The following is a 57,671-nucleotide window of genomic DNA, read 5'->3' as shown; positions in this document are numbered from 1 at the left end:
TTCGTAATCCCACGGCTCCAGATATCGCATGCCCAGCGCCTTGGTTTGGGCCAAAGCGGACAAGTAATCCTCATTCGAAAAGCGCTCTGGCTGCCCGGAATTGCCGATCACCTGACCATAAATATCGCCCGGGTAATCCGCGAGCGCCGCCAGCAAATCCGCTTGGTAAGAATCCTTGCCCGACACCCACCAGACGGCCGCGCCAACACGCTGCTCCAGCTCGGGGTCGCTCCACAAAGCATCGAGAATTTCCATTGGTGGCTCGTGACTGCCGTTAATGTCATGCACTTCGAAAGCCAAGGCCTTGTTCGTGAAGGCCAAAGCAAAATTCCGCGCATTGGCGATGCTGGCCTCGACCCACTTTTCATCGGAGTAGCCCGCGTTCGACATCGTCGTCATGTTGACGCCCTGCAAATGACCTTCCAAGCCATTGCTCGTCATCTGCGAAACGTAAACCAGCTTGAGCGATTCCGAATCGTTGTAACGCTCGGCCAGTGCCTCCGCCAGTTGCTTAAGCCGCGCTTGCACCACGGGGTCCCAGATCAGCGGCAGCCGGTAGCCCGGAACGCCCCGGAAGCTGTAGTCAATGTAGTCCGCGCCGAGCTCGTCCATCAACCAATCAGGCGTTCCCACGCCGCCTGCAGGCGATGCCAGCGACCACTGCTTGCCGTAAGACTCGACCTTGGCGACTTGCAAATCCAAGGCGCTAAAATCGTAGTTGCCAGGCGTTGGCTCAAGCTGCGCCCAGGTCACACGGATCAGCACACCGCGCAGTTGTGGGTTCTCGTAAATCTGATCATTCGCCGCACCAGCGCTGGAGAATATCCCGTAGGGTTTATCGACGGCATGAGCGCCAAGCGTAAACAGCAAAAGCCACACGCAAACGATGTGGCGAAGACTATTCGGCAGCAGGAAACACATGCCCCATTGAAAACCGGAGCATTAAAAAAGTTTCATTTGGTTTCAAAGAACGCGTCACCGCCCGTGATCTGTCATCACCAGCGCAACGACGTGTGGATTTCGTATTCGCCGGGGAGGAGTGCGATGCCCTCGCCGGTGAGCATCGTGCTCTTCTCGGCATGGGAAAAATAGTTGCGGTAAAGCGGATCGGCGGAGACATCCACTTCGCTCAAGGAGACGCCGGGCAGGTTACTTTGCAACGCAGAGTTCAGCGCATAGACCATCGGGTAATTGCGCGACTTCGGGTGCGGCGCGCCCTGTAAAACCTCGATGCGTGCGGCGTCGAGCTGCATGCTTTCGCAGACGTGGATGCGGTCGATGCGCTCGAAGAAGCCCGAGCCGAAACGATACTCCACCGTGATCGACATCGGCCAATCGAGCGCGCGGCCGTGATCATCACAAAGTGTGGGGTAGTCGACGACATAGCGCCAGTTGTCGCCATCTGTTTCGAGCTTGGTGGACGTCGGCCACCAAGCGGGCCAACCCTTTTTGCCACCAACCGTAAACTCCGGGCAAAGCGCGGGCGCGAACGTCGTGCCGGTGGTCCATTCAAAGAGCCCGGGGAGGTAGGGCCGCGGCAGATTGTCGCCGCACATAATCGTGGGCCCGCCCATGATCGGCATTTGCCATTTCACCTCGCCATCGCTCCAGACGAGGAAGGTGGTGTGGCGCTCGGTGTTGGTGATGACCTCGCGGCAGACGGGCTCACTCAGGGGGACGGGGGGAGAGTCCGGTGCCTGCGCTTCGTCGAGCTTGGCATAGTGCTCCAGTTGGAGGAAGTAACGCCAGAGGTCCCACGTCATCGGCAGCGTAAAGCGGTAGTGATAACACTGCCGGTGAGCGTCGCGGAAGGAAAACCACTGCGCTTCGTCGTCCCAGAAAACATCCTCCATGTATTGCAGCACTGCGCGGCAGGCGGTGCGCGCCCAGGCGGCGTCGGCGGGGGGGAGCCAACCTTTGGTCAGCACCTGTTCCAAGAATGAAAGGCATTGCAACTGCCCGAGCACACCGGCGCTGCGGCCAAAGAGCCAGCCCTCGCCGTGGGAGCCAATGAAGAGCTTGAGCAACTCCACGTAGCGCAGCGCATGCGGGCGGAAAAGCGATTCGATTTGCGTGCGGACATCGTGCTGGGGGGGGAGGAACTCCGAGAGCCGCAGCGCGAAGTTAATCGTCATCAGCCCGTAGTTGTTGTAGTCTCCACTCTCAAGCGAGTCGTCGAAATAGCCGGACTCCTCATACTTGCGGACGAGCTTTTCGATGTGCGGCAAAATCAACTCCGGGTCGTCGCCCCACAGGACCGTGCGCGCCATGCGCATGCTCGCGTTGAAGACTTCCCAATTGTGGGGAAAAGCCCGCGTCACATCGAGCAGCTCTTTTACCTTCGCTCGTTCGTAATTGGAAAGCTGGGTGAGCACGGGATGCCTCGGGCCATCACGCCCGAGCATAGCAAGCCCCATAGCCATGAAGCAACCAGTGAGCGTATCGATATCTTCCCGGCGCCCAATCATCGCCCGCAGGATAGAAACGTAATTACGGCCGACGATCTCGTGGGGGGGGGACCCGCGCACGCGGCTCATCTCTCCCACACAGTAAAAGACATTACCATCACTCAGTAGGCCGTGCACGGCGGGGTCACTGTGCTGAAGGCCGTTATCGCCGATACTGGCATTACAAGTTAGGGCAAGGCGGTCAGCGATGTTGGCGTATTGTTGGGAGCGTAGCATGGCGGGGGGGGACGGAGAGGCAGGGATATTTTTAAAACTACAAATGGCGCAGATGAACGCAGATATCGAAGAGGCAAATCTTATTTAACTAAGAATTTCGCGAATAAACGCGAATGAGATGAGCGGATTAAGGACAATTTTTTGGTAACTACATCTGCGCTTATCTGCGCTATCTGTAGTTGAAAAAAATTGTGGAGTGGTAAAGCGCTGATCCCACCGGGGGGGGGACCAGCGCTGAAAAGGTTAGGCGTCTGCCTTGATGACTTCCTGGTAGGCGTAGTAGGAATCCTTGGGGATGCGCTCCTGCGTCTCGAAGTTGCAGAAGATCAGGCCGAAGCGCATGTCGTAGCCGCGAGTCCACTCGAAGTTGTCGATCAACGACCAGCAGAAGTAGCCGCGCACATCGACGCCGTCTTCGTCGCGGGCTTGCTTGACCGCAGCGGTGTAGCCACGCACGAAGTCCGCGCGGAAGCCGTCGTGCTTGGCGGTGGACGGGTCGTTGTCGTTGACCGAGCAACCGTTTTCAGTGACGTAAATTGGCAGGCCCTTATAGCGATCACTGACCCAGTTGAGCATCTTGCGAATGCCCCACGGCACGACGAACCAACCCATGCTGGTCGGCGCCCACTCGGGGTCCTTGCTGAGGAAAACCTGCTGGTCTTCGTCGATGCCGCCGTTGCCTTCGTCGCCACCGATCACATTGGCTTCCGGCTTTTCGCGGGAGGCGTAGTGCGTGGTGTAGTGGTTAAGGCCGAGGAAGTCGCACGAGCCCTTGAGCATTTCCTTTTGCTCGGGGGTAAACTCCGGCAGGCGGTCCCCTACCCGCTCACGCATGATGGCCGGGTATTCGCCGAAGACGACGGGGTCCGTCAACCAGCCGTAGAAGAACTCCAACGCTTCTTGAGCGGCGGCCTTGTCTTCGGGCTTATCGGTGAGGGGTTCGCGGAAATCGCAGTTGTTGGCGATGCCCACAACGCCGTAGTCGCCCTGGCGGAACTTCTGCACGGCGAGGCCGTGCGCGAGGCACAAGTTGTGTGCGGCGATGTAAGGCTCGGTGCGCGACACGCGGCCCGGCGCAAAGCAGCCAATGCCGTGGCCGAGAACGGCGGAGCACCAGTTTTCATTAAAGGTCATCCAATGCTTCACGCGGTCGCCAAAAGCCTTGAAGCAGACGTCGGCGTACTCGGCGAAGTATTCGGCAGTCGAGTAGCTCAGCCAGCCATCGTCCTCAAACTGCAGCGTGGCGGGGAGGTCCCAGTGGTAAAGCGTGATGAACGGCGTGATGCCTTTGGCGAGCAGGCCGTCAATCAGGCGGTTGTAGAAATCGATGCCGGCCTGGTTGACCTCGCCCTTGCCCTGGGGGAGGATGCGGGACCACGCGATGGAAAAGCGGTAACCTTTCACGCCGAGCTGGGCCATCAGTTCGATGTCCTCCTCATAGCGGTGATAGTGGTCACAGGCGACGGCGGCAGTGTCGTTATTTTTGATCTTACCGGGGGTGTGGGCAAAAACGTCCCACGTGTTGAGTCCCTTGCCGTCTTCGAGCCAGGCGCCTTCGATTTGGTGGGCGGCCGTTGCGACGCCCCAGATGAAATTTTCGTTACTCATGATGCTGATAAAGTATTTGGTATGTCAGTTATTCTTGTCTTTTAGCCAGTGAGGTTCGCCATAAAATGCTCCATCTTTGATCCAAAGCTTTGAACGCATTCGATTCCATGCAATGTGGCCACCTGGTTGACCACCAGGAACACCATAGAGCTCGCATATTCGCTCATCAAAGTCGTCCACAGTTAACGCGCCCTCACTATTCTTCTTGGCTAAAGCTACTCGGACTTTCAATTTTTCCACTGAATAGTGGCAACTCATCCTGTCGCATATCGACCAAAAATCGATGCCGATACGCAAAGCATCCAATTGACTGCAACCGCGTAAGATGAGTGTCATAAACAGAACCGGTTCCGAGCCCGGCCAATGTGATACAACGCCCTCGAAGTCACCAAGACTTCGCAGTTCATTGCGCCAGTCATCGATCGGCTCGCAACTGGAATCCGGAACAACCATTCAGCGGATTGCGCCTTACAGGTTCTTGTCGGTTACGGCACCTTCAGAGGCGGTGGCGACGAGCTTCGCATACTTGGCCAACACACCGCGCGTCTCGCTGGGAGGGGGGGGAGTGTAGGCCGCCATGCGGGCGTCGTAGTCCGCGTCGTCGATGAGGAGGTTCATCTCGTTCTTCACGGCGTCGATCTCGATGATGTCGCCATTCTTCACAATGCCGATCGGGCCGCCCTTCGCGGCTTCCGGCGTGATGTGACCCACGTCAAAGCCGTGGCTGCCGCCAGAGAAACGTCCGTCGGTGATGAGCGCGACTTCCTTGATCAGGCCGCGACCGGCCACAGCGGAAGTCGGGGAAAGCATTTCGCGCATGCCGGGGCCGCCAACCGGGCCTTCGTTGCGGATCACGACCACGTCGCCGCTGACGACGTCGCCCTTCAAGATGCCAACCAGCGCTTCTTCTTCGCCTTCGTAAACCTTGGCCACGCCCTTGAAGTAAGTGCCTTCGTTGCCAGTGATCTTACCCACCGCGCCGCCGGGGCAAAGGTTGCCGCGCAGAATGCGGAGGTGTGTGGTGGGCTTCATCGGCTGGTCCCACGGGCGGACGATGTCCTGCTCGGTCGGGTAAGCGCCGTAGGGCTTCACGTCCTTGAGGCTTTCCGCGACGGTTTCGCCGGTCACGGTCAGGCAGTCGCCATTGAGGAGGCCGCGGTCGAGCAGCAGCTTCATCATTGGGCGGATGCCGCCGATGCGGATCAGGTGGCTCATGCTGTATTTGCCGTAGGGCTTCATGTCGGCAAGCAGCGGGATGCGTTCGCCGATTTCCTTGAAGTCGTCGATGGACAGCTCGACCTCGGCGCTGTGGGCAATGGCGAGCATGTGGAGGATCAAATTCGTCGAGCCACCGAGCGCGAGGCAGGTGGTGATCGAGTTGAGGAACGCGTCACGCGTCATGATATCGCGCGGCTTGATGCCCTTTTCGAGCATGTTCATGACGGCGGCGCCGGCGTTTTCACAGTCCTTGCGCTTGGCTTCACCGACGGCGACCTGGGCGCTGCTGCCGGGGAGGCTCATGCCGAGGGCTTCGATGGCGCTGGCCATGGTGTTGGCCGTATACATGCCGCCGCAGGAGCCCGGGCCGGGGATGGCGTATTTTTCAACTTCCTTGAGCTGCTCGTCGGTCAGCTCGCCCTTGGCGTGCTTGCCCACAGCTTCGAACACGGAAACGACGTCCATCGGGTTGCACTCCTTTTCGTCGGAGGGCAGGAAACCCGGGAGAATGGTGCCGCCATAGACAAAGACTGCCGGGCGGTTGAGGCGCGCAATGGCAATCATGCAGCCGGGCATGTTTTTGTCGCAGCCGCCAATGGCCACGAGGCCATCAAAGCCTTCCGCCGCGCAGGCGGTTTCGATGGAGTCCGCAATCACGTCGCGCGAGACGAGCGAGTAGCGCATGCCCTTCGTGCCCATGCTGATGCCGTCGGTGACGGTGATGGTGTTGAAGGAGACGGCTTTGCCGCCGGATGCGTCGATCCCCTTGCGGGCGTGTTCGGAGAGTTCGCCGAGGTGAACGTTGCAGGGGGTCATGTCGCTCGGAGAGCTAGCCACTGCGACCTGCGGCTTTTGGAAGTCCTCATCTTCAAAGCCAACGGCGCGCAGCATGGCGCGGGCGGCGGCGCGATCAGTGCCGTCAACTACAATGGAGGAATGCTTTCGGGTGTTTTCTGAAGCCATAGCGGGATTAACATGGCCATGCGCAGAGGCGCGAGGCGAGCCTAAATGTTGTGCGTTGGCCGGTGTTGGCGGGCATTTTTCAGTCGAGTGTGCGGATTCAGTTTTCATCGGAATTTATTCAGTGGCTGGGGGGGGGGTAGGTGAAACTTTTGGTTTTAACTACGAATAGCGCAGATGAACGCAGATCGTCGTGGGATGTTGGAGTACGGTTAAAAAAAGTATCTGCGAACATCTGCGAAATTTGTAGTGAAGAAATGCGTTGGTTGGTGTTTTGGGCTGCTTCATGGGGAGTATTATATCAAAAGCCCCCTATCCTGCCAATGGCTCAGCTGGCTACACAGGCTCAGTTGGCTCAGTTGGCTCCGTGGGGCACTTTTTGGGCATTATGTCTAATTTCCGGCGCCAGTGAGCAGCTCTGAGAGCCACTGAAAGCTACTCACTATTAATTACTCGTGCTCACTAATAGCGAGAACGCCCAATATCGTGCCGCGAAGAGACCCTCCGCAGAATTTTTCCGATTTTTTTGCGGACGACGCAAGAAGCGTGCTGTCCCGCTTCATGTTATCTCTAAATCTGCAAACGGCCGGTAATCGGATCGCTGATGTCCGTCTCATGACGAACACAGGCTTCGATAGCGGCCTTGATGCCGGCTATCTGTGTTTCCAGCGCCATGCTCGGCAGGCCAACGTTTTCATCCAGCGCGGCAGTTTGCGGTAGGGACGGCAGGTGAATCCAGCCAGCGCGGATGGGCAAGTTATTCACCGCGATGTAGTGGAGCACGCCATACATCAATAAATTACAGCCAAAGGTTGCGGCAGTGTCGGAGATATCGGCTGGCACGCTGGCATCGCGCATCGCACGGACCATTGCGCGGAGTGGGACCGTGGCCGGGTAGGCGTAGGGACCGCCCTCAACAATGGGCTCATCTTGCGGTCGGTCGCCTGCCTCGTCCCCCATTCCGTAGCGTGTGGCGTCGATAAAATTTTGAGCCAGGCGCTCGACGGTAATCATGGTGCGCCCGTTGTATTCGCCCATGGAGAGAACGATGTCTGGCTTTTGCGCCTCCATAGCCTCCGTAACGCAGGGGATCATTTCCTTAAAAACAGAAGGCGCAATGACGCTGGAAACGAGCGCGCCATCAAGTTTTGCGCCGTCAAGCGCCTGAGCAACTTCGCCCGCTGGATTCGCATTACTGCCAGCCCAGTCGCCAAAACCGGTTAAGAGAACTTTTTTCATGACGTAGAGTAGCGTAAGTTAAGTCGTTGCATTGATAAAATTCATGCGAGACCATAAAATTGTCAATAGAACAACCGTTTGCATTTTCCACGTTGAAATCTTATGCAGGGTATGCGTCATATAACCAACTCTTGAACAGCAAGATACAGGACCCTCTTCTTCGGCGAATCCGCCTTCACGCGGACAAAAGGCTGACGTTTACCCCGGATACTGCCCCCGGCGAACGCCTCAAACAGTTAAAAGAATACATGCGTCTGGAGCAGGAGATGCTTCACCGCTACCACGAAAAAGGTGATGGCGGACTGCGTGTGGCCAAGGCACGCACCATGATGATGGACGTGCTGATTGAGCATCTATTCCAGAACGCAATGGCCGTCTACGCACAGAAAAAGGGCCCGCCGCCCTACCCTGTCGCAATGCTGGCGCTGGGCGGTTATGGTCGCGCTGAGCTTTGTCCGCTCAGCGATATCGATATCATGTTTCTGTATCCCAAGCGCGCAAGGCGTGAAGCGCTCAAGCCGCTGCAGGAAATCATGTCCGATGAGATCCTTTATCCCTTGTGGGATCTTGGGCTGAAGGTCGGCCATTCCAGCCGCACGGTTAGAGAAACCATCTCCGAGGCCAAAGCAGACGTCCAAACGCTTAACGCCCTGCTCGAAGCCCGTCTGATCTGCGGCGACACCGATCTCTTCAACGAATTCGAGAAAACCTACCGCCGCTATTACGAGCGGACGGATCACCGTGCTTATGCCAAAGAGCGTCTCGCTGACCAAGCCGAGCGCCGCGAGAAATATGGCGGGAGTGTTTTTCTACAAGAGCCGGATATTAAAAACGGCGTCGGCGGGTTGCGTGACTACCAGAACATCCTTTGGATGGCGGAAGTGCGCCTCAGCGATGGCTCACTGGACGCCTTGGTCGCAAAGAACTTCCTCAGCCCCGACGAGCGTGCGCATCTCCTGGCGGCCTACGACTTTCTCCTGCGCGTACGCAACGAAGTACACTTCAACAGCAAACGCGCAACTGATACGCTAAGCCTCGAAGGCCAACCCACCATTGCCTGGGCTCTCGGCTACAAACAGCATGATATTTTCCGCCGCGTGGAAGCCTTCATGCATGACTACTACCGGCACGCGAATTACATTTACCAGACTTCTAAGCTATTGGAGCAGCGCCTGGCCTTCAGCAATCTCGACTCCAACCGCGGTTACACCTTCCAGGCAGTCCTGAACTCCCGCCGGATGGACCGCCAAAAACATCTGGACGGCTTCCTGATCAGCCCCGGAACCCTCTCTGCGGAAAGCAGTAGAGTCTTTAAGGACGAAAAGACGCGCATCATCCGCGTATTCAGGTATTTACAGCAATTCGACCTCCAGCCCGACCTCGATTTGCGCGTGCTCATCAGCCAATCCATCCATCTGATCGACTCCCGGCTGATGCACAATGAGTCGGCCAACCGCACCTTCCGCTCCATCCTGCAAACCCGAGGTAATGTTTACCCAACGCTCCTGCTCATGCACGAAACAGGCGTCCTCGGCCGCTTCATCCCGGAGTTTGGCGACATCACCTGCCTGGTGCAGCACGAATTTTACCACCGCTACACCGCCGACATCCACACGCTCAACACTATACGCAAACTCGACGAAGTCTTTCGTGTGGAAGGAAATTATGGCCAAAAATATCATAAAGCCTTAGTTGCGACCGAGACCCCCGCCCTGCTTTATTTAATCCTCCTCGTTCACGATTTAGGGAAGACCGAAGGCGTGGAAGGCCACTGTACAAGCGGTGTGCGCGTCGCTGAGCCCATCCTCAAGCGCATGGGAATCGACGAGAAGCGGCGAAAAATAATTTTAACAATCGTCCGCAATCATCTGGAGATGGCACGATTCTGGCAGAGACTGGATATTGATGACCCTAGGACAATTGCATCCTTTGCCGAGCTTGTTGAAGACGAAGATATCCTTCGCTACCTTTACGTGCACACTTATTGCGACGCTTCTGGCACTGCGAGCAGCCTGTGGAACAGCTATAAGGACTCGCTGCATGATAACCTTTTCCGCGCCACGCTGGAGTTTCTCCACCACGAACCTGATGCGATTGCCAAACGCCGAAAGGAGCGTAAATCAATGATCTACCGCGAAATCATTGAACGCCGCCTCTCGGATATCGAAAAGGACCAGATCGATGCCCACTTCAATCTGCTCCCAGAGCGTTACTTCATCCACAATGACGCCGATGACATCATCCTCCACATCCGGATGGTCAACGAGCTACTCGAAACCATATCTGAAGCCGATAGCATTGGCTCGCTCGTCCCCGTGGTCGACTGGCGCAACGACGAAGACCAAGGCTTGACCGTGGTCAACATCGTCACCTGGGACCGCGCCGGCTTATTCTACAAGCTGGCTGGCGCACTCACGGTAGCCGGGGTCAACATCCTCAGCACCAAGGCGATTTCCCGGAACGACCACATCACAATCGATACGTTCTATGTGGTGGCGCCAGATGGCGGACCCGTCCAGAATTCAATGGCCGAAGCCAGCTTCCGCCAGCACCTGGAGCAGGCCCTCCTCCACAATGTAAACTTGATGCCCGCCATCAAGGAGCAGGCCGCCCGACTCGCCAACTCGTTCGGCTCCGATTCCAAGAATCGCCTCCGCGCGCCCATTCCGGCCAAGGTGGATGTCTACCATGAGCTCTCGCTCAAGCGCACCATTGTCGAAGTCCAGGCCAATGACCACCTAGGCCTGCTCTACCAGTTGGGCTACGCTATTTTCAAACACGGCTACGACATCAGCTTCGCCCGGATTTCCACCGAACGCGGTGCCGCGCTGGACACCTTTTACATCGAACCGACTCGACCGCACACCGCCAGCAATACGGACACGCTGGTCCCACTCCGCGACGCCATCGAGCGCATCATTGCACGGGATCAGTTTGAAGCAGCGGGATAAAAAGGTTAGTAAAGTGCGTAGGTTCGTAAGTGTGTAAGTTGATTCGGTGAGCATTTGGAGTTCACTTGGCTGGCAATTACCGTTAAAAATGCCAACTTTACGAACTTACCCACACACGAACTTACCCACTTCAAAACATGTCCACCGCCGCGCCCGAACGCTCAGTTATCGACTCACTTTATCGCATCAGCCGACTAGTCAGCGAGACCGATGACGCCCGCGAGGCACTGGAAGCCATTTTACAAGAGCTGGTCGACGTGCTGGGAGCCTCCAGCGCCTCCGTCGCACTGACGAACCCAGACACCAATTTGCTCGAAATCGAGGTTACGCGCGGCCTGATGCTCAACAGCCACTTTTCGCTGCCACTCGGCATCGGAATCACCGGCTGGGTCGCCCTGCATGGGAAGCCGCTTCTCGTGCCCGACGTCAGCGAAGACACGCGCTACGTGCCCGTCAAGGAATCCGTGCAATCAGAAATGGCGGCGCCAATGCTCATCGACGGCATGCCGGTAGGCGTTGTCAATGTGGACAGCGACCAGCGCGACGCCTTCAGCGAAAGCGACCTCAAGCTACTCTCCCTCCTCACGATTGAAGCAACGTCGGTCGTCAGTCGCCTGTGGCTCATTGGTCAGCTCAAGGAGAAAAACCACCAGCTCCAGACACTGTTGCGCATTGGCCAGCTACTCGGCGGCAAGCGTGAACAACGCGATGTGCTCAAATCCCTCACCCGCGAAGCGCGCAAGCTAATGCCCTGCACGATGTGCGCAATTTATCTGCTCAGCGAAGACCGCAAACGCCTGAAGCTGGAAGTCGTCTCAGGCGCCGATGGCCCGATCGACTACGAGGAGGAATTACCCATCGCTGAAACCGCTGTGGGCGTGGCGATCGAACGCCGCAAACAGGTGGCGATTCAAAACCTGCCACAGACGGAGGAGCACCATTTTTTGGACCTCACTCAAAGCGCTGGCCTCTCATCCATGCTCTCCACCCCGATCATTTGCGATGGCCAGGCCATTGGTGTGCTCAATGCCTACACCGACACCCCGCACCGCTTTAACAACGACGAGCGCCAGCTCTTCAATTCCATGGCCTCAATGGGCGCCGTGGCCATCCAGAACAGCCAGCTTTACTCCCGCGTTTTTCAGAGCGAAGAAAGCCTCCGCAAAAACCTTCAGTTGACCACGCTTGGGCTACTGTCGGCAGAAATCGCGCACGAAATTCGCAATCCGCTGACGGTCATTAAGCTGCTGTTTGAGTCCCTCACGCTCGACTTCAGCCCCGACGACCCCCGCAACAAAGACACCGAGGTCATCAGCGAAAAGATCGAACAGCTGGAAGAAATCGTCGGCCGCGTGTTGTCCTTTGGCAAAAGCCGTACCGGCATGCACGCGCTTTACGACCTCAACACGCTCGTCGATGAGACCATCCTGCTTGTCCGCCTAAAGGCCGAGCAAAGCGGTGTGGAGCTGGTCTTTGAGCGGAGCAAGACGCCGCTGAGCGTCGAGGCGCACAAAGGGCAGATCCAGCAGGTCATCCTCAACCTCGTGCTCAACGCATTTCAGGCCATGCCCCACGGCGGCAAAGTCACCGTGGCCGTCAAGCGCGACGACAACCCCCACCAACCGATGGGCTACGTAGTCGTCAGCGACAACGGTACCGGCGTGCCGGAGAATTTGCGCGACCGTATTTTCCAGTCCTTTCTGTCCGGCCGCAGCGAGGGCTCGGGCCTCGGCCTCGCCATTTCCAAGCAAATCATCAAAAGCCACCGCGGCGAGATCAGCCTCGTCGAAACCGGCGAAGCAGGCACGATTTTCCAGTTCACCATGCCGCTCGTCTAACCACGCCGCGACTGCCCTGGGCGATGACTAAAATCTACCTCCATACGCTCGCCAACGAGGATGTGATTGCCTGGAGCGGTGAATCGTTTCGCGAGCTGCTGACGCGCCTCATCAACGACTCTTCCGACATAGCCGTCTGCGCTTCCCCCGCCGAAGCTAACCTGATTTTACTGCTCGAAAAATGCGTCCAGAAAGGGCGCACCCATGCGGACAAGCTGCTGGCCGATCCAGTCATTGCCCAGCACGCGCCCAAGGTATGCACGCTCAACATCGACGACCACCCCGTGCCCTTCCTGCCCGGCGGCTACGTCAACCTGCCGCGCACTCAGCACCGCGCTGACACCGTGGCCACCGGCTATCTCATGGTACCCAACGAACGCGTCACACAATGGGCCAAACAGCGTCACCAAGCCCGCACCAAGCTGGCCACCTTTCGCGGCAGCATCAACTGCCCGGCCCGCGAACAACTCTTCGCCCTGCGTGACTCCTTCGGTGACGAAGTGCTGATCGAAAAGCCCCCCGCCGACGCTTGGTATAACCACACCATCGAGGCCAAAGACAACTATTGCCAGGAGCTGCTGGCGGGGCATTTTGCACTGTGCCCGGGTGGCCTGGGGCCCTCGACTTACCGCCTCTACGAGGCCATGCAGCTGGAGCGCGCACCGATCATTTTATCTGACCGCTGGGCGCCGCCCGATGTCGTGGATTGGTCGCAGTGCGCTATCACGCTGCCGGAAAAAGGCATCAAAAATTTATGTCGGGTATTCGATGGCCGCCTACCTGAAGCCGACGCCCTGGCCGCCCAAGCCCGTCAAGCCTGGGAGCAATATTTTGCGCCGGAAAAGCAGATTGTGTGGATCATCGAAAAGCTCTCTGCGGTCATAAAATCCGGCGCAGGCAAAACCGCTGATGGCTACCGCCGCCATTGGAACCGCGAAGCCTTCTGGGCGCAGCACGGCCTCGCCCGCCATCAGCAAATCCTCCGCCGCGCCAAGAAATTGCTCGGCCGCTGAGGTGCCATTACAACGCCCTCTTAGCTTTCCGGTCTTCCCGATCTTCCTGTTAAAAGCCGCGCCCTACCGCGCCTACTCCGGAAACTTGCGCTCGCGCACTTCGCTGACGTATTCGCCCAGGGCTTTCAATGCGATGCCGCGCAAGTCGACGTATTTCTTGGCGAAACCCGGATACTTGCCGGCGTTGAGGCCCAGTGCATCGGAAATCACCAGCACTTGGCCGTCGACATTCGGGCCCGCGCCAATGCCGATCGTCGGGATCGAAACCGCCTCAGTCACCATCGCCGCCGCCTCGGCGTCGACCATCTCCAAGAGCAGCGAAAAGGCGCCCGCATCTTCCCAAGCCTTGGCTTCGGCCAGCAAACGCTCGCGCCCCTGGTCGGTCTTGCCAAACTTGCGGTAGCCGCCGAGCTGCAACACGTCCTGCGGCTTGAGGCCAATGTGGCCCATCACCGGGACGCCCGCGCGCGCAATGGCCGCGCTTTTCTCGGCGCGGCGGACGCCGCCTTCGATCTTCACGCATTCCGCCCCGCCCTGCTGGAGGAGCTTGGTGCAGACATCGAGCACGTAGTCGGTCGAGTGGCCCGCCACGGCGAACGGCACATCGCACAGCAGCAGCGCATCTGGCTTGGCGCGCGCAACGGCGGCGCAGTGGTGGAGCATGATGTCAACCGTCACTGGGATGGTCGACTCAAAGCCCAGAGCGGTGTTGCCCAACGAATCGCCGACGAGGATAATGTCCGCCCCGGCTTCGCCCGCGAGCTGCGCGGTGATAAAGTCATAGGCCGTCAGCATGGCGATCGGCCGGTCGCCCTTGAGCTTGCGAATGGTCTGCGTGGTGATTTTCACGCTGGGTAGTTAAGACAGTTTCGCGAGCTTCGTAAACAAGTCTTTGTAGACGTAATCGCGGTCGATTGAGGTGACTTCGCTAACCGACCAGGCGAGTTGACGAATCAGAGCGTCGGGGACAAACGGGAGGATTCACAGAAGCGCTTTTTATTTGCAGCGAAACGCAGCCTGCCAAATGGTTACGGCGCGCAACTCATTGCGACGCAGTCGAAACCCGAACCCATGTTTAAACACTTATTCCGCTGGCTCTATCACCGCCGTCAACGCAGGGCGGCGCATGACAGATTGCACGGCCGACGGAAGCTGATCCCCAAGTTTCGGCGCTTCACCAACAGCGCCTTCGAGCGCGCGACCTTTGGCAAATACGACCACGGCGGCATCAGCCGCTGGAAGGCCGTGCTGATCTACCTGCCAGTCAGTGGAATTTTACTCTGGATCGTCTTCGAAAGCTTTCGCGCGTTGACGATGTTTCAGCCGTAGAAACACGCCGAAAACTAGTTTGTAGATTGTAGACGCTCTAACGGGATATCACCCAATCGTGCAGCATATTCGCCAAACGAACTGAATGCGGCACCAACTATTTTTTGAGTCTTCGATAAGCTCCAAACGTCTACCACAGCAGACTTGAGTCCAGCCACGCTGTTACGATCCAGCACGACATCCTCATTGCGCAAAATTCTGTCCCCAAACATTTGGCTCAACTTCTCAATCGTATCAAAACAATCGGTGGACAGGTAGAAATTCACCTCTGGATCTTGATCTAAGGCCTGTTGCATATAGCGCTCAAATAGCACTAGCGGGCTTTGCGCAATGGCCTTGGCATGATCTCCGCGCCTGATTTGAATTCCAACAGTTTTCTGCGTAAATCCGGATGCGATCCCATCAATTGCAGCCATTATATCTGAATGTGGCTTCAGGTAATCGATCTGCCTTCCATAGAGAAAGGAATGAATCGAACGAATGTAAATCAGGGATTTTCGGCTTAGCTTTTCAAAAGGTTCTTCCATCAACTCGCCGCCAAAATCGGTATAGAAATACGGGTCTTTAATATCGCGCAACTCGGTCGAGTAGCCAACTGCTGCTAGCGTTTTGCGCAAAGCCTTCATCGGCAAACGGGACGACTCGAAAAGGCGCAAATGGCGATTCGCATCAGGTGAATTTACCTGAAAGGCGGGAGACGAAGCAAATAGATCATCATATTCTGCTCCCAAGTCGCGACTCGGACGCCATGACACATGCAGCGGTCGATTTATTCTCTCAGCCAGCATGACGGCCGAATGTATACAACGAAGTCGATTACACAAACCTGCTTCGACGAATTGGATAATCATACTGGCTAGAATTTAAACTGGGTTCACCCGATGCAGGTGCAATTCAGAGAAGACTGCCATATCGTGTACCGAAACAGCAGTAGTGGGTTCATATTTGAGTAGTAAAGCTAGCTTCCGATCATCGGATCGGACAGAAAATACGCCCCTGAACGTCAAGTCTTGGAAGCTGATATGCAATAGGAAAGCATCAAGTCGGTTCAAAAAACCGTTCTTTAATCGCCCAGATACCAGTCGTAGCAAATTTTCTATCTGAGCATAAAAAAGCCGACTCAAGGCCGGCTTTTCGCAAAATATTTTGCTGCTTTAATTAAACGAGCGGCCGCAACCGCAGGTCGACGCGGCGTTGGGATTATTAATCTCGAAGCCCTTGCCGTGGAGGCCGTCATCGAAGTGAATGCGGCAACCGTCGAGGTAAGAAAAGCTGTCGGGATCGACCAGAAAATCGATGCCCTGATCGTTCAGGCAATGGTCGTTATCCTTGGGCAGATCAAAGGTCATGCCGTATTCGAAGCCCGAGCAGCCGCCCGGCTCAATGAAGACGCGGAGCTGCTTGTCGGCAGCGTCAGCCTCGGCCTGGAGCTTACGGATTTGCGCAGCGGCGGATTCAGTTAAATTAATCATCTTAGTAGCATGCGTGATGTTCCAGCGCTTGTCAAATATCGACGAACGGAGCCTGCGAGCAGGAAACGTGCACATTTCAATCTTTCCGCTTGATTGAAACGCTTCGTCGTTTATCGTGCAGTTTAGTGGAACGGTTAAAACACCTCTTCAATGAAATACACTACGAGCTAGTCCGCAAGATCGCAGAAGGCGGCATGGGTGTTGTGTATGAAGGTCGGCAACACGGCAGCGACGAATTCTGCAAGGTCGTCGCCATCAAGTTGATTCGCGAAGAATTTTCTGTCTTCGACGAATTTCGCAGCAACTTTATCGGAGAGGCGCGCCTGGTCGCTGACCTCATTCACACCAACATCGTCCAGACCTACCATTTGGGCGCTTTGGGCGACCAATATTTCATGGTGATGGAATACGTAAACGGCCTCAATACCGAGGAGTTTATTAACCATCATATTGAGACCAATCAGCTGATCCCCGTGGATCTGGCCGTGTTCATCGTCTCCCGCGTGGCCCGCGGCCTCGCCTACGCGCACAATAAGCGCGACGTTCATGGCCGCCCCGTGGGCATTGTCCACCGCGACGTTGGCCCGAAGAACATCATGCTCGCTTACGAAGGCGACGTGAAGCTGACCGACTTCGGTATCGCGAAGGCGCTCGACCTCATGTACAACGAGGAAGGCGAAGTCATTGCCGGGAAGGACGAATACCTCTCTCCCGAGCAAGCGCGCAAGGAAGTCACCGACGCCCGTGCGGACATCTTCCCCTGCGGCATCGTGCTCTCCGAACTACTGCTGGGCTACAACATCTTTGAAGGCGAAGATTCCGAGACCACCCGCGAGCGCATCCTCACGCTCGACCTGCCGGACTTCCGCCGCATGCGTGACGGTGTCGATGACAAGCTCAACGACATCCTCTACCGCACCCTCGCCCGCAATCGCGAGGACCGCTACCAATCCGCTACCGAACTACTGACCGCCCTCGAAGTTTATCTTTACAGTGATGGTTACGGCCCAACCAACGAAAAGCTTGCCCTCTACCTGCAAGATCTCTTCGGGCCCGATGGCGACAACGCCGCCTCACGACACGCAGAACGTTAAACCTAACAAAACAGTAGCACGCGCACACAAAGTTACCCCACCGTGAGCGACATCCTTTCAGTAGTATATGGCACATCAGGGACTTCAACAGGTTCAGAAGCAGGCGCAAACTCTTGTACTCGCGCCACAGTTACGTCAGTCCCTTAAGATTCTCCAGGCTCCTACCCTGGAGCTGCGCAATTCCATTCTCGAAGAACTCCAGCAGAACCCAACGCTGGAAGAGCTGCCCATCGAGGGCATCAGCATCGAGCAACAAGCCAGCGAAGGCACGGAGTCGCAGGAAAATGAGCCTAACAGCAGCGACGAGCTTCAGCTCAGCGAGGAAGATTACTCCAAGCTGAGCCAGCTCGACGAGGACTACCGCGAATACTACACGCAGGAGGCCTCGAACTCGCAGTTTACCAGCGAAGACGCCCAACGCCGTCAGCACTTTTTTGATTCGCTCGTCAGCGAAACATCCCTGCAAGAGCACTTGCTCAGCCAGGCTGATCTTTGCGACCTGACCCGTGCGCAAAAGGAAGGCATCGACTACCTGATCGGCAGTCTCGATGACCGCGGCTTTTTGACCATTACTCTGTCGGACGCCGCGCTGATGACCCAGTTGCCGCTCAGCGAAATGCAGTACGCGGCCGATGTGCTCAAGTCACTCGACCCGCCCGGCATCGGCGCCAAGGATTTGCAGGACTGCCTGCTGACCCAGCTCAAGCTGACCGACCGCGACGACACCCTCGCCGCCGAAATTATCCGCGACCACTACGAGCTGCTCCTGCGCCACCGCATCCCGGACATCGCGCGCAAGACCAGCTCCAAGATCGAGGAAGTCCAGTTTGCCATTGAGGAAATTGCCACGCTCGACCCCGCGCCGGGCAGCAAGTTCAGCGACGACAACAACCGCGTTGTCGTGCCGGACGTCATCGTCGAAAAAAGCGATGAGGAGTGGCAGATCATCCTCAACAACGACTACATCCCTCGCCTGCGCATCAGCCCAGCCTACAAGGAGATGATCGCCACCGGCAAAATCGTCGGCAAGGACAAGGAATACATCCGCGAAAAGATCCGCGCTGGCCGCTTCCTGATGAACTCCATCGAGCAGCGCCAGCAGACCATCGAGCGCATCACGCAGGAGATCCTCAACTTCCAGCTCGAGTTCTTTGAGCACGGCGTCTCCAAGCTACGCCCGCTCACCATGAACCAGATTGCGCAAACCGTCGGCGTGCACGAAACGACCGTCAGCCGTGCCATTGCCAACAAGTTCATCGAGACGCCCCACGGCGTATTTGAGTTCAAGTATTTCTTCACCCCCGGCTACCAGGGCAAGGACGGCCAGGCCGTCTCCAACAAGTCCATCAAGGACCGCATTGCGAACATCATCAGCAATGAGAACCCGGCGAAGCCACTCAGCGACCAGGAAGTAGTGAAAATCCTGGCCGAAGAAGACGTCAAAATCGCCCGCCGCACCGTCGCCAAATACCGCGAAGAGCTCGGCATTCTCCCAACGAATCTACGCCGGCGGTTTAGTTAAGAGCAGGGCTGGCATGAGTCGTCACTCCATAACTTGGGTTGAATTAACTTATTCTGTCAGCGGTGCCAGCTCCGCTTGTTTCGGCTCATTCTTCCACGCTAATCGATCTAACGCATTCACAAAACAAGATGAATCATCGTAGGAAGAAATCAGCCAGTTAAAGACTTCTATTACAACGCTCTTAAGACTCTCTCGCTTCTTTTCAGTAGACCGCGATTTATACCCGACTAAATCGAATTCAACGTATTGCAAAACTCCAACACCGAGAGCTTCTACTTAGCGAGCAGGAGCAGGCCGAACATTCGGACCCAATTCGATAACGATCTTGTTTACGCCGTGGAATCGAAAGGGATAGTGGAGCGCATCATTCACTTCGTTCGCAAACAGCCCCATTGTCTCATCGATCTGAAACCTCTCGCCAAGTATTCCGGGGGTTCCTGGTAAAAGCTGGAATTTCCAAACGGCCATTTATTCAAGGTATTTTTTAAAAGACGAAAGAGTCAAATATGATAAGTCCCACGATATACCGCGAAGAACTCGGCATCCTCCCAACGAATTTACGTCGGCGGTTTAGTTAAGAGCAGGAAACTCACAACCTATCCGGCGACTTAGTCTTAGTTTGCACAATATCTTTTAAGCGGAAAGACCTCGGCGATGAAGGAGTAATCCCGGTCCTTCTCCAGAATCGCGAGATCGTATTCGAGCGCCAGCGCTGCGATCAGACAGTCTATGATGCTCCGAATGGTGAGCCCTTTTTTCCTGTAGGCGTCAAAGATTTCCGCCGCCTGAATGTGCGTTTCTAGAGTTGGGCTAATGAGGATGAAGTGACTCAGTTCCTTGATAACTTTCGCCCGGTCCTTCTTCGCTTTAATGCCCGTCAGGATTTCCTGGATGATGAGCCCCGTGATGAAGACGTCCACTTCATCGGCCAGCAGCGCTTCGAGCTTCGTGACTTCTCCGGTTTCCCGGCCTTGTAGAAAATCAATCCAAACAGTGGTATCGACAATAACCATGCCTAGGTTCGCTTCGCGCGCAGTGCGTCGAGATCGCCTTCCCAGCGAATCTTGCCCTTGAGCTTGAGGATGCTCTTTTGCTCCTTCCGGCGAACCAACTCCCGCAAGGCATAGTCAATCAGACCCTTTTGAGTTTCAATTCCGGTAAGGCGCATGCCCTTCCCAACCAGCTTCTCGTCGAGCACAATGTTCGTCCGCTTCATACACACACAGTAAGCGAATCGTGTGTATCGGTCAATGTATTCTTTTGAAGCGATAGTGCAGCAGCAAGTTAGATGAAAAGTGCTCTAGGAACTCAATTCCCAGTATGCCACAGCCAATTTAGCCGTGTATACCCCTACAGATACCAGGCAATGATCGCCTTGAGCAGGCCGTTTTCCGTCGTGGGAACGGTGACGACTTGCGTCAGGCCAGCCTCGAAGGCGCTCTTTTCAGGAATGGACGTGCTGTCGGAAGATAATGTGCCGATGTAAGGCAAGCCAGTGCGCCAAGTGAGCCCCAGGGCGCCAGTTGCCTTTTCGATCTTGTGTGAGCACATCGCCTTGCGGTGGCCAGGCGTCTGGCTACAGGTCGCGGAAAACAGCTCAAGCCCCGAGCGATCGATCGTGGGAATCCAAATTTCGTAGCGACGGGCAATCGGCATTTTTGCGCTTGAGAGCAGGCAAACGATGGAGGTCTTCCCCGAGTCGCCATGACAGGGTATGCCGACTGCCGAAGTGATTTCGGCCGAGCTTAAATCGAAAGTGCGCGAGAAAGAGCCGCTGTGCCCCAGGTCGTCGATGATGACGGGCATGTTCTTCTCCCAAACGAGTCCGGGCAGGCCAAAGCCCTTGGTGTAGCGCGTCTGCTGGGTGATAAACCCGAAGTCGTCCATGGTGCCGAAGTAGCCGTCGGCCAGGCCGATATCATGGCCCGAATGCGACTCGCGCTTCCAAGATTCGATCGCGCCAAGGTGCTCGCCCTCTTCACCGCAGAGAAACACCACGACGGCCTTGAGGAACTCGCCAATAAAAACAGGGAATGCGATGCCGCAGCTCAACCCGGACTCGTGGGCAATGGCCGTGCGCTTGAAATTCTGGTTAGTAAACTCCTTGAGGATCACTGGCGCGCGGGTCGACCACACCTTGCCGGGTAAGCCTTCGTCGTAGGCAAAGGACTCGCTTTTACTGGCCTCCCGAAAGGCGTCGAGCTCGCCGTAGCTGCCCGACTGTAGCTCCATGTGTTCGCCCGAACTAGACGGGGCCCAAATTTCAGTAACTTTAATGAAAGAGGCGGAAGAGGTAACTAACATACCTCAGGATAAGCATATTATGAACCCATCAGCCATAAAATTGTACAACAAATATAACTTTAAGCATGGCTAATTTTCCTGCTGCCTACTGCAAGCAAACTTGGGTTCAAATCCGCTCTTCATCGCAAAACGCGCTGGCAAAGCAGCGCTCAAGCAGTCATAACTGGTAGCATGCAGGTTATCTCCAAGCGAAAGAAGCACTACGACGTCAATGCGGACCTGCATGACTACCTCCGCCAGTATGGGCGCGAGATCGATTTGCCCATTCTCTACAAAGGGCTCACGCAGCCCTACGAGTCCTTTGCTCTGCTCGACAAGGACGGCGAAGACACCCTGTGGCAGACCTTCATTTACGAGCCGACCATTTTCCAGGAGATCAACGAGGCGCTGACCCGGATTTACGCCCTGCTCCAGATCGCCGGCGCTGACAGCGTGGAGCACCTCCGTGTGGACCGCGTGGACTTTTGCACGTTTGGCAACTCCCAGCCGTTCCGCATCCGGATCATCAACCAATACAACGACAACTACGACTACTTCTACGTGAAGAAGGCGGACGCGTCGCGCATCTACGGCCTCGAGCTTGAGGAAATGCTTTCTCCGTCGAGCATCAACTACCTCGTCAACCAGGACACCCTGATCGAGGAGCACATCGTCGGCGTGCCGGGCGATCAGTTTATCCGCGAATACTTCGGCCGCGAAAGCCTCAACCGTGTCCGCGTGGCCAAGGAATTTATCAAGTTCAACGAGCGGTGCTTCGCCCGCCTGCTCGGCGACATGCGTTCGTATAACTACGTGGTCGGCATCACGCCCGATTTCGACAACGAGCAATACCGCGTGCGACCGATCGACTTCGACCAGCAAAGCTACGAAGGCCGCCACAAGATTTACCTGCCGCAGTTCTTCAAGGACAACCTGCCCGTAGTGCAACTCTGCACCGGCCTGCTCAACTACGAGACCATCCAGCAGTATCAGATTGAGGAACGCGCGCTCATGGCCCGCCGCGCCAACACCATCCCCTACCGCCTCAGCAACCTGCGCACCTGCATGGGCGAGGACACCATTTCGCCGCCCGAAAAGCTCAAGCAGCTAAAAGAAGAGCTCTCCGAATACCACGGCTACACCGGCTTCCTCGACTGCAAAACCATGGGCGAACTCGTCTTCCGCCACATCGACTACCTGCTGTTTGAGCAGGATTTGGGGTAAGCCGAGGGAGACGCGGCCAGCGTGGCGTGTTTTCCGCACGCAAAGACGCAAAGTCGCAAAGGCCACCCCACTGAATAATGAACTTAGCGCCTTCGCGTCTTTGCGTGAGTTTCCATGCGTTGCCTCTCGGCCTTCGTGCTCTTCGTGTAAAAAAACGTCCTGCTTGGTCTCAGTATTCGTAAGCCACAGCTACTCAGTGCGTTGCCGATCATTAGCTACTCTCATTCCTCCGAGAAAAAGTTTAATGGCAGAAATTGCTTGCCGCGGGGGCCTGCCGTTAATAAGACCCATTTGCAATATGGAACTATTGGTCGAAACAAGCAACGCGGCAGCCCCCTACCTTGAGTGGCGGGACGAGCTCTCATCGCAAGATGAGCGGACGCGGCGCTTTGACCAATGGCTGTTCCTAAACGCTGCCAGTGTCTTGCTCAGCGAAAAAACCGGCGAGCTCCTGGCGATGTCCTGGGGCGAGCTCAATCTCAACATCGATGAGGTTGAGACCAACTTGCAGCGTCTGGCCGGCGAATGGGGGTTTGCCTACCGCCTGCTGCACGTGAGCGACACCGCCCTGAAGTTCGTGGTCTATCAGCCGGACCGCCTTCAGGAGGTGCTCGATATTGCTCCGGCCTGCGTGATGAGCGGCAAGCTCAATTACGAGCTTCCACTGAAAGCCGACACTTTCATCGACGAGGTTCGCGACCGCTGGGAAGAGCATGGATCCCTGCCGCACGAGATCGGCCTCGCCTTGGGTTATCCAATCGAGGACGTCTTCGGTTACATGGGCCTCATGCCCCTGCCCTGTCTCGGTGCCTGCGGCTGGCGCGTGTATGGCTGCATGCAGGAATCCCAGCGCCGCAGCTGCGCGTATCAGCAAGCCCGCTGCTTGGCGCTCAAGTTCCTCGCCGGCGCGCCTGGGCTAGAGCTCTGCGCATAAAAAACGCCGCGATCTCCTAGAGGATGCGGCGCTGTGGCAATCGCCACGAAAGGCGTTGCGCGTTACTTAGCGACGATAGCGTCGGTCGGGCACTGCGGCACACAACGAACGGCGCCCATGTTGGCGCAGCTGTTGCACAGATCAGCGTCGACCACGTAGGTCTTTTCGGTTGCGTGGGCGCTTACAGCGTTACGCGGGCAGACCGGACGGCAAGCGTCGCACATTACGCAGAGGTCGGGCTTGATGGTATACATGATAATTTTGTTGGTTGAATATTGGTTAGAACGTTTTGCTCGTGTCTCAATAAGGAAAGCCCGTTTTTTCTATTTCGCAAGCGTAAAACACGAAAAATATTCCATAAAGCCCTATTTTTCAGCAACTTACACGCCTCAAACCGTTAATGAGACACAGTAGCGCCATTTGGCCTGTTATTGAGACACATTAACGCGCACTTTTAGGCAGCATTAGCGAAATAGCGTCTCATTTACGCTAATTTCGGGTTCAAAAGGCGAAACCTACCCACAAAGCAGCGGAAATGCAGCGGCATCGCGCAAGCGCGAGCACTAGACACCGTAAACATGCCCTTAGCCCAAGGGCTCCACGGCCGCAGCGCCGTTAACGATGCACTGGCCGACAGAAATGCCCCCCCGGTAGTTGCCCAGAAGATGCAGGCCCGGGAACCTCGCTTCCGCAGCGCTCATCGTCTCCAGGAAGTCGCCGTAGCCGACATTGTATTGCGGGATGGCTTTGGGCCAGACGGTCACCTCCGTAAACTCCGGGTCGCCCGTCACGCCGAGGAGGTGGTTCACCTCGCGCAGGGCGATGGCCTGAATTTCCTCCGCAGGCTTTTCAGCGAGCTCAGGTTGACGTGCGCCGCCAACGAACACCGTCAGCAGGGCCTTGCCCTCGGGCGCGCGGCCAGCGAACAAGGTCGACGAAAACAGCACGCCCAGCGCCTTACGCTTTTCGACCTCGGGAATGAGGCCGCCAAAGCCGTCCAGCGGGTGCTCAATCTGCTGGCGGTCAAAACCAAGGGCGACCGACGCCACCGGCGGGTATTCAATCAAACTCAGCGGCTCCAAGGCGTCAGAGACGTCGCTCGGCAGCGCGAGCTTACCCAGCGCGTGCGCCGGGACGGTCAGGTAGAGGTCGGCGGCAGTCTCCGTGTGTGCGGCGCCCTCGGCGTCCTGCCAAGTAACACTCCAGCCAGCATCCGTTGGCTCGACGGACTGAATGTCGGCCGACAATTTCAGCGCGGCACCGAGCTTGCGGGCCAAGGTATCCGGCAGCTCTTGCAGACCGTCTTTAAAAGAGAGTGAGTAGCTCTTAAACGTCTCACCCCGGGCGCGCTTGGCCTTGCGGCGCTTGATCATGCCGCGAATCACGGAGCCGGCTTCGTTCTCGGCCTCTGCCAGCATCGGGAAGGCGTGCTGGGCGGAGAGCTTGCCCGGATTGCCCGCGTAGATGCCGCCGACAAAGGGATTGACCGCATACTCCAGAACCTCCGGGCCAAAGTGGCGCTCCACGAAGCGCGCGAGGCTTTCTTCGCGAAGCCGGTCGGGCTTACTCTGAAAGAGATCCCCCAAAAGCCGCAACTTGGCGCTCAGGGAAAACAGCGGCGTGTTCAGGGCGCTCATCGGCCCTGATGGGGTGGCGCAGAATTCCCCCTCGTGGAGGATGTAGCGGTTCTTCGCGGCCTCGGTCGGCTTTTGCATTTGCGGGCCAAGGCCCAAGCCGCGGAAAAAGTTGTCCAGCACCACGCTGTTGACGAGCAGAGAATTCGGCCCCGCTTCGGCCAGGTAGCCGTCTCGCTTGATGGTGCGGATCGCACCACCGGCTTGCGCGTTTTTCTCCAGCACGGTGACAGACCGCCCTGCGCGTTGGAGTGCCCAACCAAGGGTCAGCCCCGTGATGCCGCCGCCGATGACAATTGCGCTCTTGCTCATTGCTCGTAGTCGAAAAAGTAACTGACGCCGGCCCAAGCCGAGTCTTCGTTGATTTCCAGTTGAACCGGCCGGTGTTGCTGCTCGGCAACCTTCTCCAAGCGCTCTTCCACGTCGTCCGGATCATCCACGTAAAAATGAAACTCGCGCACGCCATTCCACGATGTGTGCCCGATGTAATGGCCAGCTGAGCCCTTGCGCACAGCGGCGAGGAGTGCGTCCTCAATCGAGCTCAGCGTCCGCTCTTCCTTGCCCGTGGGCAGGCCCTGCTCGGCGTCGGTCGAGTTGTAGCCCACGGCAACCCACACGTGGTAAGGGAAGTCCTCTGTCGCGGCATAGCCCTTGAGCGCGGTGTTGACGAGCATCACCGAGGGCAGGCCGTCCATATCGCCCTCGCGACGCATGGGCGCGGGGTCCGGGAAGCGGGAATTTTTCTTGGCGCTGGGCTTGGGCATGCGGGGAGCTTTCACAAAGCGGGCCTATTGTCCACCCTCGCCTGTCACGGGAAATGCAGGCTGGCTACCGCCGTGCGACATATCGTCCTCGGCCTGCTTGATCTGGCGCTGGGCTTCGGCAAATTTCTCCAACGTGCTGACCGGTGCGGTGAGGCGGTAAACGCCCTGCCCCTGACCAATGGTCAAAGCGCCCGTAAGCGGGGCCAGCTCGCTCTTAGCCAGCTTGCGCATCGATTGACGCGCGACTTCACTTTCCGGCTCAAACTCCTGGTTCATCAGCTTCACCAGCGAACGGACGTCGACCTGCATCTGCATGGCCTCGCCAGGCTTGAGTTGAATGCACTGGGCTACGCTGCCGTCGGCCGGTTCGGCCTTACTGACGCGTTGGGCGAGTGCCTCAAGATCTGACATCTCAGTGGAGCCTAGCAAATCGCCATCGACGGCGGCAAAATACGTCTGCTCGGTCATGAATTCGGTCGTATCGCCTTCGTCCAAAGTCGGGGCGACATCCGGCGTTTTCGACTCCACCTCGAAGACCGGCTGACCGGCAGCTTCACCGACCTTGGATTTATAGAGCAGCTCCACCAAGCCCTGTTGTTCAGGCGGCGTGTATTCCTTCATCAAATACGGGATCAGCTCGTCGTAGTAAAAATGCATGACGCGATCGAGTGTGTCAGCGTCGAACGAGCCGCCCATCGCATTGGTGCTGACCGGCGTTTCGTCGGAGAAGCTCATCGTGCCTGCGTGCGTGCCATCCAGCTTCGCGTAGAACTCACGGTTGTATGCACCGGCCTTGGTGATCCATTCTTTGCCACCGTCGGTAGCTATTTTAAGGCCGCGCGCTTCGAGGACATCGTAGTATTTTTGCGCGGCGGGCATGTCCCACTTCGACAGGAACGAAATCGTCGAAGCAGCAACGAAATCCCCGACCTGGGCCTCGCCGCCCACGGGCATCGAAAGCGCTTCAAACTCCGGCGTGTCCTTGATCGCCTGCACCGAGAAGCCGAGCGACAAGGTCTCTTGGCTGATGTCCAGTCCCATGCCGCTCCATGCCAGGTTTTCGCCAATCGTCGCCAGAAACTCCACCCAGAGCTGCTTATGCAGGAGCGCGGGGTCGCTCTCCGCGCCGCCATTAAGCACGTGGGCTTCGGCGATTTCGTCTTTCATCAGCTCAACCCATTTTGCAATGCGCTCTGGGCCAATGAAGAAGCGCGCCGTGACATCGAAGCCGGAGATTTCGTTGGAGAGGTCCACCAGGGCATCGACGTCGGTTGCGTAGTCAAAGGCGGCTTCGTTTTCCGCAAAAAGAGTCCACCCGTCACGCTCGGTCACGGACAAGCCCGGCGTCAGGAACGCAAACATCGAGTTGCCCCCCTGCGACTTCATCGTGAGCGCGGTTTTGATCAATGACGTCGACTCCATCTTCGACAGGATCACGTAGGGCGTCGGCTCGCCCTTTTGCGGCTCAAAGAAAAAGACCGTGACGGGCTCTGTCTCCGAAACGCCTGGATAATTCGGGTAACCAAACGGCCCGAGCGCCATCATCGGGAGAAATTCCGTCTGCTGACCGGGAGAAAGTTTGCGCGCCACGCCCATGACCTCAGCCGTGAGTTTTTTCAGCGGCGGAAATTTAACTGCGGCTAACACTTGGGGCGCTTCTTCAGCCCGAAGCTGACTGGTGCCAACGCACAGAGTCGCGGCGCAAAGGAGGCCCAGCATGGAGAGTTTTCTCAAATAGAGGCAGAGCATTTGAGTGGTCTAGTGATAGTGCCACGCGGTGACAAACACTTTGTGCGTCCTTCAGTGCAGGCTTTACACCAAGCTCAGCTTAGGGCAGTCATGGTAATTAGATATGCGGAAAGCCCTCTCTCTCCTGCTCATGCTTTGTCTGAGCGTCTCCCTCTTTGCTCAGGACAACAAGCCAGCTGCTGAGCCCACGAGTATCGCCAAAAGCGAAATCACCTACCTCGACGCGCTGATCCTCGGCATCGTGGAAGGCATCACCGAATACCTGCCCATTTCTTCTACTGGGCACCTTCTGCTGACCAATGTCGCGCTAGGTCTCGACTCCGACACCGTCCTGCTGGACGACGCCGGGCAGCCCATCATGACGGACGACGGTCCGCTGACGATGAAGGGCTTTGCCGACGCCTATGCGATCATCATTCAGGCCGGGGCGATTGCCGCCGTGGTGCTGCTCTACTGGGGTCGCCTGATCGACATGCTCATGGGCGTCCTGGGCAAGAGCCGCAGCGGCCTGCTGTTGACGCGTAATTTGTTTACCGCCTTCATGCCCGCCGTGGTGCTCGGGCTGCTCTTTGACGACCTGATCGAAAGCCTGCTTTTCAAAACGATACCCATCGTCATTGCATTGGCCGCTGGCGCGGTGCTGATGCTGGGCGTGGAGCATTGGCGCAAAAAACAACCCCACCCCGACGAAGCTTCTGGCCAAGACTTGCACGAGCTGACCATCAAGCAATCGCTGATCGTGGGCTTCCTCCAATGCGTGGCCATGTGGCCGGGCACCAGCCGCTCGATGATGACCATTGTCGGCGGTTATTTGATCGGGCTTACGCCCAAGCGCGCGGCGGAGTTCAGCTTCTTATTGGGGCTCATCACGCTGACTGCCGCTGCCGGCTACAAGGCGCTATCCGTTGGCCCAGTCATGCTCAAAGCGCTCGATCCCGGCCCCGCGCTGTTCGGCATCGTGGTAGCATGGATCTCGGCGATGTTTGCCGTCAAGTGGCTGGTCAGTTATCTGGCCAAGCACGGGCTCGCGCTCTTTGCGTGGTATCGCCTGGCACTGGCCGCGCTGGTGCTGGTTTTCCTTCTCTGACCAATCCAGAGCCACGCCTCTTGCCCTGCGACTCTGTGTTCGACGCTGGCGCTGTAGCCCCCCGCTCTTGTTAACAGAGTCAACGTGTCGATCCGCTGGCTACGCCGAAAGATCGATTAGCACTACTGCTGAGTCCCGCTTGGCACCTGCTGAAATTTAGTGGTGTCGAGCTGCCGTGTGGGATCAATTTTCATCGCGTCGCCGAAACTAATGTCGTCCACAACTTCCACCGTCTTGTCTTCTTCCTCGTCGAGCGTCCGCTGGACCTCAGACTGGTAATTAAACACTGGGCCGCTAACCATAATCGCCCCCGAGCTTTTGTCGGCAGATTCCAGGTGAACCAAACTATCCCAAGTAAGTGGCGGCTGCATCATGCCATCTGTGGCGAAGGTCTCATAACGCCAGCCGCTCCAGTCGATTTTCCGCGGTTTGGGTTGGAAGAGCTTGCCCTGGCCGTCACGCCAGCGCACAGAGATCAGGTTACCAGAGCGGTCACCGTTGATCCACATACCCAGCGAGCTTGGCAAGTCGGCAATCGCGACGGAAGCCGGGTCCAGGGGCTTCAGGCTGATGACGGCCCCCGGCTCTTCAAATTTGTAGGCGATCATGGCCGTGTTGCTACCCCAAGGCGCGCCGCTCGGCGGTTGACCGGCTCGCACCTGGCCAAAGACATCGCCCATTTCGTGAAGTTTCCATCCAGCCGGAGTTTGATCAGCCCCCGGGATCAGTCCCGGCACATTGACAAATTGCAGGGCGCTGGTTTCAGTAAGGGTGATTTCGCGACGCGGATCGCCAATGTATTGAGTGAGTGAAAGCTGGATGGGCGCGGGCAAGGGAAGCTCAATACCCAGTGGAACTTCCAGCGTTTTGATCGTTTCTCGAGGCGCCATGTCCACCGGAAACTCAAAAGGCGCGTTATCGCTGCCCAGAAGCGACAGCGCCATACGCCCGGAAAATGGGTCACCTGCCGGGTTGATAATGTCCACCGTGAGCTTGCCCGGCAGGTTGGCGCGAACATCAATCATCAGCGGATTATCCACTGAGATTTTGACCATCTGATAGACGCCCGATGCCCCCACTGGCACATACATGGGCTCAAATGAACGCCCGACTTCGACCTCCTCCGATATGGTAAAGCGGTCTCCCGACTTCAGCGCGACGCTCTTTTTGCCAGGCATCTTCAGAACCAGGGGCTTATCCATCGGGTTAACAAACTCGCAGTCAATTAAGATCAGCTGGGGGCCACGAAGAGTCATCTCGCCAGGGATGCGTTCTGCGAGCGCCGCAACCTGGAGGAATTGATTTTCTCCCTTGGGCACAAAGATAGCTGGAATATCGCCGCAAAAAAGCTGCAATGCATAGCCTTCATTAAAAAACTCCCCAACCAGCTCCCCCTTGGTATTGAATACACTGAAAGTGGCCGGATTTGCCGGAATAATGACATTTTTGGGGGCGCCAGTCGTCCAAGTGACCAAGGCGACATCACGCCCTTTGCTAAACAACAAAATGTGGTCGGCATCTGTTCTTCCGGCAAGGCGCTTGTTGAATTGAAAGCCAGGCAATACTTTGGCGACGCCTTCGGCGACCTGTAGCTCCTGATTCTGCGCCACTAAAGGGCTACCCAAGCAAACCAAGGCGAGGAGAGCGCTGAAAAACTGAGGAAACGAAAATTGCATTATCATTACGCGGTATAGAACGAGGATGAGTTTGTCGATGGATATGTATCACCTGCCATCGCCAGTGCTATCGGAATCCAGCCGTGTCAAAGCCTGCCCGACAAAAACACCGTCATTCTCGGTAGCGATTCACCTTTGCCTGTAGCAGCAAAAGACTTCGCAAAATGCCCTCCATCGAGCCGATCCAAGTGTTAGCTGGACAAATTAAAGGAAATTCACCTAAATGACACACTTAGTTTTTGCAACGACCCCAATTTCATGGAGCCGCACCCCAAAAAACGGCTACCCTCCCTTTTTGAGTCCAGTAAGCCAGCATCCGACACCTCGCCTGTTTCCATACTAGAATGCGAGGCGAGTTTTCGTGCAGCCTTTGAAGCCAGCGGCATCGGTATGGCCATCTGTAGCACTGAAGGTCGCTGGTTGCGAGTCAATGAATCCTTGTGCAATATTCTTGGCTACAGCAGGGAGGAATTAGTCGGCATCGCATTTATAGAGATCACTCACCCCGACGACATCGAGCTAAGTATCCACCACTATCGGCAGATATTTGACCGGGAGGTTAATGTTTACCATCTCGAAAAGCGCTACATCCATGCCGATGGACACGCCATCTGGGCGAAACTCACTGTATCCAGTGTCTTTGACCCCAATGGCAAGCTGCTCTTTTACGTCTCCCAGATTGAGGACGTCACGGAACACAAACGCTTGGAGCGTGAGTTAAAAGCCGTAAATGAACGACTAGCCTTGGCCACGCGCGCGGGCGGCGTTGGCGTGTGGGACTGGGATCTGGCCAACGACCACTTAAGCTGGGACGCCCAGATGTGCGCGCTCTACGGCATCAGCGCCGACCAGTTTAGCGGCAAAATCGACGCCTTGGGAGAGTGGCTTCACACCGACGATATTGCCGAGTATTTTGAGCGACTGCGCGAAACACTCCACAACGGCGAGCCCTTCAATCTGGCCTTTCGCGTCGTCCAGCCAACAGGCAAAATACGCCACCTACGCGCATTCGCCACCGTGGAACGCAACTCCAAGGGCAAGGCCATCCGTGTGGTCGGCACAAACTGGGATATCACCGCCGCCGTCCAGCAAAAGGAGGATCTGCTGCGCCTTGCCGAGCAAGCCAAACAAGCCAGTTTGGCCAAAAGCCAGTTCCTTGCCAACGTCAGCCATGAAATTCGCACGCCGCTCAACGGCGTGATCGGCATGACACACTTGCTCCTCGACATGAAGGGCCTCACCGATGCCCACCGAGACACCGCCAACCTAATTCTCAGCAGCAGTGAATCGCTGATGACGCTTATCAATCAGATCCTGGATTTTTCCAAGGCCGAATCCGGTAAGCTTGAGCTGGATATCCACCGCTTCAACCTGCGTGCGCTCATCCGCCAGCTCTCCTCCCCGCTCAGCCTTCGCGCCGCCAAGGTCGGCATCGAGTTTCGCACGAACATCGATCGCCGAGCTCCGCAGCGGCTCAATGGAGATTCCGGCAAGCTCAAGCAAGTCATCCAAAACTTGGTGGACAACGCCATCAAGTTCACGCAACAGGGCGAAGTCCGCCTGTCAGTTAATTTACTCAAGCAAACGACGAACCACGTCATACTGCGCATTGCCATTAAAGACTCCGGCATCGGCATTGCCCCAGATGTCCAAAAGCGCCTCTTCAATGCATTCACGCAAGCTGACGCGTCCACCACCCGCATCTATGGCGGCACCGGTCTCGGCCTGGCTATATCCAAAGAAATCGTGGAGCTGATGGATGGCGAAATCGGCGTGCATAGCGGAATTGGCCAGGGCTCAGAATTCTGGTTTACAGCCCGCCTGGAGATTGCGCCGGAAACCGCGTCTGGTTTTCCCGGCCCTTTTACCCGCAAAGATGCGGACAGCACTACAGCCGAGGAAGTCGAAACCAAGCTCCGCCGCCATTCTGCGCAAGCGTTGCTGGCCGAGGACAATCGCGTGAATCAGCTTGTCGCCCGTGGAATGCTCGACCGACTAGGCATCACGGTCGACACCGCTTCAAACGGACTGGAAGCCATCGAGCGCTGTCGCCAAAAGCAATACGACGTCATTTTCATGGACATCCAGATGCCAGAGGTGGACGGCCTCGAAGCCACCCTTGCCATCCGTGAATGGGAGGCAGGGCAGCAGCTTGCCGCCACCCCAATCATCGCCATGACAGCGCATGCGCGTCCTGAAGATCGACGCGCCTGCTTGGCCGCCGGGATGAACGCCTGCCTCGTTAAGCCACTGTGCCCGGATACCGTTGCCGAGATCGTGGACAGTTTTCTGGATAACCCCGGAAGCCCGACAAACCAGCCTGACGATGCGCTGTGTGTCCTTGACATCGAGGAGCTTGAACGGCGCCTGGGTGAGGACTCGTCCCTGATTCGCGAAGTGCTTTCGCTCTCGATGAAGGAGCTCAAAACGCATGTCCGAAATTACCAACAATTGCGCCAAGAGGAAAGCATTGACGATGCCATGCAATGCCTACACGCCATTGTCGGCGTCGCATCCAGCTCAGGCTTCTCCCGCTTGGCCAATGCCGCTGCACACCTGGAAAACCACCTCAATGACCACCAGGAGCATCTACACGAAGACTCCGCGCCCGATCTCAGCATCATACTGAAAGAATCCCTCTCCGCTGCCATCTCTTATCTCGCCACCTACCCCGTGGAGAGTTAAACCAGACAGCATGCAAACCATCGCCTTCCTCACTGATTTCGGCGAGCGTGATTGGTATGTGGCCGCCATGAAAGGCGTCGCTCTGACCATTGCCCCGCAAGCCCAGCTACTCGACATCTCCCACCAAGTCACTGCGGGCAACGTCTCCGCCGCAGCGTTTATCTTAAGTCAATGCTGGCAGGACTTCCCGCTCGGCACGGTGTTCGTTTGCGTGGTCGACCCCGGCGTCGGCTCCACGCGTGCAGCCGTGGCTGTTGAGGCCGAAGGCAGGTATTTCGTTGGGCCGGATAATGGCCTCTTTGGCTGGCTGAAACGCTTCCGCCCACAATGCCGCCAGATCACCAATACCCGGCTGTTTCGCGACGAAGTTACCCATACCTTTCACGGTCGGGATATCTTTGCCCCCGTCGGCGCTCAACTGGCGGCGGACAAAGCCAGGCTGGACGACGTTGGCCCCGTGCTGGACGAGCTGATTGCCACTCCCTGGCCCAAACCTGAATACGATGAAAAGCGTGCGTTCGGCCAAATTATTTACATTGACCACTACGGCAACGCGATCACCAACCTCCGCTTGGAATACATCGAAGAACGCTTCTCACTGGCCAACGCGACCGTCTCCCTGCATCCCCGACGACTGCCTCTACTCAAGACCTTTAGCGATGCGCCTCCCGGCGGCGCCTTGGCCTACTTTGGCAGCGGCGGCTTACTCGAAATCGCCGTCAACGGCGGTCACGCTGCCGAGCAGCTTGATCTCCGCCTTGACCAACACATCGAGCTCGTCTTGAAGTAGGGCATGACTGCAAGCAACCCGACCTTTCGCCAACGCATGGAGCTGGATAAGTTTTTCATGCTGCTCGTCGGGCTGATTGCGCTACTCGTGATCGTGCCCATCATCGATGACGATAGATGGGGGGCACCGGTTCTTGGCATCATTACGATGCTCACCTTGGTGCTGGCGCTGCGCACCCTGGCGCATGAACGCGCCACGTTGATCTTCGCCACTTCGTTGGGCGTGATCGCCTATGTGATCAGCACCGGCTCGTATTTCATGAAGGCCTCGCCTTTACTCGCCCTTCCCTTCCAACTGGCCTTTTATGGCTTCGTGAATCTCTCGATTCTGCGTGATGTATTGGTGGACGAGCGCGTCAACGCCGACACCATATGCGGTGGTATCTGCGTCTACCTGCTCTTGGGGTTAAACTGGTCCATCATTTTCGCCGCCATTGAGTTGATTGCTAGAGGCAGCCTCATCGCGACCAACAGTTTTGAAATTGGCGGAGTGACTTCGCCCATGGACTTCGTTTACTTCAGCTTCGTTACGCTGACCACGCTGGGCTACGGCGACATCGTGCCCGTCTCCAACGCCGCCCGCTCGGCGACCATTGGCTGCTCGGTTTCCGGCGTGTTGTTTATCGCTGTTTTCATCGGGCGTCTGGTCGGCCTGACCACCAGTAAAAGCTACGCCAAACATCACGAGCACCATTAACTTTGGGCTCGCGGAGCCCAGCGCTTATTGCACGCTAAAGCCACCACTATGAGCAGCCATTCTCCCACCGAGCCTGCCGCCAACACCACCGCCAAACCGTCACTGAAGCAGACCATCTCCTGGGCCTTCTACGATTGGGCTAACACCGGCTACGCCATGATCGTCCTGGCGCTGCTCTTTCCCAATCTTTACAACAGCGTTTACGCGATGGACCTAAGCGACGCCGAGCAGACCGCGTGGTTCGGGCGCACACTCTCCATCAGCTCGCTGATCGTGGCCGTGCTCGCGCCGTTTCTCGGCAGCATTGGCGAGCTCGGTGGGCTGCGTAAACGCCTACTGTTGTTCTTTTGTTCGGTGGGCGTCGTCGCCACGGCATCCTGTTATTTCCTGCTCCACGGCGACTACCAGCTTGCCAGCCTGATCTACATCGTAGGCACGGTCAGCTTCTATTCGAGCAACATCTTTTACGACTCCATGCTGGCCACGGTGTCCACGCCCGCCAAGCGCCACTTCGTCAGCGGCATGGGCTTCTCCTTTGGCTACAGCGCGGGCTTCATCCTGCTCGGCATTACGTTTGTCATCACGCTCAATCCCGAAAAATACGGCTTTGCAGACGGCTTTGCCGCGAGCCGTGTGATGTATCTCGTGGCCGCCTGCTGGTGGGCGCTGTTTACCCTGCCGCTGGCCTTGAACATCAAGGAGCAGCCCAAGCCCAACCGCCCCTCCGTTTGGGCCATGATCACCGAGGGCGCCACCGACACCTGGGCAACGTTTAAAGAGGTCATCGCCATCAAGCCCATCCTCTGGTTTCTGCTCGCCTACCTCTTCTACATCGACGGCGTGAACACCATCATCATGACCGCCATGAACTATGGCACCACGATCGGTTTTGAGAAGGAAAAGATCTTCATCGCCTTCTTCGTGGTCCAGATATTCGGCGTGCCCTGCGCGATCCTCTTTGGCTGGATCGGCGGCAAAATTGGGCCGCGCAAAATGATCTTCATCGCGATCGTGATCTACCTCGGCGTGACCGCCGTCGGCGCGACAATCCAGCCTGAGCCCTTCAAACTTTTCGGCATCACGATGTCCGAAATGTATGTGCTCGCGGCCCTGATCGGCATGGTGCAAGGCGGCATCCAGGCGCTGTCGCGCAGCTACTTTACCTCGCTGATTCCAACCGGACGCGAGGTGTCGTTTTTCGGGTTTTACAGCATGATCGGCAAGAGCGCCGCGGTCATGGGCCCCTGGCTCATGGGCAGCGTTGCCCTCTGGTTTAACAACCCCGAAGACCCAACATTTTCCACCCGACTGGGCATGGGATCAGTCGCCCTGTTATTCATCATCGGTGCCGCTTTTCTCGCCGTGGCCGGGCATTATGATAAGCGAAAACGGGCAAAACTAGCCGCCTAAAATTGGATTTCTCACACATCCCCCTACCCATCAATGCTTTAGGGGATTTTTTTGTCATTTCAAGAGCTGTAAACCAATACTTTTATGCACTTTTTAGGCCCAAAATGACCCATTTCATGGAATCTAAAGCAAACTTTTGAACGATCAAAAGCCGCAAAAAACCTGCCAATTGCCTTTATGTCGAGACTTGTGCTTTCGCGAAAGCTGAGTTTATTTGAAGGCATGGACACACTCTCTGCCATTCAGGCGCGCCGCGCCATTAAGCATTACGACCCCGAACACCGCCTCACCGACGAGGAAGAAAAGACGCTGCTGGAAGCCGCGATGCAGTCCCCGACCGCATTCAATATCCAGCACTGGCGCTTCGTCCTGGTGAAGGACCCCGAGGTGCGCCAGCAAATCCGCGCCGCCGCGTGGGACCAAGCCCAGGTCACCGACGCCTCGCTGCTGATCATTCTCGCCGCCAACAAAGCCGCCTGGCAAGACCCCGCAGCCTACTGGGCCAACGCCCCCGAAGGCGTGAGCGACTTCATGCTACCTGCCATCAACCAATATTACGCAGGCCGCGAGCAAGTCCAACAAGACGAGTGCATGCGCAGTTGCGGCATGGCTGGCATGACCATCATGCTCGCCGCCAAGGCAATGGGCTACGACACTTGCCCCATGGACGGCTTTGATTTCGATGCCGTCGGCAAAATCATCAACCTGCCCAACGATCACGTGATCAGCTTCATGATCGCCGTTGGCAAGGGAACCAAGGAAGCCTGGCCCAAACCCGGTCAACTCCCCTACGACCAAGTCGTCATCAACAACACCTTCTAGCCAGCCTCCGGCTGGACCGATAGATTTTTGCACCGCAAAAATGGCGACGCCCGAGCATCCGTGCCCGGGCGTCTTTGTGTGCCAACTGGGTGCCTAAAGCAGGAGCGGCCTGAGCGAAAACCTGCGCCGAAAAAACGACCGAGAGTGAAGCTAAAAGAGATTCCAAACCCATTGAAGGCGGCCTTGACAACAAGAGCGTTAACGCTCACATAACATGGCATGAGCGTGACTATGGCAGACATCGCCAAAGAGTGCGGCGTGTCGATGATGACCGTCTCGCGTGTGCTCAGCGGCAAAGGAAGCGTAAGCGCGAAGACACGCGACAAGGTGATGCAAGTGGCCAGGGCGCACAACTTTGCAGTCAACTCGATCGCCAGTAGTTTTGCGCGCCGCAAATCCAATTTCGTAGGCTTGGTTGCGCCGATGGACCGAATCGTCGGCTCCGATTATTTTTCCCAAATCTGGAAGGGCGTCAACGACGCGCTGAAAGTGACTAATTACGATCTGGCGCTTTTCGATTACCACTCGTCGGAATTCGCCGGGGGAGCTCGTGTGCAAAGCCTGTATCACAGTCGAAAGGTCGATGGCATCCTCTGCGTGACGCCGACTGCTGAAGACGCCTTTCTCGACACCACCCACGACCAGCGCATCCCGCTCGTCGTGCTGGGCAAGCCAGTCAACAACCCCCAAATTTGCACGGTGAATTGCGAAGATTACCAAGGCGTGATCGACATGGCCGAGTATCTCTACAATCAGGGGCACCGCCGCATAGCCTTCTTGGGCGGCCCCAAAGATTGGTCTCTCGCCCAACTGCGCGTTGATGCGTTTAAAGACTTCTGCCAGCGTCGCCGTCTGCGCGTTCCCAAGCGATTCATCGCGCACTCCGAATACACACCTGAGTCCAGCTACGAGGCCGGCTTGCGCCTGCTGGAGGTACCCCATCGGCCCACCGCGATCATCGCTGGCAACGACATCTCCGCGCTTGGCATCATTAAAGGCGCGCACACTCTTGGCCTGCGCGTGCCGGAAGATCTATCCGTCGCCGGGAGTAACGACTACCACTACGCAAGCAATACTGAGCCGCCACTGACCGCGATTCACCAACCTCTGCGGGATATGGCAAAACTCGGAACCCGCACCCTGCTCGATGCGCTTGACCGCAATGAGCCCCCCACCGGGCACCTGGCCGTCAAAACCAGCTTGTCGATCCGCCAATCCACCGGCCCGGTGCCTCGCTAAAAAACCGCCAAATGCTTGCGCCCGCATAAAATTGTTAGCGATAACATTTTAGGCTTGTGTTAGCGCTATCATTTTGCTGATTTGAATCTGCAAAATATAAATCCCCCTTCCCCCAGTGAAAAATTTTATCGCAGTAATTGCGCTAGTAGCCCCTCTCCCCCTGATTCATGCCCAAGAGCGTGTGTTGTTTGTGGGTAACAGCTTTACACATGGTCACAACGAGCCCGCCGTCAGCTACAACCAGGCCGCGATTACCGACGCAAACAGCTCCAACTATGGCGGCGTGCCCGGAATTTTCAAAAAGCTCACCGACCAGGCCGGCCTTGACTACGAAGTCACCATCGAAGCCGTAGGGGGCAAGACGCTGGACTATCACCTCACCTACAAAAGCGCGATCATCGGCAGCGGCGATTGGGATGTGGTGGTGTTGCAGGATCAAAGCACCCGCCCCCTACCCGAAGAAAACGGCGGTGAACCGGCGGCATTTTACTCGGCCGCCGATGCGCTGATGGACTTGATTCAAGGCGCCAATGCGGACACCGATGTCATCCTATACGAAACCTGGTCCTCGCCCACCTCCGCCACAGAAAAGGGCTACGGCAGCGACCTTCAGGCCATGCAGGACGACCTACAGGAAATCATTTTCAACGGGTATTACCGCTACGTGCGAAGCGCCGAAACACACCCGAATTTCACCGCGGTCTCCCGCGTGGGCGACGCCTTCATGCACGCCATCGATCTCGGCTACGCCTCGGGGGACTCTACCACCGCGAGCAGCGAAGACCTACTCTACTTTTGGTATTCCGAAGACCATCGCCACGCGAGCTACCAGGGCAGCTATCTGTCGGCCCTCATGATGCTAGGCCATATCACTGGCATCGATCCACGGACGCTCGGCACCGGCGTTGGCACAGCGGCCTACGAGCTCGGCATCACTGCCACACACGCCGAGCAAATGCACCAAGTCGCCTACGAAACGCTGCAATTCGATCTGCCCGCCCCACCGGACCCGCCGACCCCCAACATCAACACCCTCACGTCCGGTCTCTCCCCCTACAATTGGAACAACGAGGCCAACTGGTCCGAAGGGCCGCTCGACGCCACGCAATCCGTGCTGCTCGACTCCGACTCCCCCAGCAGTTCCATCGTGGCCAACAGCACCACCGGCAAGCCCACCTACTCGGTGCAATCCGTCAACTTCGACATCGGAGCCGCCACCAAAAGCATTCAGGGCAACGCCACCGTCTCCAGCACCCGTATTTTAAACATCGGTGGCGGGCTCGACGCCTTTGGCGGCAGCGACCTGATCCGGCTCAGTGACACGACCACGGGCGTCGTTAACTTTGGCACCAACTCCGGACTTGGCGTATTGGAAATCACCCCCGCAGTCAGTGGAAAAATCCGCGTGGGTAACGCCGAGGGCACGCTGCGCATCGGGCCGACCGCGGAGTTCGCAGGTGACATCAGCCTGACCAAGACTGGCCCGGGCATCCTCATTCTCGAAAGCAATGCCACCTGGGGCGCCAGCGCAGGCAACACCTTCACCATTCAAGATGGTTTCGTGCAAGCTGACGCCTCAGCCAGCGGCGTCTACTCCGCCACCGGCAAGGCTGCGGTCGTCGTGGAGGCAAGTGGTGTGCTCGGCGGCGACGGCCAAATCACCCCCGGCTCAGGCAACCATATTGCCGTCAATGGCGGTCTATTGTCTCCCGGTGCGCGGGACGCCGCTACGAGCCAAAGCCAGCTAGGCGTATTAACCCTCAATGGCTCATTAACTGACGAGCCACTGCTACAATTGGACGATGCAGCAGCACTGGTATTTGACTTGGACAGCGACGGCCCCACCGATCTGCAATGCGACCAAATTGACCTCACCTCCGCTCAGGCCAGTGATGTCGTGCTGTCAGGCAACGCCTTCGACTTCAACGTGCTCTCCAGTAGCCTGCTCCCCGATGGCGATTACCCGCTCATCACTGCCGATGCCGCCGATGCATTTACCGGCCTCACCATCGATGGCGACGGCTACATAACCGGCGGCGCCAGCATTGGCGAAGGCCTCGAAGATTACCAGGCGCAGTTGAAGCTGTCAGGAAACAACCTCGTTTTGGAGCTTACGCAACTACCCTACGCCCAGTGGCGACAGAATGCTTTTACGCCAGAGGAGCTGGCAGACCCCGCTATCAGCGGCGACGAGGCAAGCCCCGCCAATGACGGCATGTCAAATCTGATCAAATACGCCTTTGGGCTAGACGACGCCTACGCGAGCGCACGCAGCCGTCAACCTTGGGTACAAACACTACTCGTTGAAGGCGTGACCACGCCGGTCTTTTGTTTTTTGCGGAATATCAACGCCAGCGACCTGATCTACGTCGTGGAAGTTTCTGACAACCTCAGCGTCTGGTATTCCGGCGACAGCTACACCTCGCAAATCGACGAAATCGACAACGAAGACAGCGCGACCCGCACCATCTTCGTTCAGCCTGCAAATGGTTATTCCTTTGTTCGTTTAAACGTAACCCGCAACTAGATCCACCCCTCAAATTAAAACCCCGAAATCAACTCAACCCTTATGACGCACCTACTCACCCGCACGCTGGCTCTCTCGGGCCTCCTACTCGCGGCAAATACCCACGCCGCAACCTACCTCATTGACTTCAACACCGCTCAATCGGGCTCCTACCCCGACGCCTCCACTTGGAACGTCTATGCGGCAACCGGCGATGTCACCGGCACCCTCACGGATACCACCGGCGCCAGCAGCAGCATCACCATTGCCGGTTCGGGTGACTTCCTAACCTCATCCGGCTCGGGCATGTATAACTCCGGCGTCGGCGCCCCCTCCTGGACGGATGCCACCGCCCCCGCCGGTGACTTCTTCTGGACGGGGAACACCATCGGCAGCGAGCTAAGCTACACCGTTTCCTTTAGCGGATTGACTGCGGGCTCCGAAATTAGTCTGGACGTTTTTGCCAGCCGCAGCTCCAGCCTCCTCCTCCTCGCCAACTACGAATATTCGCTCGATGGCGGTACTTCATGGCTCGGGTTCGATGTGCTCGATATCAACGGCGACGCCGTCACCACCGATGGCTGGGACACCAATACCACCGCCACCCAGCTCTATGACAACGATGCCGACGGCTACACCCTGGGTCGCTACATGAACATCAGCGGCATAACCCTGACTGAGACCACCCTCGATGTGCGCCTGACCAAGCCAGCAGATGTTTCCAACTACGCGGGCATCAACTCGATGCAGCTGACGGTGATCCCCGAGCCGTCAACTTACATAATTCCGCTTTTCATTTTCGGCGTTGCCCTCCTTATGGTGCGCCGAAAGGGGTAGAATGGTATAAGGAGCAAACGGCCTAATGCCGAATGTTCCACGACCAAAAAAACGACATAATGGCCGCCAGTAAGGGATTGCTGGCGGCTTTTATGGCAGTAAAATTCCGCATGCCTGTTGTTCGCACTTGAACAGCCTGAAGGCTCAGGCATGATGATTCCCTTATGCGTTTCCGCATTCTGGGCAGCAGTAGTTCGGGGAACGCGGCGCTCCTGATAACGCCGCAATGCAAGGTGCTGATAGACGCCGGATTTTCCGGACGGCGCCTACGCGACAAGCTGGCCGGAATCGGCGAAAAACTGGAGTCCATCGACGCCGTTTTCCTCACCCACGAACATGGCGACCACACCGCAGGCCTGCGGGGCCTCAGCCGGATTCCCCACATCAAATTTTACGCCAACCGCGACACCGCCCGCGCCGCCCAGGCCAAGCTGGAGCGCAAGGTCAACTGGGGCCTGTTCGAGACCGGCGTCAGCTTTTCCTTTGCCGACCTGAAGGTGCACCCGTTTTCCATTCCGCACGATGCCCATGACCCGGTGGGCTACATCTTCGAAAGCGGCGACGGCAGCCTGTTTTCCCCATTCCGGAAAATGGCCTGGCTGACGGACCTCGGCTACGCGCCACAGCTCGTCAAGGAGCGCATCCGTGACTGTGATTTACTCGTCCTGGAGGCCAACCATGACCTTGAGCTGCTGGAACGCTGCGAAAAGCGCCCCTGGAGCACCAAGCAACGCATCCGCGGGCGCCACGGCCACCTCTCCAACGAAGCAGCCTACGAGCTGCTGGCCGAGGCCCAAAGCCCCCGCTGGCGCCACATTTGCCTCGCCCACCTGAGCAAGGACTGCAATTGCCCCAACCTCGTGGACCGGCATTTCGAACCCCTCCGCAACGGCAGTCACAACCTGCACATTGATGTCTTCGACCCGGCTCTGGAAATCGGCGAGGAATACAACTTGGCCGGACACTGGTAAGGTACATTAGCACTGATAATTTGTCAGTTTTCCCAGAGGGATCACTTGATAATTGGCAAGACCTGCATAAGCTGCGGTCATGGCAAAAAAGAAATCCAAGAAATCCACTTCTGCTAATCCCGTCGCCGACGCCCTGCGTCAAATTGTGGCCGACACCTACGCGCTGATGGGCCAGACCCACCTGTGCCACTGGAACGTCGAAGGTCCGGGCTTCTTCGCCCTGCACACCGCCTTCGAAGCGCAATACACCGAGCTCTTCACCGCCGTGGATGAAGTCGCGGAACGCATTCGCGCACTCGGTGCCTACGCTCCAGGCGGTCTCGCCAACCTTGCCAAGATGGCTGGTTTCGACGAAATCAATGAGGACGCCAGCGACGAGGAAATGGTCGCCCACCTCGCGGCGCTGCACAAAAGCACCGTGTCTAATCTCGCTAAAGCGCGCGATATCGCTGGCGACGCTGGAGACTCGCAGACCGAAGACCTCATGATCGCCCGCATCCAAGTCCACGAAAAGACCATTTGGATGCTCGAAAGCTACCTTAAGTAAGTAGTTACTTACCCCATTTTTTACAGCAGAGCCCAGCTTATGGGCACTTCGATTTATCTCGTCTCATAGGAGACTAATCGAAGTGCCCATTTCCAGCTGGGCTCTTTTTACGGAACATGGCCTACTATAGATTACGTAGCCACATCCATTTAATGGCTGTAATTATAGGGTGCTATTAGCCCCTATATTGAACTTAAGGCGACTTCTTTCCGGCCCCCAGTAAAGACATTTCATTGGGCTGAATTAGACGAATTCCAGGGCTACCCAAACCGGTCATTCACAAGTAATTCACAACCCGGAGAGTTGTTAACATTAAATTGTGAATAACTTTATGGGTTTGTTAAAAGTTTGTTATCAGCAACTTAGCCCCTATTGCAAACTCACTATAGTGAATCGGCTTTACAAAAGTTAGGCTAATCGCCTTATTGGCGCTCCCTTTTGTTACTAACTTTCGTGAAGGTAATAAATGACGAAGCTAATGCGAATAACTGGATGCAGTCTGCTACTGCTCTTGGGTCTCCAAGCTCAAGCGGCGAATGCGGAGCTTACCCACTACGAGCGGCTCGTCGTTGCATCCTGTTTGGTGCTGGAAGCGGCCTCCGAAGGTGAACAAGGCATGCACGCAGTGCTCAACGTGATCGTCAATCGCGCCAATGGCGATGTTTCCCGCGTCCCCGGCGTCGTCTGCCGCCCCAAGCAATTCACGGCAATGAACAGCGCAACCGGCGTCCGCAACCCGGATTATGGACCCATCATCGAGCGCGCAACGCGGGACGCCAACTTCAGCCTCGCCTATGATCTCGTCGTGCGCATGGAAAAAGGCCAGCTCAAGGACATCACCGGCGGCGCGGATCACTACCACGCCGAAAACGGAGAGACGCCCTACTGGACGCAAACCATGAAGCCCACGTGCACCATTGGCCTCCACACCTTTTACCGCAGCGACAAGGCGAAACCCGCCCTGGTCGCGCAATACCCTTAATCACCCAACCAATTTCCAGCGTCGTCGTCAGGCATTCTTGCGTTAGTTAGGTATCGATCCAGTCCCCGTTACCACCTTGCCCAGCGACGGCGCAGCTTTAACCGGCAATCTTCGGATTGCCGGTTTTTTATGCGTCCCGCCTAACCGGTGAATTTGCGCAATGCACAAATGTGAGGCAATTCCGGTGTTGCTGGTAAGCACGGATGCATCTGCTGGAGATAACATGAAGTTGCCGGGTTGAGCAAGGGCTGGACCCGGCAACTTCATGTTATCTCTAATTGGCCTTGGGCTGGACCAGCTCCATGTAGCTCCGGACCCGCTCGAAAGTTTCCTTGCGATCGGTAAGCATGAAGAAATGATCGCCCGGCAGCTCCTGGTATTTGAGGCCCGGAATCTGCCGTTGAAATTGCTTGGCCATCTGACGCACATCGTCGATGTCTATACGGTCGTCGGTCGCTCCGTTGAGCATGTAGATATTCAGGTCCCGTTTGAAATCCCGCGCCCGCAAGCCCAGCGGCGCCGACGCCAGGCAGACGAAGCCAGCGAAATCGTCCGGCGCTGCATTATAAAGACGAAAGCCCGCCGGACCGCCCGCCGAAAGCGCGATTAGCCAGGGGTCGTCAATTGCCACTCCGGGATGCCGCGCCTCAAAGTCCGCCTCGGCCTCGCGCAGGTAATCCAGCGAGCCATCGAACCACGAATAGGTGTAAGTCGGCAGCAGGATGATCGCGTCTGGAAACTCCTCCTTGAGCAGCCACGTGTAGTAAAGGAAGTTCCCGCCGAAGCCATGTAGGAAGATAATACTCGGCGTATCGGGTGTCACATGTTCCGGCCAATAAGCGTAGTAGTGCCCCTGCGTTGGCGTCACCGATTGATAAGAATATGCCAGCGAATGCGGCACGCGGCGCATGGCCTCGTCGTGCGCGATATTCAAATACACATCGTTGAAACCCGCCATCAGCGCCTGCTGTTGTTGGGGCGAAACATCCGTCTCCTGCGCTCCAAAGCTGATCACGCTCAGCACGACCAGACCCTCCGACAAGAACGGCAGCGACTTTTGAAACAACGCATACTCACGCTCCAGTGACGGCGGCGGCTCAAAGAGCGGCAACACTTCATCAGTCGGGAAGTAGCGTGATTCAACCTGCCCGGCTTGGGCCACACCAGCCAGACCGATCAAGGCCGTGGCCGTGCAAGCAACTGTCTGCGGAAAGCTCATTACTAATGAACCGACAAGCTTTGCAATGCAAAGTTCACTCATTCTAATAGACTATCACTTTCGGCCAGCGCCCTGCTCCCCCCCTCACAACGGGGTTATGGAGCATTTTCTATCAGTCCAAGCCATTTAACCGCATTGATCGAATACATTGATAGCCAAGAGGAGTATCGGCGTTTGTTAGCAAAATACCAAATTGAGTTTAATGAGGCTACGTTTGAGACTAGCCGCTTGAACCCGCGCTTTCAGCGTTCAAAATAGTACGACATGTTTACCTAGGGCTGCGCTTCGTCGCTTCGCTCCTTGCTGACCCTAGGCTAGAATGAGACCGCACCTTTGGCGCTCAGAATGAATGTCCGCTAGGCCTAGACAGTCGTCCCCCGTCGTTAGTTGAATGCGAGAAAACAAAGTCCCAATGGACGGTCTTTTTTTTGTCACCAACCATGAGGTCAAGGCCCGGAATAAATGCGTTTGCCGAGGCTCCCAACCTAATTAGCATGATTAGCAACTTTCCTACTATGATTCCCATACGCGCAATTTTCCAATTTTCACTCGCGGCCTTGGCGGCTACTTCGGTTCAGTCCACCTACGCACAAAGCCCGAGCCAATACTCGGCTGTCGAGATCACGCAGGCCGCCATCGATAACGCCGTTGCCGAAATGGATGGCATCGTCTCAGACGTCATGACCCAAACCGGCGTTCCCGGCATGGCGGTGGCCATCGTCCACAACGACGCGGTGGTCTACGCGAAAGGCTTCGGCATCAAGCAAATTGGCTCTCCTGACACCATCGACGAAAACACCGTCTTTCAAATCGCGTCGGTCTCGAAGTCGGTTTCGGCCACCATCATCGCCGCGCTCGTGGGCGACAAAGAAATCACTTGGCAAACGCCCATCGTCGAGCACTTCCCGGAGTTCACCTTGGCCGACAGCTACGTGACTTCCCACGTAACCATTGGGGATGTCTTTGCCCACCGTAGCGGATTGCCCGGCCACGCAGGTGACCTGCTCGAAGACCTCGGCTTCGACCGCGAAACCGTCTTCGACCGCCTGCAATACCTTCCGCTAAACTCATTCCGCGCCAGCTATGGCTACACGAACTTCGGGCTGACCGCGGGCGCCGTCTCCGCCGCCAATGCCATGAAAATGGATTGGGCAACCTTGGCGAAGACCCGCCTCTTCGACCAACTCGGCATGACCACAGCCAGCATGAGCTATGCAGATTTCCAGGCGCAGCCGAACAAAGCGCTGGGCAACGTTTACCACGACGACACCGGCTGGGAAGCCACACCGCAACAGCGCGATCCCGATGCCCAGGCGCCCGCTGGCGGCGTCAGCTCTAGCGTGGTCGACATGGCCAAGTGGCTTCGCATGGTTCTCAACGAAGGTCAGTTCGGCGGTGAAACCATCGTCGAATCCGAACCGCTCAAGGAAGCCATCCTGCCGCAAAACTACGAAGGCCCGCTGGCCGCCTTTGACTCCCGCCCCAGCAGCTACGGCTACGGCATCGGCATCGGCACAGACCAGACTGGCCGCGTGCGCTTCAGCCACTCGGGCGCGTTCCTCATTGGCACTGGCACCACCTACATGCTGCTGCCTTCCGAAAACCTCGGCATCATTGTGCTGACCAACGGCACGCCCGTTGGCGCGGCCGAAGCCATCACTCAAATCTTCATGGACTATGTGGAGCTCGGCGCACCGCGCATCGACTGGACCACCGGCTACGAGCAGCTCTACGCCGCATTCCGCGTCAACCACAGCGAGCTGGCCGGTCAGGACTTCCCGACCAACCCCACCGCAGCACCCGACCACGCCCTACTGATCGGCAACTACCACAGCGATTACTATGGCGAACTGGAAATCGTCGGCGACGGCGAAGGCGGCCTGATTGCGCGACTCGGCCCCGACCAAACCGATTACGAGATCCCGCATTGGGACGGCAAAATCTTCGCTTGGTATGCCCCAGGCGAAAACGGGGTCGGCATCTCTGCCGTGACCTTCAACCAAACCGGCGAAGACAACGCCGAGTCCGTCACCTTCGAGTTCCTCGATGAAAACCACCTCGGCACTTTCACGCGCCAAAACTATACCTTCGGTGCCTACATCGAGCGTCAGCCCGGCGCAGGCGGCGAAGCGTGGGCGGATGACAAAAATGGCATCGGCGTAGCCAACGGCCTCGACTACGCGCTGACCTCCGACGCGTCCTCCCCCGTCAGCGACATTAAAGGCCCGCAAACCATCGCTGAGCGCGTGAGTGGCGGCATGGACGGGAACAATTTCGCGGTCCAAATTCAGCTGCCCGCCAGCCCGCCCGACGAAGTAGTGTACCTCATCTACGCCAGCGACGATCTCGAGCGCGAACACGCCGAAGTCCTGGCCTCGTTTGAAGACAACCGCTGGATCCTCGGCACTGGCTCGGTGTTGCAAAACACCCCCGTCAACGGCGTCGACACGATCCTCGACTACCAGACAATTCCCGGCCTCGACTCCCGCTTCCTCTGGCTCGGCGTTCAGCAGCGTAATTAAAAAAGCCTACTCGGTTGTTTCCGAAAAGCCTACGTAGGAAACTCCGATAAGCCTATACGGTTGTTTGCGAGTTTCCTAGTAAGGAAACTCAAAATAGCCTATGCGGTTCTCTCCCCAACAACCGCTCGGTTATTGGTCAAGTACAGCCACTGTTGTCTGCACAACAACCGATGCTGTGTTTTAGAGAAACCTACTCGGTTGTTTTGCAAAAGCCTACATAGGAAACTAGGAAAACCCTAAGTAGGAAACTCGGAAAAGCCTATGCGGTTGTTTGCGAAACAACCGATGCTTTGTTTTGCAGTTTGCTACTCTGTGTTTTCACACCCAGTGAGCGCCAAATCCGCGCGCTCAATATCAATGAGCTATGACCGTTACCAATAAATGCCAATAACGCTAATATTCGATACGGTAGAAGCGGTTTCCGCCTGCGGGAATCGTGTCCTCAAAAGGCGGCGTCGGCTGCGGCTCAACCATCGCCCAATCGGACATATCAGTGCTGAAGTAAAGCGTTCCACTACCGGCCCAATCGACGATGAAGTTGCTGCCTAGCAAAACTGGGCAGTAAAGCACGGGGGCCTCCACTGCAGCATGGGTATCGATTTCGACTGCGCCGATGTAGTAAAATCCGTTGCCGTTATCGTTATTAGCGCCTTCAGCAACCGTCAGCGTAATATTGCCTGAAGCATCTGGCAAAATGCCGACTACCTGCGCGACATTCGATACATTATCAGCGGCATCCAACGCAGCCGAACCGCTGTTGGCACCGACCAGGCGGTACTCAGCCTCACGGTTATCCGAAACCGACAAGCGGGAGGCAAAAAAGGTAAAGTCATATGCCACGCCCGGGTCCAAATTGGAAAAAACAAACACTGCCTGGCTGTTGTCCGTGTAGCCGCTCCAGAGTCCATTGCTGCCGTAGATGCAATCCGACGTCGCGCCGCTGGGATATGGCCCTGACGTTGTCCCGTAATTGTTCGTGGAAGACGGGGCATCAGTCATGGTGAGGGTAATGCCAGTTGAGGCACCACTCAAATCGAGTAAATCACCGAGCATTACCTCCGGTGCGCCGGTCCCATTGCCCACCGCATCACGCGCCGTGCCGGTCAGCACGACTTGGTTCCAGGTATCGTCGGTTCCGGAAACCGTTGCGGCACCGCCAAAGTCCAAATAAATGATACCGGTCTCAGACTCCGCGGCTTGTAGGCTCTTACGAATAGGATCGGTTGGCGCATTGCCATTGTCATCGAGCAAGCCCGTCGAAACTTCTACGAGCAAATTACCAACCAGCTCAGTCGCCGTGGTGATCGTAATGCTGTTGCCCATGCCGGTGATCTCAATGCTTTCAATTTGAATGCGCTTACCGCGATTAATGATGGTGTAGTTCGCCGGATCAACGGCGGACGTTTCATCCAGCAAGTCATCGAACTGCAGCGTCAGCGTCGTGCGATCAACCTGCGCCAAGTTGGTCCATCCGGGCGGCGTCGTATCATCGGCCTCTTCCGCCAACCCAGCGGCAACGACAGTTTGCCAAGCAATACTCTCGACGTGAGCCGCTGCAGTGGTATTCAGCCCCATGCTCAGGGCCGCGATTTCCGGCGTGCCATAAAGCCCCTCTGGGCTCGCTTGATAAATCGACGCGTAGTGCACGCAGGCCGAGAGATAATAGCCCAGCCAGTTTCCATGATATTCATCGGTAGCGAAAAGGTCGATATAGCCCGGATCGCTCGGATCCAGATTCCCACCAGCATTGTTCCAAGCCTGACCAACGGGATTCACCTTCACCGGCGGGTTCGCGGGATTGTCGGCATTAATCGTATCGGCCAATGCTTGGTAGTTGGTGACCAGCTCGTTGAGCATCTCGTCAGTGGATTCGAAGCTGCTCGAGGTGGACGTCCCGGTAATCATCGAGTGAATCGCCGAACGCGCCCAAGTCTGATAAAGACGAACTTGCGTGTTGGGGTTGTTCGCCATGACGGAGCCATACAACAGCGCACCGTAGGTCATGTGCTCCGTCACATTGCCAACATGCGTTGGCTCCGTGGAATAATTTTGCATCACCACGTGCGTCCATTGCTGCGAGGCAATCTGCGTTTGATGGCTTTCGTAGTGGTATTTATAGTCTTTCCCACCGACAGCCGCCATCACCGTGGTCGGATCTTCCTGACCACCCGCGCGCGCCAAGGCGTCGAAAATAGCCGGCACCGTTCTGGTACCGCCACCACCAATGGTGAAGCTGTTGCCAAGGAACAACACCTTATTTTCAGCGCGGGCTACGCTCGCTAAAGCAAACACGAGAAGTACCGCCGCTCTGGCACGGTAAAATATCTTTTTCATCACAGGGTAAAAAGGCTATTCAGCCAGATATTTTAACGTTCTAACAGCAACTTGGGCAAGTTACTGTATCATCGACGCGAGGCTAGTAGAGAACGATCTGAAGGGTATCAGTTCAATTAACGGGGGGCTTGAAATCCAACACTAGATTAGGGCCTTTGTCGTAAACGGAAAAGCGCTCCGCCGAAGCGGAACGCTTTGTAAAAAACTTGGGAGCTCAACTCGATTAGAGCTGATACCTCACGAAAAATCTACGCTTACAGGGAGAAGACATATTCCTTAGCCAAGCTCGTGTAGGCGGCGACTTGCTCGGATTCCCATTCCGCGCTCTGGTGCAACTCCTTGCCCAGAATATCTGCAACGTATGGCGCAGCTTCGATCGAGGCCTTCGCATTGAGCAGGAGCGAGCGCGAACGCCGGGCCAGCACATCCTCCACCGTACGTGCCATTTCATGGCGTGCATGCCAGACAACTTCTGCCTTGGTCAGGTTGAGGTCAGGGTGAACTTTGCTTTGCAAAGTAGAGTCAGCTACGGCGAGCTCCTTGATCTTGTGCGCGTCGGCACCGTAAGGCTTCAGGTTGGATTCTTCGATCACGGCCTTGGTCCAGCCGTGGATCTGCAGATCCTTCGTTTGGCAAGGCTTGCTGTCGAAACCACCAAGCGTTTCCGCCTGGTCGATCACGTCCTCGGCCATCTTTCGGTAGGTCGTCCACTTGCCTCCGGTCAGGGTAATCAAGCCGCTGCCACTGATCATGATCGTGTGGTCGCGTGAGAGCGCTGCGGTGTCCGATCCATCGCCGGCTTTGACCAGCGGACGCAAGCCCGCGAAGATGCTCAGCACATCGGAGTCCGATGGATCCTTGGCCAGGTATTTCCGCGCGTGGCTCATCACGAACTCCTTTTCTTCCGGCAAGGCGCGCGGCTCAAGGCTGTGTTCGTTGAGCGGTGTATCCGTCGTCCCGACGACCACGTGATCATGCCACGGCACGGCAAAGAGCACGCGTCCGTCTGCCGTCTTCGGGATCATGATCGCGGCATTGCCCGGCAGGAACGACTTCGGCAAGACGATGTGAATGCCCTGGCTAACCGCCACGATGTTCTTCGCCTTCGGCTCGTCCATGCGGCGCACGTCGTCGACGAATACACCCGTTGCATTGATCACGCTGCGGGCGCGCACCTGGTATTCGTCACCGGTTTCGGTGTCTTTGATTTCCACGCCGCAGACCACGTCGTTTTCCTTCACGAGGCCGACGCACTTGCAGTAGTTGACCACCACGGCGCCGAGGTCGGTCGCCGTCTGCGCGAGGTTCACGGCGAGGCGCGAATCGTCGAACTGACCATCGTGGTAGATGACGCCGCCGATGAGATTCTTCTGCTCCACGGTCGGGATCTGCTTGATGGTTTCTTCGCGGCTGAGGTGGCGCGACGGCGCGAGGCCGAGCTTGCCCGCCAACTGGTCATAGACCTTCATGCCGATGCCGTAAAAGGGGCCCTCCCACCAGGAGTAGTTGGGGATTACGAACGCTTGGGAACGGACCAGGTGGGGGGCGTTGCGCGTCAGTCGCCCGCGTTCACGCAGCGCCTCCAAGACGAGAGAAACGTTGCCTTGCTGCAGGTAGCGGACGCCGCCATGCACGAGCTTCGTTGAGCGGCTCGATGTGCCTTTGGCGAAATCTGATTGTTCAAACAGGGCGACGCTGTGGCCACGGGCGGCGGCGTCCACCGCGGCCCCAAGACCGGATGCGCCCCCGCCAATGATGACCACATCGAACGGCTCACTGTCGTTGCGAATGCGGTTGATTGCACTATTGCGATTCATGAGGGATCTTTGTTCGGATTTTTAAGATTGGAGTTAGAACGTCACCACGTTGCGAATGCCGGCGATGTAGACCGGATCGCGACTGGCGCTGCCGCCGGGATTGACGACGACTTGAATGTCGGGCTGCACAACAAACCAGGGCGTTACGCGCGCCTTGTAGGTGAGCTCGACGGTGAATTCATTGCCGGACGTATTGACGCCCGCTGCGCTGCTCGCGTTGTTAAAATCGTCGCTCAACCATGCGGCAATGAAGCCCACGCCCGCCTCGTCCTGAGGCCGCGCTTCAAAGGGGCCGATGGCACGGAGGAGCGCCGTCATTTCGAAGTTGTAAACATTGACGCGTTCCTTCGGCGCGTAGCTGAGCGAGAGCGAGGCGTCCACGTGGCGTTCGCCGGTCTCGTTCAGCAGCCAGAGCGTTTGCCCTGCATTAGCGTAGAACAAGGTGTTGCCGCGACTACGGTTCGTGGAGTTGATCTCGTCGAACGTGCCGAAGTTGTGATGGATGCCTGCCTTGATATAGCCCGGCTTATCGGCTGGCGACTCACCGAAGTTGTAGCCTACCTCACCCGCGATGGCGAGGGGGCCATCCCAGGTAAAGTCCGCGCCGATGTCATCGTAAATAATCGCGTTGCTGTTGTTCGTATTGAACACGCCGCCCTTCACGTAGAGCCCCTTCAACGAAGAGTCTTCGAAGGGACGCAGGGTGACAATCGCGCCCAGCTGCTGTGCCGGATCATAAGGCAAACCTGCGCCAAACAAGAGGTTCGGGATATAAACGAGTTCGTCGTTCATGAACGTGCCACCGTAGGGCTGCGCGCCGAAGTTGCCGACGCCGTCAACCTTGCCGATGCGATACGTCACGAAGTCATCGAACAGCGTTTGCTCAAACCAGATGTTCGCAAAGCGAGTGGTATCGACGCCTTCGATCGAGCTCGGATTCGTCAGGATGCCAAAGCGCGTGCGGTTGTAATTTTTACCGTATTGCGAAATACCGCCGACGGAGAACTTCGCGCCCTCCAGGCCAACGAGTTTTTCTAAGTCGAGGTTCAGCGTTGCGCGAGCGCGGCCGAAGTATGTGCCGCCACTTTGCAAGGCGCCGGAGAGGTCATCGTAATAATCGAAGGTGTTGCTGAAGTCGAAGGTGACGCCCTCCTCTGCGAGGTCGCTGCGGGCGCCATACCAGTCGCCCAGCAGATACTCGCGGGTTAGAATGTCTTCGTCAGATTGGGCGCTGCCGGCGAATGGCGCCAGGCAGGCCAATGGTAAGATAAGTTTTTTCATGGGTGGGGTGTTTGGGGTGTGAACGAGAATCTACGGGCTTAGGCTTCCCAGGCTTTGGAGCGCTCGAGCGCCTTGTTCCAGCCAAGGCGGAGGGTATCCATGTCCTTCTGATCGCGCTGCGAATTGTAGTTTTTATCGACGAGCCAGTTCTTGGTGATGTCGTCCCGGCACTGCCAGTAACCCACCGCTAGACCAGCCAGATATGCCGCGCCCATTGCGGTGGTTTCCACGCACTTCGGGCGGACCACTTGCTTGCCCAACAGGTCGGCTTGGAATTGCAAAAGCGGGTCGCTGCGCGAAGCGCCGCCATCGACACGGAGCTCTTTTAACGTCAGTCCGGAGTCCTTCTCCATACACGTGATGAGGTCCGCGCTCTGGAAAGCGATGCCCTCCAACGCAGCACGACAGATGTGCGCGCGATTCGTGCCACGACTAATGCCGAGCGCGGCACCACGGGCGTAGGGATCCCAATGCGGCGCCCCGAGGCCAGCAAAAGCCGGAACCAAAAACAGCCCACCTGCATCCGGTACTGAAGCGGCGAGTTCGTCCAACTCTTTCGCGGTGCGAACCATTTGCAGTTCGTCGCGAATCCATTGCACGACGGCCCCACCGATGAACACGGATCCCTCAAGCGCATATTCGGTACGGTCACCGATTCGCCAAGCGACAGTCGTCAGCAGGTTATTCTTGGAGCGCGGGATTTCCGTGCCGGTATTCATCAGCAGGAAACAGCCCGTGCCGTAAGTGTTCTTGGCCATGCCCGGCGTAAAACAGGCTTGGCCGAACAGGGCGGCTTGTTGGTCTCCGGCGACACCAGCAATCGGGACGCCGCCAAGGGGAAGCTTCGCGTCAACGGAACCGTAAACCTCGGAACAGGAACGGATCTCGGGCATCATTGAGCGCGGGATGTCGAGTAGGTCAAGGAGCTCGTCGTCCCAGTCGCCCGTTTTCAAATTATAGAGCATCGTGCGGCTTGCGTTGGTGACGTCGGTCACATGCACGCGGTGGCCGGTAAGCTGCCAGATGAGCCAGCTGTCAACGGTGCCAAACACGAGCTTGCCCTGCTTGGCGAGCTCACGCGCGCCTTCGACATTTTCCAGAATCCAGCGAATCTTGGTGCCCGAGAAATACGGGTCGATACGCAGGCCGGTCAGCTCGGTGACGCGTTCTTCGTGGCCAGCGTTGCGCAACTCACGGCAATAGTCAGCGGTGCGGCGGTCTTGCCAAACGATGGCGTTGTAAATCGGTTTGCCGGTGTCTTTGTGCCAGACAATCGTGGTCTCGCGCTGGTTGGTCACGCCGATTGCGGCAATGGAGTCGGCGGTCAAATCCATGCGGGAAAGCGCTTCAACGGCGGTCGCGCTTTGGCTGGACCAGATTTCCATCGCATCGTGCTCCACCCAACCGGAGTGCGGATAAATTTGGCGGAACTCATTTTGGGCGACAGACCGGATAGTGCCCGATTGGTCGAAGATAATGGAGCGGGAGCTGGTCGTTCCCTGGTCGAATGCGAGAATGAATTTTTCGTTGGACATAAGGGTATCGTTTTGGGGTTACACGTTGATTAAAATCCGAGGAGTACGAAGAGCTGCGAGCCGAGCACGCCACCAATTAGTGGGGCGACAACCGGCACCCAAGCGTAGCCCCAGTCACTGGAGCCCTTGCCGCGAATCGGCAGCACTGCGTGCGCGATGCGGGGGCCGAGGTCACGCGCCGGGTTGATCGCGTAGCCCGTCGGGCCGCCTAAAGAAAGACCGATGCCGAGCACAAGCAGACCAACAGCCGCCGGGCCGAACCACGTGCCAACGGCGGCAGTCCAGGCTTCCATGTTGCTGTCGCCGCCGAGGCCGACTTTACCAATCGAAAGGATGCCGAACATCAAAGCGGCTGTACCGATGATTTCCGTAATGACCGCCGGGCCGATTTTGCGAATCGCAGGCGAAGTGCTGTGGCAGGCGAGCTTGAGGCCGGGGTCCTCCGTTTCCTCCCAGTGTGCAAGGTAGGTCAGGTAAACGAGCACGGAGCCCATGAAGCCACCCGCAATTTGGCTCGCGATGTAGCCCGGGACTTGCGCCCAGTCGAACGCGCCGATGCTGGCGAGCGAGACGGAGACAGCAGGATTCAGGTGGGCACCAGAAATGCGACCGGTGGCATACACCGCACAGGTGACCGCAAAGGCCCAGCCGACCGTAATCACGATCCAGCCTCCATTCTGGCCTTTGGATTTGTTGAGGAGCACATTGGCAACAACGCCGTTGCCAAATAGAATCAAGATAGCGGTTCCGACAAATTCGGCTAGATAGGGGTTCATACTTTTGGGATACTTGGGGTTCGAGATCGAGGTAGAGATTCGATAAGAACAACCAATACCGAAGTTAAGCATTTTGCAAGTCGTTAATTCACATTTACTTATGATCTTTTATTGTTTTTGATTTCCAAAACAAGGACCTTGAGCAGCCCCTTTAAACCGCCAAAACGAAGCGAACAAATCTACATTTCCAATAATTCCCAAGAAAACCCACTTGCATGACTTGCAAAACCCAAGCTTGGGTATTTCATTGCTTGGAAAACTTTTTTCTCTAAATGTCCCCCCAACAGCGTAAAGAAACCATCCTGCGCCGTATTGAGCGCGTGGGAGAAGTCCGCAGCCTCGACCTCGCCAAAGACCTGCAAGTCACGCCGGAAACCATCCGCAAGGATCTCGAGCTGCTCGCATCGGAAAACCGCATTATCCGCACGCATGGCGGCGCGACGCGTGCGACGGACGTCCACCACGATCTCCCCCTCCCCGCCCGTCAATGGGTCAACCGCGAGGAAAAAATCATCGTCGCACGAGAGGCCGCCAAGCTCGTACAGCCCAACGACATCATCTTTCTAGACGCCAGTTCGACCGTTCTCCTCATCGCGGAATACCTGCCCGAGATGCCGCTTACGGTGCTGACCAACGCCCACCACGTTGTCGTCGCTTTGGGCGGACGCAGCCAGTGCGACCTAATTTGCACTGGCGGCAATTACGAGGCCCGGTCACGCTCCTACGTTGGCGCCATGGCCGAAGACGCACTGAAGCGCTTTGCGATCAAGTGGCTATTCCTCGGCGTAGATGGCCTGCATCCGCAGTTTGGCGCGAGCGAGGTCAATCCCGGCCAAGCGGTCTTAAAAGAGCGCCTCCTACCGCGCGCCGAGCGCGTGTGCATTGTGTGCGACTCCACGAAGCTTGGCCGCAAGAGTCCCTTTATCTTCGCGCAAACGAATCAGTTCGATACCCTCGTCACCGATGACCAAGCGAGCGAAGAAGACCTCCAGCATTATCGCAACGCCGGTATCCGCACCGAGATCGCCCGCATCGAGAAATAGCGCTTGATCGTAGATATGATCCAGCGCTCTGCAACAGTTGTCCGAATATTCCTATTTCTGAGTTGCCCTCTACGCCCCCATAATTAGATACACTAACCTTTTGCGCCCATTTGCTCAACTTTTCTAATACAAAGGAGGCAGGAGATCAATTATGAAAATGACCATGCGATGGTTCGGCGGAGACGACCCAGTAACCCTGGAACGTATCCGGCAAGTATTCGGGGTGAGCGGTATTGTGAGTGCCCTGCACGATGTGCCCGTGGGTGAGATTTGGCCCTACGAGTCCCTGATGGAACTCAAGGCGCTCATTAACGCGGAAGGCCTGCAGTTCGAGGTCGTCGAAAGTATTCCCGTCCACGAGGACATCAAACTCGGCCTGGAAACCCGCGACAAGTACATCGCGAACTACTGCGCCAGCATTGAAAATCTCGGCCGCGCTGGCATCCGCACGCTCTGCTACAACTTCATGCCCGTCTTTGACTGGACGCGCACGAACCTGAGCCACCCTTACGCCGACGGCTCGCACGCGCTAAGCTTTAACTATGAGGAGCTTCAAAAGATCGAAGACTCCAACGACCTCGTCGACGCCCTCCCCGGCTGGGCCGAAGTTTACACGCCTACCCGCTTCAAGTATTTGATGGAAGCCTTCCAGGGCATTGGCCAGGACGCCATGTGGGAAAACCTCGAGTATTTCCTGCGCAAGGTAATCCCGGTCGCCGAAGCTGCCGGCGTCAAAATGTGCATCCACCCGGACGATCCGCCTTGGTCCATCCTCGGCCTGCCGCGCATCATCGTCGATGAGGACGCGCTGATCCGCCTGGTCAACATCGTCGACAGCCCGTCCAACGGCATCACGCTGTGCACCGGCTCTCTGGGCGCTTCGCTGAGCAACGACTTGCCCCAGATCGTGCGCAAGCTCAGCCGCCGCATCCACTTCGTCCACATGCGCAACGTGGCCGTGGTCGGCCCGAAGAGTTTCCATGAAGCGCCGCACCTTTCGTCGATGGGCAGCGTGGACATGTATGCCGTCATGCGCAACCTCGTCAAAGCCGGCTACTCCGGCCCGATCCGGCCCGACCACGGTCGCATGATCTGGGGCGAGATTGGACGCCCGGGCTACGGCCTCTTTGACCGCGCTCTTGGCGCGGCTTACTTGCAGGGCCTCTATGAAGCTGCCCACAAGAACGTCAGCTACAGCTGAGACGAAACCCAGTTTAAAACATAGGCAGGCAGTGGTTAGTATCCGCTGCCTGCTTTGATCCAGTGACGCTAGCCCGGATATTGCATGAGAGCGATTGATCGTTCAGGATTTATTCGGATTTAATATTACGATTAGTTTCCGGGGGCTGTTTTGAGCAAAATCGGTCTTTTTTGATGAAT

Annotated in this window: 46 protein-coding genes (1 of these 46 running past the window's edge); 23 read left to right on the top strand and 23 right to left on the bottom strand. The window is 57.0% G+C overall.

Annotation, left to right across the window (positions count from 1 at the left end; translation table 11 throughout):
- The 6 genes from RBB62_RS12305 to pcp form a co-directional block, all read right to left on the bottom strand.
- A protein-coding gene (locus tag RBB62_RS12305; RefSeq protein WP_309399184.1) for a beta-galactosidase crosses the window boundary here: on the bottom strand, nucleotides 1-921 show its 5' portion. Its footprint begins 309 nt before the window's first position; only the first 921 of its 1,230 coding nucleotides appear in the window; the start codon lies at nucleotides 919-921; its stop codon lies beyond the left edge, outside the window.
- A 74-nt stretch (nucleotides 922-995) separates the two neighbouring features.
- The gene (locus RBB62_RS12300) at nucleotides 996-2,684 is read right to left on the bottom strand and encodes a hypothetical protein (RefSeq protein WP_309399183.1); all 1,689 of its coding nucleotides are present in this window, start codon (nucleotides 2,682-2,684) and stop codon (nucleotides 996-998) included.
- 243 nt (nucleotides 2,685-2,927) lie between these two features.
- The gene (locus RBB62_RS12295) at nucleotides 2,928-4,292 is read right to left on the bottom strand and encodes a GH1 family beta-glucosidase (protein WP_309399182.1); all 1,365 of its coding nucleotides are present in this window, start codon (nucleotides 4,290-4,292) and stop codon (nucleotides 2,928-2,930) included.
- A gap of 24 nt (nucleotides 4,293-4,316) precedes the next feature.
- Nucleotides 4,317-4,745, bottom strand: a complete 429-nt coding sequence (locus RBB62_RS12290; RefSeq protein ID WP_309399181.1) for a hypothetical protein — start codon at nucleotides 4,743-4,745, stop codon at nucleotides 4,317-4,319.
- Between the two features lie 15 nt (nucleotides 4,746-4,760).
- Nucleotides 4,761-6,473 carry a dihydroxy-acid dehydratase gene (gene ilvD / locus RBB62_RS12285; RefSeq protein WP_309399180.1) on the bottom strand — a complete coding sequence of 571 codons (1,713 nt, stop codon included), beginning with the start codon at nucleotides 6,471-6,473 and terminating at the stop codon, nucleotides 4,761-4,763.
- A gap of 567 nt (nucleotides 6,474-7,040) precedes the next feature.
- Complete coding sequence (gene pcp, locus RBB62_RS12280) at nucleotides 7,041-7,709, bottom strand: pyroglutamyl-peptidase I (RefSeq protein ID WP_309399179.1); 669 nt, start codon at nucleotides 7,707-7,709, stop codon at nucleotides 7,041-7,043.
- A 131-nt stretch (nucleotides 7,710-7,840) separates the two neighbouring features.
- Here pcp and glnD point away from each other — a divergent pair, with 131 nt between their 5' ends.
- The 3 genes from glnD to RBB62_RS12265 all read left to right on the top strand — a co-directional run bounded on the left by glnD (nucleotide 7,841) and on the right by RBB62_RS12265 (nucleotide 13,511).
- Nucleotides 7,841-10,660, top strand: a complete 2,820-nt coding sequence (gene glnD / locus RBB62_RS12275; protein ID WP_309399178.1) for a [protein-PII] uridylyltransferase — start codon at nucleotides 7,841-7,843, stop codon at nucleotides 10,658-10,660.
- Nucleotides 10,661-10,797: 137 nt separating this feature from the next.
- On the top strand, nucleotides 10,798-12,498 hold the full coding sequence (locus RBB62_RS12270) for a GAF domain-containing protein (protein ID WP_309399177.1): 1,701 nt from the start codon (nucleotides 10,798-10,800) through the stop codon (nucleotides 12,496-12,498).
- 23 nt (nucleotides 12,499-12,521) lie between these two features.
- Entirely contained in the window at nucleotides 12,522-13,511 is a 990-nt protein-coding gene (locus RBB62_RS12265) for an exostosin domain-containing protein (RefSeq protein WP_309399176.1), read from the top strand.
- 72 nt (nucleotides 13,512-13,583) lie between these two features.
- Here RBB62_RS12265 and panB read toward each other — a convergent pair whose 3' ends face one another.
- Complete coding sequence (panB, locus tag RBB62_RS12260; RefSeq protein ID WP_309399175.1) at nucleotides 13,584-14,360, bottom strand: 3-methyl-2-oxobutanoate hydroxymethyltransferase; 777 nt, start codon at nucleotides 14,358-14,360, stop codon at nucleotides 13,584-13,586.
- A 222-nt stretch (nucleotides 14,361-14,582) separates the two neighbouring features.
- Here panB and RBB62_RS12255 point away from each other — a divergent pair, with 222 nt between their 5' ends.
- The gene (locus RBB62_RS12255) at nucleotides 14,583-14,840 is read left to right on the top strand and encodes a hypothetical protein (protein WP_309399174.1); all 258 of its coding nucleotides are present in this window, start codon (nucleotides 14,583-14,585) and stop codon (nucleotides 14,838-14,840) included.
- Nucleotides 14,841-14,854: 14 nt separating this feature from the next.
- Here the strand turns inward: RBB62_RS12255 and RBB62_RS12250 are convergent, their stop codons facing one another.
- Together RBB62_RS12250 and RBB62_RS12245 are read right to left on the bottom strand one after the other, a co-directional pair.
- The gene (locus RBB62_RS12250) at nucleotides 14,855-15,691 is read right to left on the bottom strand and encodes an O-fucosyltransferase family protein (RefSeq protein WP_309399173.1); all 837 of its coding nucleotides are present in this window, start codon (nucleotides 15,689-15,691) and stop codon (nucleotides 14,855-14,857) included.
- A gap of 303 nt (nucleotides 15,692-15,994) precedes the next feature.
- Complete coding sequence (locus tag RBB62_RS12245; protein ID WP_309399172.1) at nucleotides 15,995-16,312, bottom strand: HesB/IscA family protein; 318 nt, start codon at nucleotides 16,310-16,312, stop codon at nucleotides 15,995-15,997.
- A gap of 125 nt (nucleotides 16,313-16,437) precedes the next feature.
- Between RBB62_RS12245 and RBB62_RS12240 the strand changes: the two genes are divergently transcribed.
- Together RBB62_RS12240 and rpoN are read left to right on the top strand one after the other, a co-directional pair.
- The gene (locus RBB62_RS12240) at nucleotides 16,438-17,406 is read left to right on the top strand and encodes a serine/threonine-protein kinase (protein WP_309399171.1); all 969 of its coding nucleotides are present in this window, start codon (nucleotides 16,438-16,440) and stop codon (nucleotides 17,404-17,406) included.
- A gap of 67 nt (nucleotides 17,407-17,473) precedes the next feature.
- Nucleotides 17,474-18,928: an RNA polymerase factor sigma-54 gene (gene rpoN / locus RBB62_RS12235; protein ID WP_309399170.1), complete on the top strand. Its 1,455-nt coding sequence runs from the start codon at nucleotides 17,474-17,476 to the stop codon at nucleotides 18,926-18,928.
- 614 nt (nucleotides 18,929-19,542) lie between these two features.
- Here rpoN and vapC read toward each other — a convergent pair.
- The 3 genes from vapC to RBB62_RS12220 form a co-directional block, all read right to left on the bottom strand.
- Nucleotides 19,543-19,941 (bottom strand): type II toxin-antitoxin system VapC family toxin, encoded by a 399-nt coding sequence (gene vapC / locus RBB62_RS12230; protein ID WP_309399169.1) that lies wholly within the window; start codon nucleotides 19,939-19,941, stop codon nucleotides 19,543-19,545.
- A gap of 2 nt (nucleotides 19,942-19,943) precedes the next feature.
- A complete protein-coding gene (locus RBB62_RS12225; protein ID WP_309399168.1) occupies nucleotides 19,944-20,144 on the bottom strand; it encodes a type II toxin-antitoxin system VapB family antitoxin in 201 nt (66 codons plus the stop codon).
- Between the two features lie 134 nt (nucleotides 20,145-20,278).
- Nucleotides 20,279-21,232: a GAF domain-containing protein gene (locus RBB62_RS12220; protein ID WP_309399167.1), complete on the bottom strand. Its 954-nt coding sequence runs from the start codon at nucleotides 21,230-21,232 to the stop codon at nucleotides 20,279-20,281.
- A gap of 171 nt (nucleotides 21,233-21,403) precedes the next feature.
- Here RBB62_RS12220 and RBB62_RS12215 point away from each other — a divergent pair, with 171 nt between their 5' ends.
- A complete protein-coding gene (locus RBB62_RS12215; RefSeq protein ID WP_309399166.1) occupies nucleotides 21,404-22,435 on the top strand; it encodes a hypothetical protein in 1,032 nt (343 codons plus the stop codon).
- A gap of 298 nt (nucleotides 22,436-22,733) precedes the next feature.
- A complete protein-coding gene (locus RBB62_RS12210; RefSeq protein ID WP_309399165.1) occupies nucleotides 22,734-23,369 on the top strand; it encodes a DUF3793 family protein in 636 nt (211 codons plus the stop codon).
- A gap of 62 nt (nucleotides 23,370-23,431) precedes the next feature.
- Here RBB62_RS12210 and RBB62_RS12205 read toward each other — a convergent pair whose 3' ends face one another.
- The 4 genes from RBB62_RS12205 to RBB62_RS12190 form a co-directional block, all read right to left on the bottom strand.
- A complete protein-coding gene (locus RBB62_RS12205; RefSeq protein ID WP_309399164.1) occupies nucleotides 23,432-23,623 on the bottom strand; it encodes an ATP-binding protein in 192 nt (63 codons plus the stop codon).
- Nucleotides 23,624-23,953: 330 nt separating this feature from the next.
- Entirely contained in the window at nucleotides 23,954-25,315 is a 1,362-nt protein-coding gene (gene hemG, locus RBB62_RS12200; RefSeq protein ID WP_309399163.1) for a protoporphyrinogen oxidase, read from the bottom strand.
- Complete coding sequence (locus RBB62_RS12195) at nucleotides 25,312-25,767, bottom strand: DUF695 domain-containing protein (RefSeq protein WP_309399162.1); 456 nt, start codon at nucleotides 25,765-25,767, stop codon at nucleotides 25,312-25,314. The genes hemG and RBB62_RS12195 overlap by 4 nt, the downstream gene beginning before the upstream one ends.
- Nucleotides 25,768-25,791: 24 nt before the next feature.
- A complete protein-coding gene (locus RBB62_RS12190) occupies nucleotides 25,792-27,501 on the bottom strand; it encodes a hypothetical protein (protein WP_309399161.1) in 1,710 nt (569 codons plus the stop codon).
- Nucleotides 27,502-27,619: 118 nt separating this feature from the next.
- Between RBB62_RS12190 and RBB62_RS12185 the strand changes: the two genes are divergently transcribed.
- Complete coding sequence (locus tag RBB62_RS12185; protein ID WP_309399160.1) at nucleotides 27,620-28,603, top strand: undecaprenyl-diphosphate phosphatase; 984 nt, start codon at nucleotides 27,620-27,622, stop codon at nucleotides 28,601-28,603.
- 122 nt (nucleotides 28,604-28,725) lie between these two features.
- Here the strand turns inward: RBB62_RS12185 and RBB62_RS12180 are convergent, their stop codons facing one another.
- Nucleotides 28,726-30,213 (bottom strand): hypothetical protein, encoded by a 1,488-nt coding sequence (locus tag RBB62_RS12180; protein ID WP_309399159.1) that lies wholly within the window; start codon nucleotides 30,211-30,213, stop codon nucleotides 28,726-28,728.
- 324 nt (nucleotides 30,214-30,537) lie between these two features.
- Here RBB62_RS12180 and RBB62_RS12175 point away from each other — a divergent pair, with 324 nt between their 5' ends.
- From RBB62_RS12175 to RBB62_RS12125, 11 genes are all read left to right on the top strand, one after another.
- Nucleotides 30,538-32,964 carry a PAS domain S-box protein gene (locus tag RBB62_RS12175; RefSeq protein ID WP_309399158.1) on the top strand — a complete coding sequence of 809 codons (2,427 nt, stop codon included), beginning with the start codon at nucleotides 30,538-30,540 and terminating at the stop codon, nucleotides 32,962-32,964.
- 10 nt (nucleotides 32,965-32,974) lie between these two features.
- Nucleotides 32,975-33,754: an SAM hydrolase/SAM-dependent halogenase family protein gene (locus tag RBB62_RS12170; protein ID WP_309399156.1), complete on the top strand. Its 780-nt coding sequence runs from the start codon at nucleotides 32,975-32,977 to the stop codon at nucleotides 33,752-33,754.
- 3 nt (nucleotides 33,755-33,757) lie between these two features.
- On the top strand, nucleotides 33,758-34,450 hold the full coding sequence (locus tag RBB62_RS12165) for a potassium channel family protein (protein WP_309399155.1): 693 nt from the start codon (nucleotides 33,758-33,760) through the stop codon (nucleotides 34,448-34,450).
- Nucleotides 34,451-34,498: 48 nt separating this feature from the next.
- Nucleotides 34,499-35,860: an MFS transporter gene (locus tag RBB62_RS12160; protein ID WP_309399153.1), complete on the top strand. Its 1,362-nt coding sequence runs from the start codon at nucleotides 34,499-34,501 to the stop codon at nucleotides 35,858-35,860.
- Nucleotides 35,861-36,082: 222 nt separating this feature from the next.
- Nucleotides 36,083-36,682 (top strand): nitroreductase family protein, encoded by a 600-nt coding sequence (locus RBB62_RS12155; RefSeq protein WP_309399152.1) that lies wholly within the window; start codon nucleotides 36,083-36,085, stop codon nucleotides 36,680-36,682.
- 219 nt (nucleotides 36,683-36,901) lie between these two features.
- Nucleotides 36,902-37,921, top strand: coding sequence for a LacI family DNA-binding transcriptional regulator (locus RBB62_RS12150; protein WP_309399151.1), 1,020 nt, complete (start codon nucleotides 36,902-36,904; stop codon nucleotides 37,919-37,921).
- A gap of 115 nt (nucleotides 37,922-38,036) precedes the next feature.
- Complete coding sequence (locus RBB62_RS12145; RefSeq protein WP_309399150.1) at nucleotides 38,037-40,448, top strand: hypothetical protein; 2,412 nt, start codon at nucleotides 38,037-38,039, stop codon at nucleotides 40,446-40,448.
- Between the two features lie 42 nt (nucleotides 40,449-40,490).
- A complete protein-coding gene (locus RBB62_RS12140) occupies nucleotides 40,491-41,264 on the top strand; it encodes a hypothetical protein (protein ID WP_309399149.1) in 774 nt (257 codons plus the stop codon).
- A gap of 164 nt (nucleotides 41,265-41,428) precedes the next feature.
- Nucleotides 41,429-42,235, top strand: a complete 807-nt coding sequence (locus RBB62_RS12135; RefSeq protein WP_309399148.1) for an MBL fold metallo-hydrolase — start codon at nucleotides 41,429-41,431, stop codon at nucleotides 42,233-42,235.
- Nucleotides 42,236-42,314: 79 nt separating this feature from the next.
- On the top strand, nucleotides 42,315-42,782 hold the full coding sequence (locus RBB62_RS12130; RefSeq protein WP_309399147.1) for a Dps family protein: 468 nt from the start codon (nucleotides 42,315-42,317) through the stop codon (nucleotides 42,780-42,782).
- Between the two features lie 478 nt (nucleotides 42,783-43,260).
- The gene (locus RBB62_RS12125) at nucleotides 43,261-43,764 is read left to right on the top strand and encodes a cell wall hydrolase (RefSeq protein WP_309399146.1); all 504 of its coding nucleotides are present in this window, start codon (nucleotides 43,261-43,263) and stop codon (nucleotides 43,762-43,764) included.
- A gap of 274 nt (nucleotides 43,765-44,038) precedes the next feature.
- Here the strand turns inward: RBB62_RS12125 and RBB62_RS12120 are convergent, their stop codons facing one another.
- Nucleotides 44,039-45,025, bottom strand: a complete 987-nt coding sequence (locus RBB62_RS12120) for an alpha/beta hydrolase family protein (protein WP_309399145.1) — start codon at nucleotides 45,023-45,025, stop codon at nucleotides 44,039-44,041.
- A 473-nt stretch (nucleotides 45,026-45,498) separates the two neighbouring features.
- On the opposite strand from RBB62_RS12120, the gene RBB62_RS12115 reads away from it, so the two are divergent.
- Nucleotides 45,499-47,505, top strand: a complete 2,007-nt coding sequence (locus RBB62_RS12115) for a serine hydrolase (RefSeq protein WP_309399144.1) — start codon at nucleotides 45,499-45,501, stop codon at nucleotides 47,503-47,505.
- Nucleotides 47,506-47,898: 393 nt separating this feature from the next.
- On the opposite strand, the gene RBB62_RS12110 is transcribed toward RBB62_RS12115, so the two are convergent.
- The 5 genes from RBB62_RS12110 to RBB62_RS12090 all read right to left on the bottom strand — a co-directional run bounded on the left by RBB62_RS12110 (nucleotide 47,899) and on the right by RBB62_RS12090 (nucleotide 55,248).
- Nucleotides 47,899-49,839 (bottom strand): DUF4886 domain-containing protein, encoded by a 1,941-nt coding sequence (locus tag RBB62_RS12110; protein ID WP_309399143.1) that lies wholly within the window; start codon nucleotides 49,837-49,839, stop codon nucleotides 47,899-47,901.
- A gap of 254 nt (nucleotides 49,840-50,093) precedes the next feature.
- Nucleotides 50,094-51,656 (bottom strand): glycerol-3-phosphate dehydrogenase/oxidase, encoded by a 1,563-nt coding sequence (locus tag RBB62_RS12105; RefSeq protein ID WP_309399142.1) that lies wholly within the window; start codon nucleotides 51,654-51,656, stop codon nucleotides 50,094-50,096.
- A 33-nt stretch (nucleotides 51,657-51,689) separates the two neighbouring features.
- Nucleotides 51,690-52,937: a carbohydrate porin gene (locus tag RBB62_RS12100; protein WP_309399141.1), complete on the bottom strand. Its 1,248-nt coding sequence runs from the start codon at nucleotides 52,935-52,937 to the stop codon at nucleotides 51,690-51,692.
- Nucleotides 52,938-52,975: 38 nt separating this feature from the next.
- Complete coding sequence (glpK, locus tag RBB62_RS12095; RefSeq protein ID WP_309399140.1) at nucleotides 52,976-54,472, bottom strand: glycerol kinase GlpK; 1,497 nt, start codon at nucleotides 54,470-54,472, stop codon at nucleotides 52,976-52,978.
- 29 nt (nucleotides 54,473-54,501) lie between these two features.
- On the bottom strand, nucleotides 54,502-55,248 hold the full coding sequence (locus RBB62_RS12090) for an MIP/aquaporin family protein (RefSeq protein WP_309399139.1): 747 nt from the start codon (nucleotides 55,246-55,248) through the stop codon (nucleotides 54,502-54,504).
- Between the two features lie 272 nt (nucleotides 55,249-55,520).
- Between RBB62_RS12090 and RBB62_RS12085 the strand changes: the two genes are divergently transcribed.
- The gene (locus tag RBB62_RS12085) at nucleotides 55,521-56,291 is read left to right on the top strand and encodes a DeoR/GlpR family DNA-binding transcription regulator (protein ID WP_309399137.1); all 771 of its coding nucleotides are present in this window, start codon (nucleotides 55,521-55,523) and stop codon (nucleotides 56,289-56,291) included.
- Between the two features lie 151 nt (nucleotides 56,292-56,442).
- Nucleotides 56,443-57,492, top strand: a complete 1,050-nt coding sequence (gene uxuA, locus RBB62_RS12080; protein WP_343219089.1) for a mannonate dehydratase — start codon at nucleotides 56,443-56,445, stop codon at nucleotides 57,490-57,492.
- Nucleotides 57,493-57,671: the final 179 nt, after the last annotated feature.

The organism is Cerasicoccus maritimus, assembly GCA_031296935.1.
GTDB lineage: Bacteria > Verrucomicrobiota > Verrucomicrobiia > Opitutales > Cerasicoccaceae > Cerasicoccus > Cerasicoccus maritimus.
The sequence above is the reverse complement of the archived record's forward strand: the minus strand, read 5'-3'. Positions and strand labels throughout refer to the sequence as shown.

Coding starts and splice junctions, on each gene's coding strand:
- hemG (WP_309399163.1), bottom strand. CDS start 25,315: ATGAGCAAGAGCGCAATTGTCATCGGCGGCGGCATCACGGGGCTGACC.
- glpK (WP_309399140.1), bottom strand. CDS start 54,472: ATGTCCAACGAAAAATTCATTCTCGCATTCGACCAGGGAACGACCAGC.
- RBB62_RS12125 (WP_309399146.1), top strand. CDS start 43,261: ATGCGAATAACTGGATGCAGTCTGCTACTGCTCTTGGGTCTCCAAGCT.
- RBB62_RS12105 (WP_309399142.1), bottom strand. CDS start 51,656: ATGAATCGCAATAGTGCAATCAACCGCATTCGCAACGACAGTGAGCCG.
- RBB62_RS12205 (WP_309399164.1), bottom strand. CDS start 23,623: ATGTATACCATCAAGCCCGACCTCTGCGTAATGTGCGACGCTTGCCGT.
- RBB62_RS12250 (WP_309399173.1), bottom strand. CDS start 15,691: ATGATTATCCAATTCGTCGAAGCAGGTTTGTGTAATCGACTTCGTTGT.
- RBB62_RS12255 (WP_309399174.1), top strand. CDS start 14,583: ATGTTTAAACACTTATTCCGCTGGCTCTATCACCGCCGTCAACGCAGG.
- RBB62_RS12135 (WP_309399148.1), top strand. CDS start 41,429: ATGCGTTTCCGCATTCTGGGCAGCAGTAGTTCGGGGAACGCGGCGCTC.
- RBB62_RS12220 (WP_309399167.1), bottom strand. CDS start 21,232: ATGTTAGTTACCTCTTCCGCCTCTTTCATTAAAGTTACTGAAATTTGG.
- RBB62_RS12085 (WP_309399137.1), top strand. CDS start 55,521: ATGTCCCCCCAACAGCGTAAAGAAACCATCCTGCGCCGTATTGAGCGC.
- RBB62_RS12225 (WP_309399168.1), bottom strand. CDS start 20,144: ATGAAGCGGACGAACATTGTGCTCGACGAGAAGCTGGTTGGGAAGGGC.
- RBB62_RS12130 (WP_309399147.1), top strand. CDS start 42,315: ATGGCAAAAAAGAAATCCAAGAAATCCACTTCTGCTAATCCCGTCGCC.
- RBB62_RS12160 (WP_309399153.1), top strand. CDS start 34,499: ATGAGCAGCCATTCTCCCACCGAGCCTGCCGCCAACACCACCGCCAAA.
- RBB62_RS12265 (WP_309399176.1), top strand. CDS start 12,522: ATGACTAAAATCTACCTCCATACGCTCGCCAACGAGGATGTGATTGCC.
- RBB62_RS12155 (WP_309399152.1), top strand. CDS start 36,083: ATGGACACACTCTCTGCCATTCAGGCGCGCCGCGCCATTAAGCATTAC.
- RBB62_RS12170 (WP_309399156.1), top strand. CDS start 32,975: ATGCAAACCATCGCCTTCCTCACTGATTTCGGCGAGCGTGATTGGTAT.
- RBB62_RS12185 (WP_309399160.1), top strand. CDS start 27,620: ATGCGGAAAGCCCTCTCTCTCCTGCTCATGCTTTGTCTGAGCGTCTCC.
- RBB62_RS12115 (WP_309399144.1), top strand. CDS start 45,499: ATGATTCCCATACGCGCAATTTTCCAATTTTCACTCGCGGCCTTGGCG.
- uxuA (WP_343219089.1), top strand. CDS start 56,443: ATGAAAATGACCATGCGATGGTTCGGCGGAGACGACCCAGTAACCCTG.
- RBB62_RS12215 (WP_309399166.1), top strand. CDS start 21,404: ATGCAGGTTATCTCCAAGCGAAAGAAGCACTACGACGTCAATGCGGAC.
- RBB62_RS12175 (WP_309399158.1), top strand. CDS start 30,538: ATGGAGCCGCACCCCAAAAAACGGCTACCCTCCCTTTTTGAGTCCAGT.
- RBB62_RS12270 (WP_309399177.1), top strand. CDS start 10,798: ATGTCCACCGCCGCGCCCGAACGCTCAGTTATCGACTCACTTTATCGC.
- vapC (WP_309399169.1), bottom strand. CDS start 19,941: ATGGTTATTGTCGATACCACTGTTTGGATTGATTTTCTACAAGGCCGG.
- RBB62_RS12195 (WP_309399162.1), bottom strand. CDS start 25,767: ATGCCCAAGCCCAGCGCCAAGAAAAATTCCCGCTTCCCGGACCCCGCG.
- ilvD (WP_309399180.1), bottom strand. CDS start 6,473: ATGGCTTCAGAAAACACCCGAAAGCATTCCTCCATTGTAGTTGACGGC.
- RBB62_RS12100 (WP_309399141.1), bottom strand. CDS start 52,937: ATGAAAAAACTTATCTTACCATTGGCCTGCCTGGCGCCATTCGCCGGC.
- RBB62_RS12140 (WP_309399149.1), top strand. CDS start 40,491: ATGACGCACCTACTCACCCGCACGCTGGCTCTCTCGGGCCTCCTACTC.
- RBB62_RS12110 (WP_309399143.1), bottom strand. CDS start 49,839: ATGAAAAAGATATTTTACCGTGCCAGAGCGGCGGTACTTCTCGTGTTT.
- RBB62_RS12300 (WP_309399183.1), bottom strand. CDS start 2,684: ATGCTACGCTCCCAACAATACGCCAACATCGCTGACCGCCTTGCCCTA.
- RBB62_RS12295 (WP_309399182.1), bottom strand. CDS start 4,292: ATGAGTAACGAAAATTTCATCTGGGGCGTCGCAACGGCCGCCCACCAA.
- RBB62_RS12090 (WP_309399139.1), bottom strand. CDS start 55,248: ATGAACCCCTATCTAGCCGAATTTGTCGGAACCGCTATCTTGATTCTA.
- RBB62_RS12165 (WP_309399155.1), top strand. CDS start 33,758: ATGACTGCAAGCAACCCGACCTTTCGCCAACGCATGGAGCTGGATAAG.
- RBB62_RS12290 (WP_309399181.1), bottom strand. CDS start 4,745: ATGGTTGTTCCGGATTCCAGTTGCGAGCCGATCGATGACTGGCGCAAT.
- RBB62_RS12245 (WP_309399172.1), bottom strand. CDS start 16,312: ATGATTAATTTAACTGAATCCGCCGCTGCGCAAATCCGTAAGCTCCAG.
- RBB62_RS12210 (WP_309399165.1), top strand. CDS start 22,734: ATGGAACTATTGGTCGAAACAAGCAACGCGGCAGCCCCCTACCTTGAG.
- rpoN (WP_309399170.1), top strand. CDS start 17,474: ATGGCACATCAGGGACTTCAACAGGTTCAGAAGCAGGCGCAAACTCTT.
- pcp (WP_309399179.1), bottom strand. CDS start 7,709: ATGAAAAAAGTTCTCTTAACCGGTTTTGGCGACTGGGCTGGCAGTAAT.
- RBB62_RS12150 (WP_309399151.1), top strand. CDS start 36,902: ATGAGCGTGACTATGGCAGACATCGCCAAAGAGTGCGGCGTGTCGATG.
- RBB62_RS12120 (WP_309399145.1), bottom strand. CDS start 45,025: ATGAGTGAACTTTGCATTGCAAAGCTTGTCGGTTCATTAGTAATGAGC.